Raw genomic sequence first — 57,444 nt, 5'->3', positions numbered from 1 at the left:
GGTGGCACCGGCGAGCAGCACGCCAGTGATCAGGTACATGCCGATGGCGCTGGAGCCGGTCACTGTGGTGATCCAGCCAATCAGATAAGGCGAGCAGAAGCCGGCGAGGTTGGCGAAGCTGTTGACCGCCGCGATGCCGGCGGCGGCAGAAACGCCTCCGAGCAGCGTGGTGGGTAACATCCAGAACAACGACGTCGCGGACAAAATTCCGGAAGCGGCCAGGCAAAGACTGAGGATGGAGAGGGTGGCATTTCCCCCCATCAACGCCGCCAGGCTCAGGCCGATAGCACCGGCAATCATCGGTACAATGAGATGCCAGCGGCGCTCGCGATGTTTGTCACCACTGCGTCCAACCAGCAGCATCGCGGCAATGGCGCAGAGGTAAGGCAGGCTGGTCAGAAAGCCGATATGCAACGGGTTGGAAACCCCCGCATTACGCACCAGGGTGGGTAGCCAGAAGGTGATTGCGTACTGGCCCATCACGACACAGAAGTAGATGCCCGCCAGTAGCCACAGACGACGATCGCGAATGAACTCACCGACCGAGGCGTGGGTGACTTTCTGCTGGTTGTCTTCGGCCAGCTCCCGAGTGATCAGTGCTTTTTCTTCATCGTTGAGCCAGTTGGCTTGATGCACGCCGTCCTTCAGGTAGCTCAATACCAGTAGCCCTACAACGACCGTTGGCACAGCCTCCAGAACGAACATCCACTGCCAGCCGGCCCAGCCATGCACACCTGCGAAATGATTCATGATCCAACCGGAGAGCGGGCCACCGACCATGCCCGACAGCGGAATGGCGATGAACCACAACACGGTCATGCGTGCACGACGGTAGGACGGAAACCAGTAGGTCAGATATAGCAACAGACCAGGCGCCAGGCCGGCTTCGGCAATCCCGAGCAGAAAGCGTAGCGCGTAGAATTGCCAGGCGGTTTCGACGAAGGCGAACAGGGCAGAAACGATGCCCCAGGTGATCATGATGCGCGCGATCCAGACCCGCGCCCCGACCTTGTGCAGGATGATGTTGCTGGGAACTTCGCAGAGGAAATAGCCAATGAAGAACATGCCCGCGCCCAGTCCGTAGACCGTTTCGCTGAGCGCCAGATCGCTCATCATTTGCAGCTTGGCGAAGCCGACGTTGACGCGATCAAGATAGGCGCACAGGTAGCACAACATGAGAAAAGGCATTAGACGCCATGCAGTTTTGCGATAGGCGTTAGAGCGCACGGTCGAAACCGCTTCGAGCGAAATAGTTGTCATGATGGTCTGATCTCTTGTTTTTATTGACCGCCAGGCCATGAGGCTCGGCTGCGTCGTCGATCCAGAACCGCACGGGCCTGAGGCCCGCCACGTGTAATCAGTGAATCAGCATGCCGCCGTTCACATCCAGCGTGATACCTGTCAAATAGGAAGATAGGTCGCTGGCCAGGAATAGGGCTGCATTCGCGACATCCTGCGCCTCACCCAGACGACCCAAGGGGATACCGTCGATGATCGCGTGGCGACGCTCGTCCTGCATCAACCCGCCGGTGATGTCGGTGTGAATCAAGCCAGGAGCGATGGAGTTGACGCGTACTTTGTCCGGCCCTAGTTCGCGTGCCATGGCTTTGGCCAGACCCAGTACGCCTGCTTTGGCAGCGCTGTAATGCGGGCCACCAAAAATGCCGCCTCCGCGCTGAGCAGACACGGACGACATGCACACGATGCTGCCGGCAGATTGTTGACGCATGGTGGGTATGACTGCCTGAGACATAAGCAATGTGCCACGCAGGCTGACGTCCAGCACCTTGTCGTAATCTGAAGGGCGAATGTCCAAGGTCTTGAGCGGTTGGGTGATCCCGGCGTTATTGACCAGAATGTCGATACGACCGAAATGTTCGATGATTTTCGCGACAGCCTGTTGAACCTGTGATTCGTTGGCGACGTTGGCGGCCAGTCCGAGATGGCCTTCGCCCAGGGAGGCAGCGGCATCGCGGGCAGCAGATTCGTCCAGATCGAGAATCACCACGCTTGCGCCCTGTTGCGCGAAGGTGGTCGCTGTAGCGCGGCCGATGCCACGTGCGGAAGCTGCACCGGTGATGATCGCGACTTTGCCTTGAAGAAGCATGGAAGAGTACCTCTGATTGTTTTTATTGGGTCGATCCGCAAAGAACCGATGACTCAGCTTGTTCCCCGGACCGACCCTGAGCAATAACGCGGATGTCACTCGGTGCTGAAAAAAATTCAGCACTCGCCAACCTACCCTTCCAGTGTTTGAATAGCTGTACGCCCGGCTTAAGCCACTTGCAGCGGAATAACAATAATCATGAGTTCACCTGGCGATGCACCTCCAATCCTTCCACCACTGAAAGCCATTCAGGCCTTTGAACAGACCGCACGCTTCGGTAACGTTGCCCGCGCCGCCGAATTGCTCGACCTGACACCCTCGGCGGTCAGTCACCAGTTGGCCAAACTGGAGGCCATGATCGGTCGGCAGCTGTTTCTCAGGACGGCCAGGGGCGTGACATTGACGCCGGTGGGCGAGCAATACCTCACTGAGGTGTCTGGCATCCTGCACACCCTGGCGGTGGCGACCGAGCGCGCTACCAGTGACGTCAGTCTCGACTGCCTGCGCTTGCACTCATCCCCCAGCTTCGGCCTGCTGTGGTTGATGCCGCGCCTGGAACAGTTTCAACAGAGCCATCCCGACATCCAGCTCAACCTGTCATGTTCCTACGAATCGCTGCATTTCAGTCGCGATAAAATTGACGTAGACATCCGCCATGGCATGCCCAACTGGCCCAGCTATGAGGTACGGACGATGCGCAATGAAAGTATCGCCGTGCTGGCGTCCCCGAAGCTTCTGGAAAGACGCCCCATCCGGGCCATTGCAGATTTACTGGATTGCAATCTGATTCTGTCGGAGGCGACGCTGATCAAGTGGCCGCAGTTGTTTGCCCAACATGGCCTGTCACGCCCGGAAAAACCCTACACGCTCAGCTTCGACCGCTCCTACATGACGCTGGAGGCCGCCAATCATGGGCTTGGATTTGCCCTGGAAAGCACGCTGCTGGCGCAGGACTATCTGGCGCGTGGTGCGTTGGTCGAGGTAGCCCCGGAATTGAGCGCGTCGATTACTGCACACCACCTGGTTTTCCCCAGAGCCCATGCAAACTTCCCCCGGGTCAGAAGATTCCTGGAGTGGATGCAGAAGGAGTTGGGGCATGACTTCAACTACTGATCTTGATGTCGAGGCACACCAGAATCCAGCATAGCGGCAGTGTGGTTGTTGAGTGTCTGCAATACGCCCATGCCTGCAAGTGCGGCCGCGAGCAGAGCATTGGAGTCGTTTAGCGAGACGCGGCGTCCCGTGTGCGGCGAGGTATTCGGGTGTCGCGCAGGTGCCAAACTTGAGGCTGCCCAGGCGCCTGGCGATTAGCGAGGAATCGTTCAAGATACCGCCGCGAATCACGCAATCCACACCGTCGCCCAGCAAATCGACAGACCTGTCGCTTACCCCGATATCGAGCTGTAGCTCAGGCTAACGTTTCTGAAAGTCGGGGAGAGCGGGCAGCACTGGCATCGTCTACGAGAATGCGGCGGATGACCCTCGCGCCGTTAAACAGTAAAACGTCGTGGACGCCGTTGATAAGTCTTGAGGTTGCAGACATAAAAACAGGCTTTCAAAATGAAAAAGGCGGGCACTATTGATAAGTGTCCGCCTCCTCAGCCGGATAAAACTCTCCCTCCATTCCCATTTCCTTCAGGCGTTCGCGCAGGATTACCTCGACGCGGGCCACTGCCGCTTGATCTTCTGGGTTGACCAGCTGCAAGCAAAGGCGTCGTACATTCTGATCGTGGGTGCCCTCGCTCATCATTTCGTGGGTGAAGACTTGTGCACCACGCCATACGCATAACTGGGTATGAGTCCCGCCAAGCCATATTTCGTTGATTGATCTAAGGTCAGTGTCAGCCAGTTGATCTACGGTGATTGTCTTATCCATGGCGCTGAACCTTACCAATGATTGGATACGGGTAGACTTCCCCCCGTAGCGTGTCGTTCCCAGCGCCTGGATTTAACCGTGACATCGGGATCGCCCCGCCTCGGGCCAGTACTGCCGGATCAGTAGTTAGCAGAACGGGGAAGCACTGCCTCAATCGTATTTCTGCATGACCGACAGCGCTGGCCCAGAGTCTGTAAAAACGCCTATTTGGCGTCGTCGTGCCGGATTTCTTTCTCCACGCCATCACTCACCAGCACCATGCTTTGCGGTGACGACAGGGCGACGCCCATTTCGCGCAGGCGGCCGAGGACGGTGAACAGCAGGTCGCTGCGGGCATTGCCGACTGAGCGCGGGCTGTTGACGTAGCCGCTGACGCTGATGATCAGCCCGGAAGTGGTCAGGTCTTTGAAGGTCACCGAGGGCGCGGGTGCGTCGAGGATGGCTTCGTGCTCGGTGAAGGCTTGCATCAGCAGGTCGCGGATTTTCAGTACGTCGGTTTCCAGCGGCAGGGTCAGGGTGATGCCGACCACGCCCAGCGCGTTGCCCATGGTGACGTTGCGCACGTTCTGGGTGATGAATTGCGAGTTCGGCACGATCACCGTCGAGCGGTCAGCCATCTGGATTTCCGTGGCGCGCACGTTGATCCGGCGAATGTCGCCCTCGACCCCGGCCAGGCTGACCCAGTCGCCGACTTTGACCGGGCGCTCGGTGAGCAGGATCAGGCCGGAGATAAAGTTCTGCACGATGGCTTGCAGGCCAAAACCGATCCCCACCGACAGCGCACTGACTACCCAGGTCAAGTTGGTCAGGCTGATATGCAGGGTCGACATCACGACCACCGCCACCAGCACAAAGCCGATGTAACCGACCAGGGTCACCAGCGAGGCGCGCATGCCGGCGTCCATGTTTGTTTCTGGTAGCAGGCGGTCGCCCAGCCATTCCTTGAGGACCCGCACGCCGAGCATGCCGACCACCATCAGGATCAGCGCCAGGAGGATGTCGCCAGGCACGATGTTGAGGTTGCCCAGTGGTTTGTTGGTCAGGTCGAGTTGGGTAAAGCTGCCCAGCAACTCGCCGGGGCTAGAGCCGGACGGCATGAAGGCCAGCAGGATCGCGGTGAACAGCAACAGCGTGCGGCCAACGCCGGCCAGCACGGTGCTGGCCTGGGCCTGGTGCCGGGGCGACAGACCCAGCGCTTCGCCCAGTGCCAAGCCACCGGGTTGCTTGGGCGAGAGCAGGGTTTCGCACAAATCGCCGAAGCAGGCGATCAGCAGGTACGCGGTGGCGGCCACCACGCTCATCCACAGCAACTTCACCGTCAGGAAATACGCCAGGGTCAGGTAGCCGGCAACCAATGCCAGCAGGCTCAAACCGACCCACACCGCGACCACGAACGGAATCAATCCGGCGAAGCCCGGCAGGCGTTCCAGCCCAAAGCGGCGGCGGGTGCGGCGGTAGCGCAGCAGGGCGAAGATAAACACCAGGCACACCGCCAACGCCGTCAGGCCATTGACCGCCACGGTGAGGGCCAGGCTGCTGGCGATCACACTGTTGATGCGCTCCTGGGTGCCGATGACCATCAGCGCCAGGCCCAGCACCACCGGGAAGCGGCCCATGGCCTCGGCGATTTCGTTGGGAATCTGTGGCAAGCGCCACGACGGGTGGGACAGCATCAACAGCGCCCGGCCGAGGCCGACGATGAAGGCGCAGAAAATCACTAGGGTCTGCAATTCGTTGAGCAGGTTGAGCACATCGGTAGTCGGAGACGCACGACTGACCAGACCCCAGCGCAGCAGTGCGGTGGCGGCGCTGATGGTCAGCAGGGTCGCCATCCCGACCGCCAATGCCAGGGCACTGCGGCGCAAGCGACCTTCCGGCAGCCAGCGGATCATCATCCAGATCAGCAAGCGCTCGAGCCAGCGGCGGCCCATGACCCAGATCACCACCGCCGCGATCAGCAGCCCGAGGAAAAACAGGCGTTGCCCCGGCGCCACCGTGTTGGCGAAGACCTTGCTGACATCGCGATACAACCCCTGCAACCGCCCCAGGTCATCGTCGGTGGGGCGGATGATGGTGGTCCAGAAGTCGGCGCTCAGGGGCGTGGCCGAACGGGTACTGATCTGTGAATCGAACAGGCTGCGGCGCAGGCTGAAGATTTGCGTGGCCAGGTCCCGGGCCGATTGGCTGAGGGTAGTGGTGCGCTGCTGGTCGGCAACCAGTGCTTTCTGCTGTGTGACCAAGGCTTTGCGCTGGCTGCTGAGGCTTTGCGCTTCGTCCGGCTGGACCGGGCCGAGAATGCTGATCTGATCGTTCAAGTGCTCAAGGTCGACCGCTTGCTGAGCCACCACCACATCGGCGCGTTTCTGCACTTCCAGCGCCGCCTGGCGCAGGCTCGATAGCAAGTCATCGTTAGCGCTGCCGGAAACTTTCTGGCGGATCAGGTCGAGCTGGTCGCTGAGTTCGTCCGGAGTCGCGGTCTCCGTCAACAACGGCAAACTGCGCAGGTTGCTGTTCTGCGCCGGGTCGGGCTGAGCCAGGCTAGGCAAACTGAAGCACAGCAGCAGGAGGGCGAGCACACCCGTTAACCAGCGGTTCGGCAAAACTGCCTGCATTGTCTTTCTCTCTTAGGCGTAAAACGGCCCGGGGGATAGCGGCGGATTCGCCTGCCTCGGACCTTGGTGCGGTGATGATCGTCGTTTTTGCCCGAATCAGCTATCGGGCATCGCTGGCGAGGGGGCGGCCCAAGCCTTGTTCGTAGCAGGCCAGGAAGCTTCGCCATTCCCCGTCGCTCCACGGCGAGTGGCGCCGCAGCTGCGGAATGTCGTGGCGGGCGGCGCCCAGGGAGGTGGCGCGGCCATGGGATTTTTCAAGATCCAGCAGCGCCAGCTCGACATCGAAGCCGTCGGCGGTGGTCAGCACTTTGATGAAAATATGCTTGGAACGCATGCAGCCATGTTGCCAGCGGCCCAAGTGCAAGCGCGAGAGCAGGGTGGCCAGGCGTTCGAGGACCTTCAAGTGCTCGGCGTCGGTGAGCCCGGAGCGTCCGCCGCCGGCGTACCAAGTGTCGAGGTCCTGGAAGCCGTTCAGGTCCTTGGTCACCAGAATGCCTTGCCAGACACCTTTGACCTTGCGCGCGTTATAGAAAATCGGATTGGGCGCCAGCACTCCGAGTTGCAGCAGCTTCGACAGTGCCCGGCCTTCACGCAGCACGGTGGGACGCCCGAGTGGATAGCGCAGGCTGCGAAACAGATGCCCGGTCTGGCGCTTGACGTACACCGTCTTGCCCTCATGAACCACGCGCTGCACGCCGCTGGTGCCGCTTCGGCGAACGTTCGGTTCCTCCACCCAAGGTCCTGAGGTATTCCACCAATAGGTGAAGTCATGTTGTTGGCGCACCGTGCTCTCCTGTCTACGAAAATGAATGCAGCTAAATGAACGCCGGGACTGTTCTCGCTCGCCCGGTCTGAATACGTCTACGCAGTCATTTCGGTGCTGGGGGGCCGGCTTATTCCTGTGACTCCCGAGGTGGCTGCAAGTGCCCTTGTGGTAGCCAACTGAGGATGTCGTCCCACAACGGTGCCGTAGTTTCGCGGAAATAGCCCATGTGCCCGATGGGCGGGCTGCCCGGCGGCGGCTGCAGGTCAAGAATGGTCCGTGGTGCATGGCTGAAAAACCGCGCAAAAGCGTCGCGTGAGCGCGGTGGCGCCCAGGGATCATCGACTGATGTGGCAAACACGCAGGGCGTCTTGACCTCAGCGTATTGCTGCACAAGGTGGGCCATTGCCGGGTCATCGAAAAAGTAATTCGGCCGCGTGCACCAGCGTTTCCAGTCTTTGTACACCCCCAGCGGCAGGTCATCGCCCATGCCCAGCAGGCTCCACGCCATATAGCCCTTCCATTTCACGATCACCGGCAGCACGAAAGTCCACATCAGGCGGATCTTCAGCCCCTCGCTTTTCGACATCCAGCCACTCCATCCGGCCCCGGCGCCCACGGTGTAGCAGGCGGTGAGTGCATGATGATTGGGCAGCAGGCCGATCGCATGCCCGCCGAAGGAATGCCCGACCCAATACAGTGGCAACGGGTCTTCCTTCAAATAGTCGACCGCTGCCGCCAGGTCGAGTTGGCCCCAGTCCAGGTACCGCATCTGAAAACCCTTGAGCGACGCCGGCCGGGAACCGCCGACCCCGCGATAATCCAGGGTCAGCACATTGAAGCCGCGGCGCGCGGCGTACTCCGCAAAACGTCGGTACAGGCGCTGCTGCACGCCGGTCGCACCCGCCACGATCAGGTTGCCGACCACGTCACCCTGCGCCGGGTAACGCAACGCGGACAGCCGATAGCCGTCCTTGGCCACCAGCACGATTTCCTGCGCCTGAAGGGTGTCGGCGAGGGCAGAGGTCAGGGTGTTCATGGCTTCAGCATCCTTTGAAAAGCGGTTCACGTGGGCGTCCTGTATCCCTGTAACCCCGAATGACGATCCGAGGATCAGGCCAAATCATCCGCCTGATGCCGTTCGGGCACCTGAGTCGCCTCGTCACCCCAAGTGCGGTTGACCCGTTGGCCACGGATCACCGCCGGCCGCTGGGCGATGAGGTCGGCCCAGCGCTGCACATGGGTGTATTCGTGCGCCGCCAGGAACTCAGCGGCCGAGTACACGTCATTGCGCACTAACTGGCCGTACCAGGACCACACCGCAATATCGGCGATGGTGTAGCTGTCGCCCGCCAGGTACGGACTCTCGGCGAGGCGGCGGTCGAGCACGTCCAGTTGCCGCTTGGCTTCCATGGTGAAGCGATTGATCGGGTATTCGAGTTTTTCCGGGGCGTAGGCGTAGAAATGCCCGAAACCGCCGCCGAGGTAGGGCGCGGCGCCCATCTGCCAGAACAGCCAGTTCAGGGTTTCCGTGCGCCCGCCGAGGTCGGTGGGCAGGAAGGCACCGAATTTCTCCGCCAGGTACAGCAGGATCGAGCCGGATTCAAACACCCGCACCGCCGGTTCCACACTGCGGTCCAGCAGCGCCGGGATCTTCGAGTTCGGATTGATGTCGACGAAGCCGCTGGAAAATTGCTCGCCATCACCGATGCGGATCAGCCAGGCGTCGTACTCGGCGCCGCTGTGGCCGAGCGCGAGCAATTCTTCGAGCAGAATGGTGACCTTGACGCCGTTGGGCGTGGCCAGCGAATACAGTTGCAGCGGGTGTTTGCCCACCGGCAGTGTCTTGTCGTGGGTCGGCCCGGCGATCGGGCGGTTGATGCTGGCGAAGGCACCGCCAGACGCGGCGTCGTTTTTCCAGACCTTGGGCGGAACGTAGGGCGCTTTGCTCACAATCGAAACCTCAAGTTGGCTGTCAGGGATGGGCTACTTTAACCCCGAACTCAGCTTCCTGAGTTCGTCTTCCGTGCGCACCCCGCTGAGCGGGCCACCGGGCAAGCCCTTGTTGGCCTGCGCCAAGGGCAGGATCACCGGGGTGAAGCCGGCGTCACGCACCAGTTGCGCGCCGATGTCCCGAGCCTGGCTGTCGTCGGCGAACATCGGCAGGGCCTTGCCCGCGCCGGACTGGCTTTTCATCGAGCTGTAGCCGATCGCGTTGAAGGCCCGCACCCAATGCACGCCGGGGAAATACTGCCGGTCCGCCGCCGCCACGCCGTGTTCCAGCGCCTGTCGGCCAACCTCGCCGTCACGGCCGCTGAACGGGTTGCTGGCACTCAACACCACCTTACCGTCGAGTTTGCCCTTCAGTTGTTTGGCCAGCCCCGGCATGGCGCTGTAGGGCACGCTCAGCACAATCACATCGCCCCAGGTCGCCGCGTCGCTCACCGAGCCGGCGCGGGCGTTGGCCCCGGCGCTCTTGACCAGGTCGGTCAACTCCTCGGGATGTCGCGAGGAAAACATTACTTCGTGCCCGGCCTTGGCCCATAACTCGCCCAAGGTGCCACCAACGTTGCCGGCGCCAATCACGCTGATCTTCAAGGTATCGGCCATGGCCTGGCTGGCGCAAAGAATCAGGCCGGCCATGGCGAGCAACAGTAATCTGGACATGCGTTGTACTCCCGGATTGCAAAACGTCCTGCCACTACCCTAGTCGGCTCTGCCCGTTAGCGAAAGGCGCCTGGCGAATCCACGGGCGATCGATCGACACCTTCGTAGAATGTCCCCGCCGCCCCGGCTTATGCTGTTATGGATCCAGAGAGCCGGCGCGGTACCGTGACCCACCGGCTTCAATACAGCCTGAAAAAACAGCGAGGCGACAATGCTTTTACATCGATCCACCTGGCCTGAAATCGAACAATTCCTCCAGCGCAGCCGCAGCATCGTGATTCCCATCGGTTCCAACGAGCAGCACGGCCCGATCGGCCTGCTGGGCACCGACTGGATGTGCCCGGAAATCATCGCCAATGAAGCGCAAAAAGAGGCTGACATTCTGATTGGCCCGACCTTCAACATCGGCATGGCCCAGCATCACTTGGGCTTCGCCGGGACCATCTCGTTGCGGCCTTCGACCTTTATGGCCGCCATCGGTGACTGGGTACGTTCACTGGCCGGCCATGGTTTCGAGAAGATCCTGTTTCTCAACGGGCATGGCGGCAATATTGCTTCGATTGAAGCAGCGTTTTCCGAGCTGTACGCCGAAGCGAGTTTCGCCGGTCGTCCCGCCGGTTTTGCCTTGAAGTTGTGCAACTGGTGGGATCTGGAAGGCGTGGGCGCGCTGGCCAACCAGCAATTTCCCACCGGCCATGGCATGCACGCCACGCCGTCCGAGATTGCCGTGACCCAGTGGGCCTACTCGGACTCGATCAAGTCCGCGGATTACCATCCGCAAATCGCCCCGTCGGGGCCGATCCGTGAAGCGCTGGATTTCCGTGCACGCTTCCCCGATGGCCGCATGGGTTCCGACCCGGCTCAAGCGACGCCAGAAAAGGGTGGGGCGCTGGTACGGCTGGCCGCTCAGAGCCTGGTGAAGGAACTGGGCGCGTTCAGCCGAGAAACGTCGCCGCGCTGAAGCCGGTAAGACGGGCGTCTCGGCCGGCAACGGCGCAGCGCTGAGCGATCAGAGCTTCGGCAGTTGGCCGATGCGCCCCATCATCTCGGTGACAATCTGCAAGTCCAGCAGAAACTGCTCGGTGGTCTTGAACTCGTTGTCGTTGTGGCCGGTGTATTTGACGTTGGGCATGGCCAGGCCGAATTGCACGCCGTTAGGCAGTTCATGCACCGAAGTTGCCCCGGCTGAGCTGCCGAACTTGTGCTCCATGCTCAGGTTTTCGGTGGCCACTGCCAGCAACGCCTTGACCCATTCGCCCTCCGGATTGCGGTACATCGGCTCGGCGATCGAGTATTCGAAGGTCGGCTTGATCCCGGTTTTCTGGCTCCAGGCGTTGAGCTTTTCAGCGATCTGCGCCTTGAGCGCTTCCGGCGACTTGCCCTTGGGCACCCGCAGGTTAACCGCGAGTTTGAAGGCTTTCTCATCCTGGGCGACGTAGGTCAGCGAGGCAGTCAGCGGCCCCATGAAGTCATCGGCGAAACCGACACCCAATTGACTTCCCAGGTAATCCAGGCCCCAGTTGTCGGCGGCGTAGCGCGCGGCATCGGTGATCGGCCCTTGCTTCAAAGCGATTTTGCCGTCGAGGCTGTTGATGAAGTCGAGCATCCGTGCCACCGGGTTGACCCCGGACTCAGGCTCGGAGGAATGTGCGGATACGCCGGTAACCGTCAGTTTGACGTCCTTGCCGTCGACCTTGGCGGCGACCTCGAAGTTACCGCCATTGCGCTTGGCGTACTCGCTGCCGGCCTGTTGCAGGCTGGCGGCCAGTTCGGCGGGTTGGTCGCTGACCAGGGTCACCACGGACGTGGACGGAATCTGGTTGGTGGCCTTGCCGCCGGTCATCGCAACCAACTCGGCGCCTTTGCCCTCGCCAGGCTTGCGGGCAAAACTGGCCATCACGGTGCCGTAGCCTTTCTCGGCGATCACCACCGGGTAGCCGCCGTCCAGCGCCAGGTTGTAGTTGGGCGTAGGGTTGCGTTCGAAGTAGTAGGGGATCGCGTCGCCGGTGGTTTCTTCGGTGGTGTCGATCAGCAGCTTGAAGTTGCGCGCCAGCGGCAACTTTTCTTCCTTGATGATCTTCATCGCGTACAGCGCCACGACGATGCCGTTTTTGTCGTCCTCGGTGCCACGACCGTACATGCGGTCGCCGATCAACGTGACTTTGAACGGGTCGAGGCGGGTGCCGTCCTGCAGTACCCAGTTCTCCGGGGTTACCGGCACCACGTCGGCGTGGGCGTGGATGCCCACCACTTCGCTGCCATGGCCTTCGAGGGAGATCTCGTAGACGCGGTTATCGATGTTGCGGAAGGTCAGGTTGAAATCCTTGGCGAGGGTTTTGATCTTCTCGGCAATCTTGATAAAGGCCGGGTTGTCGTGCTGATCGACGCCTTCCACGCGCACCGTCGGAATCTCCACCAGCTCACGCAAGGTTTCGGTAGCGGCGCTGGCGTATTTCACCCGTGCGTACACACCGAGTAGGCGATGGATCTGGTTTTGCTGTTCGGCGGACAAGGTTTTGTTGCCGAGGAAAGCGTTGATGGCCGCGCCGAGGTCGTCGGTTTTCGCCAACTCGCTCTTGCCCAGGCTGGTGAGGAATTGCCGGAAATCCGTGACCGGCGCTTCACTGAAAGTCTTGACGATGGTCGCGCTCTGTTGTGCGGTGAGGTTGGCCTGTGCGGCGGTGGTGAACACCGAAAGGCTGGCGAACATCAGGGTGGTCGCGGCGATGTGCTTGAGGGAAAAATCCATTGCGGGGGGCATTCCTTGGCTGGCAGTTTGTAAGAAATATCTGATTACACAATCAGAAAGATTTTCCAAACTACCAGCCAAGGCCCCGATGCGGGAACCCAGGAAGTGCGATGTGTCGCACAGAACGGCAAAAGCGGCGCAGATCTGCAACTGTCGAAGAATCATGCGCCAGGCGGTTCCAAGGGGCGCGTGTTACAGAACGCTGAGCACCTGCGCCAATGGCCGACGCGGTTTTTGTGGCCAGTTCTCCGGTGCTGGTTGGCCGACCGCCACCAGCAGCACCGGAATTTCGTCCGCTGCGAGCCCGAAGGCCTCGGCCACGGCGTCGGCATCGAAGCCGATCATTGGCGCCGACCCGAGGCCCATGGCATGGGCGGCATAGATCAGGGTGCCGGCGCCGAACGTAGCGGTGCGCACGGCTTCATCGCGCTGACGCTGCGGTTGTTCGAAGTACAGGCTTTTCGCCGCGCCTTCCCAGCCTGGCACCATCTCCGGCGGCATCAGCCCGGCATCCACGCTTGGCGCCAGTCGGTCGGCCAAGTGCAGGTGATTGGCCAATTGACCGACCACGATGAAGGTCACCGAGGCTTCGCTGACTTTAGCCTGGTCCCACGCCAGCTTGCGCAGCCGCGCTTTGGCTTCGGCGGTGTGCACGGCGATGAAGCGCCAGTTCTGCAGGTTGAACGCGGTCGGTGCCGAGGTGGCCAGGCGCACCAGTTCGCGGATTTGTTCAGGCTCGACGCCGTGCGACGTGTCGAACAGGTTAATGGTGCGGCGTTCTTCGATGGCGCTGATGATCGGGTGTTTCATGGCGAAATCCTCATGATTCGGACGCGAGCAGGCCTTGACCCGCAAGGGCCTGCAACGTAGCAAGTGGGTGGAGTGGGGCGGTCAGACGATGCTGTCAATCACCCCGCCGTCGACGCGCAGGGCGGCGCCGGTGGTGGCCGAAGCCTGTTCGGAACTGACGTAGATGATCATGTTCGCCACTTCCTCGACGCTGGCGGCGCGGCGGATGATTGAGGAGCCGCGATGGGTGGTGACAAACTCGGCCGCCACGTCTTCCAGGCTCTTGCCGGAGCTTTCAACTTCGGGGCGCAGCATCTCGGCGACGCCTTCCGACAATGTCGGCCCTGGTAACACCGAATTGACCGTGACCCCAGTGCCCGCCAGGCGTTTGGCCAAGCCGCGGGAAATCGCCAGTTGCGCGGTTTTGCTGAAGCCGTAATGGATCATGTCGGACGGAATATTCAGCGCCGATTCCGACGAGATAAACACGATCCGCCCCCATTTGTTTGCCACCATCCCCGGGCCGTAGATCCGCGACAGACGCACGCCGGACATCACGTTGACCTCGAAGAATTTCTGCCATTCGCTGTCCGGCGTGTCGAAGAAATCCTGCGGCTGGAAAATCCCCAGGTTGTTCACCAGGATGTCGAAGTGCGGGTACTGGGCGAACAGCTCAGCGCTGCCGGCCTCGGTGCCGAGGTCTCCGGCAAAGCCGTCGGCGTTGGCGGCCAATGAGCCGAGGCGGCGCAGGGCGTTGTCGATGCTGGCCTGGGTGCGGCCGTTGATGACCACGTGGGCGCCAGCCTCGAGAAAGCTCTTGGCGGTGGCGAAGCCGATGCCGCTGGTAGAGCCGCTGACCAGGACGTTACGGCCGGTAAAGTCGATGTGCATGGGAAACCTCCAGATTCAGTTGATGGCCGAAGCTTGCGCCTTTTTTTATCGTTCGATAATCCGGTCAATATAGAGATGACTTTTCGAGAAGCTCGAACTATTTTGGGTTGAACCCTAGAGAGTTGTAGCCCATGGACACCTTCGACGCGCTACGCCTGTACGTCAGCATTGCCGAAACCGGCAGCCTCAGCGCCGCCGCGCGCCTGCACGCGGTGGCGACGTCCACCGTGACCCTGGCGCTGCAACAGCTGGAAGAACGGGTGGCGTCGCGTTTGATCACCCGCTCCACCCGCAAGCTGACCTTCACCCACGAAGGCGAAGTGTTCCTCGCCTACGCCCGAGGGTTGCTCGCTGACTGGGATGGTTCGATTGACGGGATCCGCCAGAGCGGACCGCTGAAAGGCCCGATCCGCATGACCGCCACCAGCGATTTCGGCCGTCGGCAACTGGTGCCGCTGGTTGACCAGTTCATGGCGCTGCACCCGCAGATTCAGGTGACGTTGCACCTGGGCGATGGCGTGGTGGATCTGATCGAACACAACTTGGATCTGGCGGTACGCAATGGCCCGCTGATGGATTCGAATCTGCGCTCGCGAGCGCTCATCCGCAGCCAGCGCATCATCTGCGCCACGCCCGGCTACTGGAAAACCCACGGCAAACCCAGCCATCCCGAGCAACTGGCCGGGCATAACTGCCTGATCCTGCAGCGGCCCGGCGTGCCCTTTGCGACCTGGCCGTTCATGATCGCCGGCAAGCCGATGGCTGTGCGTGTCACCGGCAATCGCACCGCGAATGACGGCGGCGTGCTGCGACATTGGGCGATGCAGGGCCACGGCGTGATGATCAAAAATCGTTGGGAGGTGCGTCACGAGATAGAGGAGGGGCTGCTGGAAACAGCACTCGACGAGTACGTGCCGCCCCATGTCGATCTGTATGCGGTGACCGCCGGTGGCGCGCCGAGCCGGCGGGTTTCGGCGCTGGTAGATTTCCTCGCCGAAGAATTGGCCAAGGACTGAGGGTGCGCTGCTCTATATCAGCGCGGGTTGCCGGTTTTCCGCCCGCACCACCATCCAGATGCCGACGCCGGAGACTGCCATGCCGAGGACCATCGGCACGGTCAACGGCTCGCTGAACATCACCCAGGCCCAGATCATGGTCACCGGCGGGCACAGGTACAACACGCTGGCGACCCGGGTCGGGCTGGAGCGTTGCAGGCAGATCCAGTACAGGCCGTAGCCGCCGAGGGTCGACAGAGCCACGGTCCACAACACGCTCATGGCGAACCCGGCGCTGTAGATCGGCGCCAGGCTGCCTTGCCAGCCTTCGATCAAGCCGAAAGCCACGGCCGACACGCAGCATTGCAGCCATAGGTTCGGCAGCAGGTCCATCGAGCGCTCGGCCGGTAATTGCTTTTGCCACAGGGTGGCGACCGCCAGCGACAAAGTGCCGAGCACCGGCAAACCGTAGGCCCACAGCGGCGCATTGCCCCAGGCCAGCGCGCCGAGTGTTACCAGCACCACGCCGACCAGGCCGATCACCAGGCCCAGCCAGATTTGCCAGGGCAATCGATGCTTGAGGAACACCGCTGCCAACACCGCCACCGCCATCGGCAGCAGGTTGGCGAACACCGCCGCCAGCCCCGCCGGTACGCCGAGGGCGATGCCCTGGATGACCCCCGCCAGGTAACCGGCCATCGCCAACAAGCCGATGCCGGCATTGACCAGCAATACGGCGAGCGAGGTGCGGCGCAGGGACTTGGCGACGAACGGGAGGAGGATCAGTGCGATCACCACGCAGCGCCAAAACACCACCAGTAGTGCCGGCGCGTAATCGATCGAGAAGCGCGCGCCGACGAAGCCGGAGCTCCAAGTCAGGATCAGCCCGGCCTCCAGCAACGGCAGGCGAGTGGTCTGGCGCCAATCGGGTTTGGCGTGCGCATCAACGGACAACGAATTGGTCGAGTTCATAGCCACACCCTACAGAGGGAGAGTAATCTACTAAATCAAAATATATGGCATCAGTCATTCACGAAGACGAAACCATGACGGCAATCCTTGATATTGAACTGCTGCGGACCTTTCACGCGGTGGCACGGATCGGCAAATTCAGCGCAGCGGCCGAGCGCTTGCACAAAAGCCCGGCGGCGGTGAGCGTGCATGTGCAGCGCCTGGAAGCGGTGGCGGGCGGGCGCTTGCTCAACCGCGATAACCAGGCAGTGTCTCTGACCGCGCTGGGTAAGCGTTTGCTCATCTCGACCAGCGAATTGCTCAGCACCCATGACCGGGTGCTGGCGGAGTTGCACGGCACTCATCTGGCAGGGCGGATTACCTTGGGCGTGCCGGACGAATACGCCACCCACGTGATCCGCGACATCCTGCCGACCTTTGCTGCCGCCTGGCCCAACGTGGTGCTGGAACTCAAGACCGCGCCCAGTTACGCGCTGCGCGACCAAGTGCAGCGCGGCAAGCTGCAATCGGCCATCGTCGCACTGCCTCAGGAGCAGCGACAGGCGCCGATGCAATGGCTGCTGTCGACCACGCCGGTGTGGGTGGGCCCAAGCCATACGGCGCTGGCCTCGACGGACCCGCTGCCGCTGGCCGTGCATGCCGCGCAATGCCCTTATCGGCAAGCCATGCAGGAGTCGCTGAAAGACAGCGGCCGGCGTACGCGGGTGGTGCTGGAAAGTCCGTCCAATCAAGCGGTGAAGGCCTGCGTCGAGGCGGGGTTGGCGATCAGCCTGATCGACCGCGCGCGGGTGACCGAGCAGATGCAGATTCTTGAAGGCTTCCCCGTCATCCCCGACCACGACGTAGTGTTTATGCACGGGGCTTCGTCCGAGGGCGATGAGGCCGTAAAGTTGCTTGGAGACACCTTGCGCCAACTTTTTCGCCTGTAAACAGCTGTGCGGCGCTAGGCTGTCCTGGCCCTTCGACCTACTTGGATTTCGAATTCAGAAGTGTATATTGAATTCAAAATACAATAAGCACAGGAGATTGAGATGAGTCATGCCAATGATCGCGCGGTTCAAGTCCCTTTCGCAGGCCCGACCTTGTTGGGTACGCCACTGCTGAACAAAGGCACTGCCTTCACCGCGCACGAACGCGACGCCCTGCACCTGCGTGGGCTGCTGCCGCAAGAAATCGAAACCATCGAGCAACAAGCCGCGCGCGCCTACCAGCAATACCAGGGGTGCAACAGCGACCTGGATAAGCACATCCTGTTGCGCTCGATCCAGGACTCCAACGAAACCCTGTTCTACCGGGTGGTCGACGACCACCTCGACGAGATGCTGCCGATCATCTACACGCCCACGGTCGGCAAGGTCTGCCAGGAGTTCTCGCGCATCTACCGCAGCCATCGCGGTCTGTTTATCAGCATCGCCGACCAGGACCGGATCGACGACATCCTCAACAACGTCACCAAGGATAATGTGAAAGTCATCGTGGTCAGTGACTGTGAGCGCATTCTCGGCCTCGGCGACCAAGGCGTCGGCGGAATGGGCATTCCCATCGGCAAACTGTCGCTGTACACCGCCTGTGGCGGCATCAGCCCGGCCTACACCTTGCCGGTGGTGCTCGACGTCGGCACCAACAACCCGACGCTGCTGGCGGATCCGCTGTATTTCGGCCGCCGCGAAGAACGCGTGCGTGGCGCCGAATACGACCAGTTCCTGCAAGCGTTTGTCGAAGGCATCCAGCGCCGCTGGCCGGAAGCGATTCTGCAATTCGAAGACTTCGCCCTGACCAATGCCATGCCGCTGCTCGCCCGTTATCGCGACCAGTTGTGCTGCTTCAACGACGACATCCAAGGCACGGCCGCGGTCACCGTGGGTACCTTGCTCGCCGCGTGCAAGGTCAAGGGCCAGCGCCTGTCCGAGCAAACCGTGGCATTTGTCGGCGCCGGTTCCGCCGGGTGCGGGATCGCCGAGCAGATCATCGCGGCGATGCAGCTTGAAGGCTTGAGCGAGGCCCAGGCGCGCAGCCAGGTTTACCTGCTTAATAGCAAAGGCTTGCTGACCGATCGCCAACCGGATCTGTACGACTTCCAGCAACGCCTGGCGCATTCCAGCGAAGCCTTGAAGCAATGGCAGTTCAGCGGCGACTGGCCGTCGCTGCAGGAAGTGGTGAGCAACGCCAAACCGACTGTGCTGATTGGCGTATCGGGCAAGGCCGGGCTGTTCACTCAGGACATCGTCAAGACTATGCACGCGCATTGTGCGCAGCCGATCATCATGCCGCTGTCCAACCCGACTTCGCAGATCGAAGCGCATCCGAAAGACATCCTCGAGTGGACTGAAGGCCAGGCCTTGGTAGCGACCGGTAGCCCGTTCCTGCCAATCGAAGTGCTCGGCAAAACCTTCCCGATTGCCCAGTGCAACAACTCCTACATCTTCCCCGGTATCGGCCTCGGCGCGATTGCCAGCAAGGCCACGCGCATCACCGACGGCATGCTGATGGCCTCGGCCCAGGCCTTGGCGGAAAGCGCTGGCGCTGGGCAAATGTTGCCACCGTTGCGTGAGGTGCAAGCCGTGAGCAAACGCATTGCTTTCGCAGTGGGCATGGCGGCCCAGCGCGACAGCGTGGCGCCACCGATGCCGGAGGAGGCGCTGCAAGCGGCCATCGACGAGCATTTCTGGCAGCCGGTGTATCGCCAGTACGTGCGCCGTCCGGAGTAACCGACCGGGCCACAAAAAATCCCGCCAGATCGGCGGGATTTTTTATGCTCGGACAATCTTATTTCTGCTGATCGCGGATGGAGAAATCCGCCATGTGCTCCAGGCCTTTGATCAGCGCCGAGTGATCCCACTGGCTGCCGCCCAGTGCCGCGCAGGTGCTGAACACTTGCTGCGTGTTGGCGGTGTTGGGCAGGTTGAGGTGCAGCTCGCGGGCGCCTTCCAGCGCCAGGTTCAAGTCCTTCTGATGCAGGGCGATGCGGAAGCCTGGATCGAAAGTACCCTTGATCATGCGTTCGCCGTGCACTTCCAGGATCTTCGACGAGGCGAAACCGCCCATCAAGGCTTCACGGACCTTGGCGGGATCGGCACCGTTCTTCGATGCGAACAGCAGGGCTTCGGCCACCGCTTGGATGTTCAGCGCCACGATGATCTGGTTCGCCACTTTGGCGGTTTGCCCGTCGCCATTGCCGCCGACCAGGGTGATGTTTTTGCCCATGCTTTGCAGCAACGGCAGGGCGCGGTCAAACACCGGTTGATCGCCGCCGACCATGATGCTCAGGGTGCCAGCCTTGGCCCCGACTTCACCGCCCGATACCGGCGCATCAAGGTAACGCGCGCCCGTGGCGACGATTTTCTGCGCGAAGGCTTTGGTGGCCGACGGAGAGATCGAGCTCATGTCGATCACCACTTTGTCGGGACCGGAGCCCTCGGCGACACCGTTCTCGCCGAACAGCACCGTTTCCACGAAGGGCGTGTCCGGCACCATGATAATGATGAACTCCGCTTGCCGCGCCACGTCAGCGGGGTTGGCCAACACTTCGGCGCCGGCGTCGGTCAACACCTTGGGCGGGGTGCTGTGGTGGTTTGAAAGGAACAACTGATGACCGGCCTTGACCAGGTTTTGCGCCATGGGCAGGCCCATGATACCAGTGCCAATGAATCCGATTTTAGCCATGAAGAAATCCTCTTGTTTGGGGCGGGCAAGGGCTGAGGTGTTGGGGTGTTAAGGGTGTTGAGCTTTTGAGCTTTTGAGCTTTTGAGCTTTTGTGGCGAGGGAGCAAGCTCCCTCGCCACAAAAAGCAGAAGCAAAAGCCACACAAGCAGAGGCACAAACGCCAAGTCACCGCAGCAAATCGTGCTCTCACATCACGTTATGCGTCTTCAGCCAATCAAGCCCGGCTTCGGTGGTGGTCAGGGGTTTGTATTCGCAGCCGATCCAGCCGTCGTAGCCAATGCGCTTGAGGTGTTCGAACAGGAAGCGGTAGTTGATTTCACCTGTGCCCGGTTCATGCCGGCCGGGGTTGTCGGCCAGTTGTACATGGTGGATCAGCGGCAGCTGCGCTTCTAGGGTGCGGGCCAGGTCACCTTCCATGATTTGCATGTGGTAGATGTCGTATTGCAGGAACAGGTTGCTGCTACCGACCTGCTCGCGGATCTCCAGCGCCTGGGCGGTGGTGGTCAGGTAGAAACCGGGGATGTCGCGGGTGTTGATCATCTCCATCACCAGACGAATGCCGGCGGTTTCCAGCCGGGCGCTGGCGTATGTCAGGTTGTCGATAAAGGTCTGCCGCACCAGGGCAGGGTCGCCGTCCGAAGGGGTGATGCCGGCCAGGCAATTGACCTGAGTGTTGCCCAGAACCTTGGCGTATTCGATGGCCAGGTCGACCCCGGCGCGGAACTCTTCGACCCGGTCCGGATGGCAAGCGATGCCGCGTTCGCCCTTGGCCCAGTCGCCGGCCGGCAGGTTGAACAGCACTTGGGTCAGGCCGTGCTCGTCCAGTTGCGCCTTGATCTCGGCAGAACCGAACTCATAAGGAAACAGGTATTCGACACCGGTGAACCCTGCATTGGCCGCGGCGGCGAAACGCTGCAGGAACGGCTGCTCGGTGAACAGCATCGACAGGTTGGCGCATAAACGGGTCATGAATTTCTCCGATTGTTCAAAGGGTCAGGCCATCAGATTGATGGAGGTCGGGGCGTCGGCGGCGCATTCGGCCAACGCTTCGAATTCGTTGATTGCATTGATCTCGGTGCCCATCGCGATGTTGGTCACCCGTTCCAAAATGACTTCGACCACCACCGGCACCCGGTGCTGGGCCATCAGCGCCCGGGCCTCGGCAAACGCCGCTTGCAGGTGCGCCGGATCGGTCACCCGCAGCGCCTTGCAGCCCAGGCCTTCGGCGACCGCCACATGGTCGACGCCGTAGCCCTCCAGTTCCGGCGCGTTGATGTTATCGAACGCCAGTTGCACACAATAATCCATGTCGAAACCCCGTTGGGCCTGGCGGATCAAACCCAGGTACGAGTTGTTCACCACCACGTGAATGTAGGGCAGCTTGAACTGCGCACCCACGGCCAGTTCCTCGATCATGAACTGGAAATCGTAATCGCCGGACAGCGCCACCACCTGGCGCTGCGGATCGGCCTTGACCACGCCGAGGGCGGCGGGAATCGTCCATCCCAGGGGCCCGGCCTGCCCGCAGTTGATCCAGTGCCGCGGCTTGTAGACGTGCAGGAATTGCGCGCCGGCAATCTGCGACAGGCCAATGGTGCTGATGTAGCAAGTGTCCTGGCCGAAAAAACGGTTCATCTCTTCGTACACGCGCTGCGGCTTGACCGGCACGTTGTCGAAATGGGTTTTGCGTTGCAGGCTGCTTTTGCGTTGCTGGCAACTGGTGAGCCAGGCGCCGAAGTTCTTCAGGCGCCCGGCGGTGTGCCATTCGCGGGCGACTTCCAGCAGCATCGTCAAGGCGCTGCCAGCGTCCGAGACGATCCCCAGTTCCGGCATCAGCACCCGGCCGATTTGCGTCGGTTCGATGTCGATATGAATGAACCGCCGGCCCTCGGTATACACCGGGATCGAGCCGGTGTGACGGTTGGCCCAGCGGTTGCCGATGCCGATCACCACGTCCGATTCCAGCATCGTCGCGTTGCCATAGCGGTGCGAGGTCTGCAAGCCGACCATGCCGGCCATGTGCGGGTGATCATCGGGAATGCAGCCCCAGCCCATCAGCGTTGGGATCACCGGGATGCCGGTCAGCTCGGAGAACTCCACCAGCAGCGCCGAGGCATCGGCGTTGATGATGCCGCCGCCGGCGACGATCAGCGGGCGCTCGGCCTGATTGAGCAGGGCCATGGCTTTTTCCGCTTGCTGGCGGCTGGCCTTGGGCTTGACCACCGGCAGCGGCTCATAGGCCTCGATATCGAACTCGATCTCGGCCATTTGCACGTCGAACGGCAGGTCGATCAACACCGGGCCGGGTCGGTCACTGCGCATGATCTGGAACGCTTTCTGGAACACGTAGGGCACCTGGCCGGGTTCGAGCACGGTGGTGGCCCACTTGCACACCGGCGCGGCGATGCTGGAAATGTCCACGGCCTGGAAGTCTTCCTTGTGCAACCGGGCGCGGGGTGCCTGGCCGGTGATGCAGAGGATCGGGATCGAGTCGGCGGACGCCGAATACAGGCCGGTGATCATGTCCGTGCCGGCCGGGCCCGAGGTGCCGATGCACACCCCGATATTGCCAGCGACGGCGCGGGTGTACCCCTCCGCCATGTGCGACGCGCCTTCCACGTGGCGGGCCAGCACATGGTCGATGCCACCGAGTTTTTTCAGCGCGGCGTACAGCGGGTTGATCGCCGCACCGGGGATGCCGAAGGCGGTGTCGATACCTTCACGGCGCATGACCAGGACGGCGGCTTCGATGGCTTTCATGAGGGGCATGGTGCTCTCCTTGATTCGATATTTTTCGTACATTCACAGCATCCGTTTGCTAGCCTGCTTTGTGAATCGTCGCTTTTATCGTTTCTGTCGGTATCAGGAGTATCGAATGGATCGTTACACGGAACTGCGCAGCTACGTCCTGATCGCCTCCCGTGGCAGCTTTGCCGCGGCGGCGCTGGCCGATGGCGTGACACCGGTGATCATGGGCCGGCGCCTGACCGCTTTGGAGCAACGGCTGGGGGTCAAGTTGATCCACCGTTCCACCCGCGGCCTGACCCTCACCGAACTGGGCGAGGCGTACTTGGAGCAGGCCAAGGTGTTGCTGCAGTCATTCGATGAGATCGACGCCAGCATCAGCGACAACCGCAGCGCGGTACGCGGGCACTTGATGATCACCGCGCCGGCCGGTTTCGGTCGCCGCCACGTCGCGCCCCATGCGCCGGAATTCCAGGCGCGTTTCCCCGATCTGAAGCTATCGCTGGACCTCACCGACAACGTCATTGACCTGGTGCGCGAAGGCTACGACATGAGCATCCGCATCGGCGAAGTGCTCGACCCCAACTACGTGGCGATCACCCTGGCCGCCAACCGCCGGGTGGTGTGTGGCGCGCCGAGTTACTTCGCCCGGCACGGCACGCCGCAGACCCTCGAAGACCTGGCTCGGCACAATTGCCTGGCGTTCAACTTGCAGGGCGGGCAGCACCGTGGCTGGACCTTTCAGAAGGATGGTAAGCAGGTGGCAGTCAAAGTCGCCGGCAACCTGTACTGCAACGATGGCGAGTTGCTGTTTGATTGGGCCAAACGTGGGCTGGGCATTTGCTGGCGGTCGGTCTGGGAAATCCAGAGCGAGCTGCTCAGCGGCGAACTCACCACGGTGCTCGATGAGTTCGCCTTGCCCAGCTACGACATCCAGGGCGTGTACCCGCAGCAGCATTACCTGCCGGCCAAGGTGCGGTTTTTTATCGCCTTCCTCAAGGAAGTCTATAGCCGCCCCGGTTACTGGGTGCGTGCTTAGACCAGGGTCAAGGATACCGGCGGCAAGCCCTGGATCTGGCCTTTCACCTCTGCCGGGCCTTCGGCGAAAAACATGCCGGTGAACGAGCCGGTGGTGATCACAAAGTCCTGCGGCAACGTCTGGCCCTGGCCGGTGTGATGATTGACCAGCCACGGCAGCAGGCGTCGCGGATCGCCCGCCGGGTTGGCCACCGCCGACGGCACGATGCTGTCGCCGTTGAGGGTAAAGCTGAGCTGCGGTTGAGTGAACGGGAAGCCCGGGTCGTAGGGCACGAACTCGCTGACGATCAGCGCGCCGTGGTTGAGCAGATCAGATAACTGGCTCAAGGGCTCGACCTTCGGAAACGCGGCAAAACGGCTGGACACGATTTCGATGCTCGCGGCCATTTCTCCAATTCCGGCCAGCACTTCTTCCTCACTGTATGCCTCGTCACGCGGGGTGAAGGCGCGGTTGAAGCGGAAGGCGATTTCCAGCTCCAGGCCAACCGGCGCATAAACGCCGCGTTCGAACTGGCTGCCGGCGGGGAACAGGCAATCGCGCGGCAGCGGCGAGCCCTGGATCGGGCCGGTGTGGGATTTCGAACCGATCTTCCAGCCGCCCGCCTGTACGCCGCGCAGGCGCAGGATTTCCTGCTGGGTGAGGTAGGCGGTGGCCAGGTCTTCGGGGTACAGCGCGTTGTCGAGTTCGCCCAATGGGCTGCGTTCACGTTGTGCGTCGACCAGCAGTTGCGCCAGGCGCGAAGGATTGGATGCAGTAGTCAAAATGTCGCTCCATTGATGGCCCCGCCCGCAGGCGGGGTGGGTCAGTTATTTGATGCTGACGGGCGCCGGGTCCACGACGGGTGTCGAGGGCTGCGCCGGTTTGCTGTACTCGAACTTGTTTTGCGGCTTCATGCGGAACGACAGCACCACGCCGATCGCCAGCAACACGATGCTGACCAGGAACGGGAGCTGCCAGTTGCCGAACTTGTCGATCAGCAAACCGGCGGCCACCGGGCTGACAATCGCCGCCATTGCCGAGCCGGTGTTCATCATGCCACTGGCGGTGCCGCAATGGTCCGGGGCAATGTCCATGGGGATCGCCCACATTGGCCCGATGGTCATTTCCGAGAAGAAGAAACCGATCGCCAGGCAGGCCAGGGAGATGTGCATGTCCTTGGTGAACATCAGCGGCACCAGCGACAGCAGCGTCAGCCCCAGGCACACCGCGACCATCAGGCTGCGCGCCTTGTTCAGGTCTTTGGTGCGCGCGTAGATGCGGTCACTGACGATGCCACCCAGGGTGTCGCCGACCACGCCGCCGAAGAACACGGTGGAGGCGAAGATCGCGGTGTTCTTCAAGTCCAGGCCCATGTTCATGAAGTACATCGGCACCCAACTGAGCAGTAACCACAACGTCCAGCCGTAGCAGAAGTACACGATGGTCACCGGCGCCATGCGCCGGAACAAACGACCCCAGGCCAGCGGCGCGGTGCTTTTGACTTTCGGTGGCGGCAGGGTGGCCAGTTCTTCCTGGGAGATGCGCGGGTGGTCTTTCGGCAGTTCGGTGAACGTCAGGGCCCAGATCGCGACCCAGACAAAGCTGATGGCGGCGCACACGTAGAACGACTCACGCCATCCGTAAGTGGCCATTACTGCAATCATCGCCGCCGGTGCCAGGGCATTGCCGAGACGGGCGAAAGCGTGGGTGATGCCTTGGGCGAAGCCGCGTTTTTCCTTGGGAATCCAGCGTGACATGGCAGCGGTGGCCGCGGGGAAGGTTGCACCTTCACCGAGACCGAGCAGTACCCGGGCGATGATCAGCGAAACGAAGCCGCCGGCCAGGCCGGTGAGCACCGTGGCGCCGGCCCAGATCAGGCCGCAGACGATCAGCGTGCGTTTGGCACCGAACCGGTCGCTCACCCAGCCGCCGATGATTTGAAAGATCAGGTAGGGATAGGCAAAAGCAGAGAAGACGATGCCGATCTCTGTTTTGGTCAGGTTGAATTCCTTACCGAACCCGACCGCCGCCGTACTGACGTTGACCCGGTCGAGGTAGGTAATGAAGTACATGGCGCACAGCATGAAAAGCACCACCGTGGTGGGGCGCAGACGTAAAAATCTCATGTTCTATCTCCAGTTTCTTATTGTTCACGCTGACAAACGCGTTGATTCGGGATAGTTAGTCGAAGCACGGAGCGGCGAACAGGTCGCCGCTCCGGTTACATCAATCGCGCCGCAACGGCACGGATTGCCCTCCCAGGTAATCCATGGCGGCAAGTACGCCGCTCGATTGCAGTTTCACGCCGGCCATCTGCAGGCCCATTTCGCAGCCCGTCAGAGTGGCCATCAACATCAGGTCATTGCAATCACCCAAATGGCCGATGCGGAACATCCGGCCCTTCATCTTGCCCAGGCCCGTTCCCAGCGACATGTCGAAGCGCTCGTAAATAGTCTTGCGCACAACATCGGCGTCGATGCCTTCGGGGGTCATCACGCCGGTCAATACCGGGCTGTAGACGCTCGGGTCGGCGCACTGGATTTCCAGGCCCCACGCGCTGACGGCGGTGCGGCAGGCATGGGCCAGACGGTTGTGGCGGATGAAGACGTTGTCCAGCCCTTCGCCAAGGATCATGTCCAGCGCTTCAGACAAGCCATACAGCAGGTTGGTGTTCGGGGTGTACGGCCAATAGCCGGTTTTGTTCATCTCGACGATTTCGTCCCAGGCCCAGAAGCTGCGCGGCAGGCCGGCGGTTTTGCTGGCTTCGATGGCTTTGGGCGAGAGGGCGTTGAAACTGATGCCCGGCGGCAGCATCAGGCCTTTTTGCGAGCCGGAAACGGTGACGTCGACACCCCATTCGTCATGCCGGTAGTCAGCCGAAGCGAGGCCGGAAATGGTGTCGACCAGCAACAGGGCGGGGTGGCCGGCGGCGTCGATCGCTTTGCGCACGGAGGCGATGTCCGAGGTCACACCGGTGCTGGTTTCGTTGTGTACCACGCACACGGCTTTAATACGGTGGGCGCTGTCGCCGCGCAGGTGTTGTTCAATCATTTGCGCATCGACGCCACCGCGCCAGCCTTCAATGCCGGGATGACCGATGAACTGCGGCTTGAGCCCCAGGCTGAGGGCCATTTTTTGCCACAACGTGGCGAAGTGGCCGGTTTCGAACATCAGCACTTCATCGCCAGCACTCAGGGTATTGCACAGTGCGGCTTCCCAGGCACCGGTGCCCGACGCCGGGTAAATGACCACGGGGTGTTGAGTTTTGAAGATTTTTTTGATGCCGTCGAGGACCTTGAGTCCCAGCTCACCGAACTCTGGACCACGGTGGTCGATGGTCGGGTAACTCATGGCGCGGAGGATGCGATCCGGCACTGGGCTGGGGCCAGGAATTTGCAGGAAGTGACGGCCGGCGGGATGGAAATCAAGTTTCAGCATGGGTGACTCCTATTGTTTTTGTATTTTGAATGCAAAATACGTTAGCACGGCTTCTTGCTGTGTCAAACCCTGTATTTGCGCTAATATTCGGCACTAACCGGGATATTTTCGAATAAGGAAATGGCTCAAAAGCCATGTTGATGAGGATTTTGCATGCAAAATATTGAAGATTCGGGCGAGTTGAGCAGCCCGCTGTTGATGCCCAAAGTCGAACGTCAACGCCTGCACGACATGGTCGTAGAGCACTTGCGCAGCTTTATCACTGAAGGGGTGTTAGCCCCAGGCAAGAAACTCAACGAGCGGGAACTGTGCGAAACCCTGGGCATTTCCCGCACACCATTGCGCGAAGCGTTGAAGGTTTTGGCGGTCGAGGGCCTGATCGAAATCAACCCCAACCGTGGCGCAAGCGTGGCGCGCATGTCGGAGTTGGAGATTCGCGAAACCTTCGAGCTGATGAGCGGCATTGAGGCCTTTGCCGGCGAACTGGCCTGTGAGCGCATCACCGCGCAAGAGCTGGAAGAAATCAAAGCGCTGCATTACGCCATGGTGGTCAGCAAGAATCAGAACGACTTGCCGGGCTACTACCAGCGCAACCGCGCGATCCATGACCTGATCAACCTCGCCGCGCGCAACTCGGCGCTGCGTCAAGTGTACCTGTCGCTGAACCGCCGCATCCACGCCTTGCGCTTCCTCTCCAACCAACAGGCACCGAAGTGGGACCGCGCGCTGCACGATCACGAAGAAATGATCGAGGCCCTGCAAGCCCGGGACGGCAAACGTTTGAGCGAGATCCTGCGGCATCACTTGCTGGAAAAACGCGACGCGCTGATGTTGATGGTGCGTGACGACGCCGAGCATCCGGATTCCATTCGCCGCTGAACCCTTCCACCCAGGAGCCTGACCATGGCGCGTGACCTCGACACTTTGCTCGCCGCGTGTGCCGAGCGTTTACCGCAACTGCAACAGCAACGGCTGATGCTCTATGCCGGCGCCAACCTGCCGAGCACCCGTGCGATGGCGGCCTACAGCCCGGCGCTCAGCGCGTACCCGGCGATGGGCCCGATTGGTTGCAAGGAGCAACCGGAAACGGAACTGGTCAGCGAGCTCGAACGGCAAACCAGCCAGGCCGCCATGACCCTGTTTGGCGCTGCGTGGGCTGAAGTTCGCTTGGCCAGTTGCACCTTGGCCAACCTGGCGATTTTCCACGCTTACTGCCAGCCGGGGGACCACCTGTTGGCACCGGCGGCTGAGCATGGCGGGCATTTGAGCCAGCGGCGCGGCGGTACACCGCAGATGGCCGGTCTGGTGGTTGACGATTTGCCCTACGATCGCCGCGCCTGCCGCCTCGACACCGCGGGCGCGGTGCAGAAGATCGAACAGATCAAGCCGCGCCTGGTGATCCTTGGGCGCAGCATCATGCTCAAGGCCGACGACATCGCGCCAGTGGTGCAAGCGGCGCGCGAGGTGGGGGCCAAGACCCTGTTCGATGCCTCCCACGTCCTGGGCCTGATTGCCGGCGGTACTTACCCGAATCCGTTTGATGCGGGAGTCGACCTGATCAGCAGTTCGACTTACAAAACCCTGCCCGGACGCCCGCAAGGTCTGGTGCTGGGACGCGATCCGCAAGACGCAGCCGCACTGCGCGAATTACTCGACACGCGGATGCTGGCCAACTATGACGCCGGGCGCTTGCCGTCGCTGCTGGTTACGTTGACCGAGGCCCAGCGTGACGGCACCGATTACGCCGCGAGTATTGTCGCCAATAGCGCCGCGTTGCACCGCGCCTTGCTCAGCGCCGGCCTGCCGGTCATCGCGGCCCATGGCGACGAGGTGCACACTCATCAACTGCTGCTGCCACTGGCGCCTGGCGCGGAGCCACGGGCGGTGATGGTCGCATTGCAGAGCCACGGCATCCTCATCGGCACCTGTGTCGACCCTTCCATGGCCGGCCACCAAGCGCTGCGTCTGGGCACGCAATTCATCACTCGGCAGGGCTTGCGCACCACGCACATGCTCGCAGTCGCACGATTATTGGCGCAGGTCCTGCAAGTCGATGCCAGCGGGCGGTTGCAGTTTGCGGCAAGGGGCAATCCGGCGGCTTCGCTGGCGGCGATCACTCAATTACTCGCGGCAGAAACCCACTGAGTTGTTGCGTTCAATAATGCATATTGAATTCAAAATGCAAAATCGGTAACACTGGCCGTCCTTTCAAACAATAAGAATTCCGTCGCCGCTGGCGGAAGCGAGGACTGCCATGACTGATTTTCTGCGTAGAGGCAACCTGACGGTCGCGCCTGCATTGCTGCATTTCATTGAAGACGAAGCACTGCCCGGCACCGGCGTGGACCCTGCAGCGTTCTGGCGCGGCGTCGATCAATTGGTCCATGACCTCGCACCGCGTAACCGTTCGCTGCTGCACAAACGTGATGTGTTGCAAGCGCAACTCGATGCCTGGCACCGCAACCACCCGGGGCCGGTGCAGGACAAAGTGGTGTACCGCAACTTTCTGCAGTCGATTGGTTACTTGCAACCGGTGCGCTCCGCCGTCGCCGTCACCACCGCCAACGTCGACAGCGAGATCGCCACCCAGTCCGGCCCGCAACTGGTGGTGCCGGTGATGAATGCACGTTACGCCCTGAACGCGGCGAATGCGCGTTGGGGTTCCTTGTACGACGCGCTGTACGGCACCGACGCGATTGCCGATGAGGAAGGCGCGCGCAACTCGCCTGGTTTCAACGCCGCCCGAGGCCAGAAAGTCGTGGCCTTTGCCCGCGGTTTTCTTGATCGCAGCGTGCCGCTGACCTCGGGCTCCCACACCGATGCCACGGGCTATCGCATCGAGAACGGTCAATTGCAGGTCAGCCTCGCCAACGGTTCGCGCAGCGGTCTGGAACGGCCGCAACAGTGGTTGGGTTTTCAGGGCGAGGCGGGCGCGCCCACCGCGTTGCTGCTGGTCAACAACGGCCTGCACATCGAAATCCAGATCGACGCCGCCAGCGCCATCGGTGCCACCGATCCCGCGCACATCAAGGACGTGGTGCTGGAAGCGGCGCTGACCACCATCATGGATTGCGAGGATTCCGTGGCCGCCGTCGACGCTGCAGACAAGGTGCTGGTGTACCGCAATTGGCTGGGGCTGATGAAAGGCGACCTGAGTGAAACCCTGGAGAAAAACGGTCGCACACTGATTCGCCGGCTCAACCCGGACCGCCAGTGGACTCGCGCCGATGGCTCGTCGCTGAGCGTGCCCGGCCGTTCACTGATGCTGGTGCGCAACGTCGGGCACTTGATGACCACGCCAGCGCTGATCGATAACGAAGGCAACGAGGTCCCGGAAGGCATCCTCGACGCGGTGGTCACCAGCCTTGCGGCGATGCACGATCTGCAGCGACGCGGCAATTCGCGCACCGGCAGCGTGTACATCGTCAAACCGAAAATGCACGGCCCGGAAGAAGTGGCGTTCACCGACCAGTTGTTCAGCGCCGTCGAAGCCTTACTCGGGCTCGCGGCCAACACCCTGAAAATGGGCATCATGGACGAAGAGCGGCGCACCACCCTCAACCTCAAGGCCTGCATTGCTCAGGCCACCGAGCGCCTGGTGTTCATCAACACCGGGTTCCTCGACCGCACCGGCGACGAGATGCACAGCGCCATGGAAGCCGGGCCAATGTTGCGCAAGGGTGGAATGAAATCCAGCGCGTGGCTCAAGGCTTATGAGCGCAATAACGTGTTGATTGGCCTCGATTGCCAGTTGCAGGGCAGGGCGCAGATCGGCAAAGGCATGTGGGCCATGCCGGACCTGATGAGCGCAATGCTTGACCAGAAAATCGCCCATCCGCAGGCCGGCGCGAGCACCGCATGGGTGCCGTCACCGACCGCCGCGACCCTGCACGCGATGCACTATCACCAGGTGGATGTCACGGCGGTGCAGACTCAACTTCTGCAAGGGCTGTCAGCCAGTGAAATCAGTGAGCTGCAGGACCCTTTGCTGGAAGTGCCGGTCGGTCGCGTGGGCGATTGGGACGCCCAGGCCATCAGCGAGGAACTGGACAACAATGCGCAAGGCTTGCTCGGTTATGTGGTGCGCTGGGTCGACCAGGGCGTCGGCTGCTCCAAGGTTCCGGATATCCACGACGTCGGGCTGATGGAGGATCGCGCCACACTGCGGATCTCCAGCCAACACATGGCCAACTGGCTGCGGCATGGCGTGGTCAAGCACGATCAAGTCATGGCCACCCTCAAGCGCATGGCGCGCGTGGTCGACGCGCAGAATGCCGGCGACAGCGCCTATCAACCGATGGCTCCGGACTTCGACAAGTCGCTGGCGTTCTCCGCCGCGTGTGCGCTGGTATTCGAGGGCACCGAGCAACCTAACGGTTACACCGAGCCACTGTTGCATCGGTTCCGCCAGCTCCATAAGGGCTGAATCACAGCCTGCGGCACTGATCGCGCTTCAACTGTCGTCGATGTTGTCGATGTGCTTGAAGCGTTCGATCAGAAAGTCGATCAGGCTCCGTACCCGCGCCGACAGGTGCAGTTGCTGCGGGTAGATGGCGTACACATCGGCGCGGGTCGGCGTCTGGTCTTCCAGGACCAGACGCAACCGGCCGCTGCGCACGTAACGCGCGATGTCCCATTCGGCGCGTAACAGAATGCCGAACCCTTCCAGCGCCCAGTTCAGGGCCACTTCACCGTCGTTGCAGCCCAGTGCGCCGTGCACTTTGACGTTCTGCGTGTGGCCGCCGTTGCTGAAGCTCCAGACCCCATAAGGCGTCTCGTTCTGGCGGATGAAAATGCAATTGTGCTGCTGCAATTCGGCGAGTTTTTGCGGCGTACCGTGCTTGTCCAAGTACAGCGGCGAGGCACATAGCAAGCGTCGATTGGAAGCGATCTTGCGCGCGTGGAAAGCCGCGTCCGGCATGCTGCCGAATCGGATGCCCAGATCGAAACCGTGGGTGGTCAGGTCCAGCGGGTGATCGCTGATTTCCAGCTGGATTTCCACCTCCGGGTACTGCGCATAAAACGCCGCGAGCGCCGGGCCGATGTAGCGCCGGCCGAATCCCAACGACGCGTTGACGCGGATCAGGCCCTTGGGTGTAGCGCGGCTGCTGCTGACCATTTGTTCCAGCTCGTTGATCTGCGTGAGGATCCGCGCGGCCTGGGCGAAATACAACTCGCCTTCCGAGGTCAGGCTCATCGAGCGAGTAGTGCGGTTAACCAGCCGAATGCCGAGCCGGGCTTCCAGCGCAGTCAGGCGCTTGCTCACTGCCGGCGGCGTCACGCCCAGCTCCCGCGCGGTCGCCGCGAGGCTGCCTTTGTTGGCCAGCAGGTGGAAAAACGACAAATCCAAGGTCTGGCTCATTGGTAACTCAAAGTTATGGATGTAGTGATTGGGAATAACTCACCCCTATTTGTTCACTACATATACTCCGATCACACCTCGCTTGGACAGTCCGGTCCGGCGGGAAACAACAAGAACGTGAGACGAGTGGAGTTGATCATGAGTGCCTACAAAATTGCTGCGGTTCCAGGTGACGGTATTGGTGTGGAAGTGATTGCCGCGGGCGTCGAGGTGCTGCAAGCCTTGTCAAAAAAATCCGGTTTCGCCCTCGACTTCAAACACTTCGATTGGAACTCCGACAACTACCTGAAGAACGGCTACTACATTCCCGAAGGTGGCCTGGACGAACTGAAAACCTTCGACGCGATTTTCTTCGGCGCGGTCGGTGCGCTCAATGTGCCGGACCACATTTCCCTCTGGGGCCTGCGCCTGCCGATCTGCCAGGGCTTCGATCAATACGCCAACGTGCGTCCGGCCCGCGTGCTGCCGGGGGTGAAAAGCCCGTTGCTCAACGGTGACCAGATTGACTGGGTGGTGGTACGGGAAAATTCCGAAGGCGAGTATTCGGGCAATGGCGGTCGGGTGCATCGCGGCTTGCCGGAAGAAGTCGCCACCGAAGTCTCGGTGTTCACTCGGGCCGGTGTGGAGCGCATCCATCGTTTTGCCTTCGAGCTGGCGCGCAGCCGTCCGCGCAAGCACCTGACCATGGTTACCAAGTCCAACGCCCAGCGCCACGGCATGGTGTTGTGGGACGAGATTTTCTACGAAGTCGCCAAGGACTTCCCTGACGTGAAGATCGACAAGGAACTGGTCGACGCCGTGACCACGCGCATGGTGCTCAAGCCGTCGACTCTCGACGTGATAGTCGCCACCAACCTGCACGCCGACATCCTGTCGGACCTCGCCGCCGCGCTGTCCGGCAGCCTGGGCATTGCGCCGACCGCCAACCTCAACCCGTCGCGCAAATTCCCGTCGATGTTCGAACCGATCCACGGCTCCGCTTTCGACATCACCGGCAAAGGCGTGGCCAACCCGATCGCCACCTTCTGGACCGCCGCCATGATGCTCGAACACCTCGGCGAAGCGGCTGCTGCCAAGCAACTGATGTCGGCGATCGAGGCGGTGACTGAAAGCGGCTTGCACACCCCGGACCTGGGCGGCACCGCCACAACACGGCAGATCACCGATGCGGTCATTGCCTTGATCAACCGCTGATGTTTTCGATCGATTCACAGTAGTACTGCGGCACAACGCCCTGGGGCGGATCGCTGGATCCGACCCTCGGGCATTTCCTGACAACAATAAAAAATCAGGGCCCTGTCATGAAAAGAATAGTTGGCAAACTCTACGTACAAGTATTGATCGCCGTGATCCTCGGCGCCCTCGTCGGGGTGCTCGTTCCGGAAACCGGCACCGCGCTCAAACCCCTGGGCGACGCCTTTATCAAGCTGATCAAAATGCTCCTGGCACCGGTGATTTTCCTCACGGTGGTCACCGGCATCGCGCGCATGGAAAACATGAAGGAGCTGGGCCGCGTCGGCTTTCGCGCATTGCTGTATTTCGAAGTGGTGTCGACCCTTGCATTGGTGCTGGGTCTGATCGTGGTGGACGTGTTCAAACCGGGCGCCGGCATGAACATCGACGTCGCGACCCTCGACACCTCGAGCCTGGCGACGTACACCACGGCGGTGAAACACGCTTCGTTCATGGATTTCGTCATGAACATCATCCCCGACACCATCGTCGACGCCTTCGCCAAAGGCAACGTCCTGCAAATCCTGCTGTTTTCAATCCTGCTCGGGATCGCCCTGGCGCATGTCGGGCCGCGCGGCAAAGTGTTCGTCGATACGCTGGATAGCCTGATGCAGGGCATGTTCCGTATCGTCAACATGGTCATGCGCCTGGCGCCGATCGGCGCGTTCGGCGCCATCGCGTTCACCATCGGCAAGTACGGTTTCGGCTCGTTGTTTTCCCTCGGCAAGCTGATGGCTTGCGTGTACCTGACCTGTGCGGTGTTCGTGATTTTCGTGCTCGGGCCGATCTGTCGCTACAGCGGTTTCAGCCTGTGGAAGTTCCTCAAGTTCATCAAGGAAGAACTGTTCACGGTGCTGGGCACCAGCTCTTCGGAGTCGGTGCTGCCACAGATGATTTCGAAGATGGAAAAGGCCGGCGTCTCGAAACCGGTGGCGGGGATGATCATTCCCTCAGGGCTGACGTTCAACCCGGACGGGCAGGCGATCTACTACACCATCGCAGCGATTTTCATCGCCCAGGCCACCAACACACCACTGACTCTGACCGATCAACTGATCGTGCTGGCGGTGCTGATGTTTACCTCCAAGGGCTCGGCCGGGGTGACCGGTTCCGGCTTCATCATTCTCGCGGCGACCCTGTCGTCCCTCGGCACAATTCCAGTGGCCGGCATGGTGTTGTTGCTCGGTGTCGACCGCTTTATGTCGGAGGCCCGGGCGATCACCAACACCATCGGCAACGGCGTCGGCACCATGGCCATTGCCAGGTGGGTAGGGGCGCTGGACACGGTGAAGATGCACAAGGCGTTGAACGGAGAGGTGGAGGACGAAAAATCCGTCGGTGTGCAGGTTGCGAACGCGGAGGTTGCCGGCAGTCTGCCCACATTGACGCGGTCATCTGCTTCGGCCCAAGGCGCAATGCCGACCACCGGAAAGGCACTTTCATCCTGAAAACATTGACTTAGAGCGGACGATCAGTGACGGCGAGAGCGAAGACTCGCCGTCACAACTAGATACAACTCCATTGCAATTGTTAATAATTGCTATTAACAAATGTAAATAATTCGTTATCATCGCGCTCAGCGTAGCCCTTTGCCATAGTCGATCATCCCCGCGAGCTGGCAGTAAGGCCTTACGTTTCCCTTCTCTTCGTAGGATTCTTCGCGATGCTCCGTCCCTTTATTCCCACCTTCTCCGGTGCTTTGGCCCTGGGTCTTTCGGCCTCTGTTCTGGCGGCGCCGGTCAATTTCAATTTGCCCGCTCAACCGTTGTCGACATCGTTGACCCAACTGGGTCAAACCAGCGGTCTGCGGGTGAACTTCGACGCGCAATCGGTGGCCGGTAAACAGGCGCCTGCCTTGCGTGGCACGCTGGAGCCAGCGCAAGCGTTGAACCAATTGCTGGTGGGTAGCGGCCTCGGCGCCACGGTAGAAGGGAATTCGGCACGGGTGTATGCCCCTCAAGCGCAAACCAGCGCGGGCACCATGACCCTGGGCAACGTGAACATCAATGCGGATGCGGGCATCGCTGGCACCAGCACCACCGAGGGCACCGGTTCCTACACCACCGGCGCCATGAGCACCGCGGTCGGCCTGCCGCTGTCGGTCCGCCAGACCCCGCAGTCGGTCAGCGTAATCACCCGTCAGCGCATCGAAGACCAAGGCATGAACGACCTCAACGATGTGGTCAAGTACGCCCCCGGCCTGACCCTGCGCAAGTTCGGCGGCGACCGCCAGCAGTTCCTGGCACGCGGCTTCACCATCGACAACTTGATGTACGACGGCCTGCCGACCAGCATCAGCACCTTCACCCTCGACACCATCACGGGCGCCGACCTGGCGATGTACGACCGCGTGGAAGTGGTGCGCGGCGCTACCGGTTTGATGACCGGCGCCGGCAGCCCGTCGGCGACCCTGAACCTGGTGCGCAAGCGTCCGACCGCCACGCCGCAGGTGAGCATCACCACCAGCGCCGGCAGTTGGGACCGCTACCGTACCGAGGTCGACGCCTCGAACAAACTTAACGAGAACGGCACCTTGCGCGGTCGCGTGGTCGCGGCTTACGAAGATGACAAGAGCTACATCGACGTTCGCGAAAAAGATCGCCAGACCTTCTACGGCGTTCTCGAAGCCGACCTGAGCGATTCCACCACCTGGACCATCGGCGCCTCCAAGCAGCGCGACGATGCCACGTCCGACTGGGGCAGCCTGCCGTCTGGTCCGAACGGCGAAGACCTGCACCTGTCGCGCTCCAGCTTCTTGAGCAACGACTGGGCGTACTGGGATCGCGACAACGTCAGCCTGTTCACCGACCTGACCACGCGCTTCAACAATGGCTGGACCTCGAAACTGGCGTTCGCCAAGATCTGGGCCGAATCCAACACCTTCTCCAGCTACCTGAATCCGGCACCGGGCGGCAACTTTACCCAGGCGTCGGGCCAGTACGACACCACGGATACTCAGACCAACGTCGACGGCCAATTGTCCGGCCCGTTCCAGTTGTTCGGTCGCGAACATGAGTTGACGATCGGCGCCAGCCGTCGCCAAGAGAAGTTCGACCAGAAAGGTGGTTTCTGGAACGCCGCCACCCCGATCAACATTTATAACTTCGACCACGGCAGCATTCCGAAGCCGACGCAGGAAAGCCGTCAGCCGTACCAGAGCCGCAACACCGCCACCGAAGAGGGCGTCTACGTTGCCGCGCGTTTCAACCCGATCGATCCGCTGCACGTGATCCTCGGCAGCCGCGTCAGCTGGTATGACTACGACAACCGCTCGGGCGCGGGCGACTATAAGGTCACCCAGGAAGTCACGCCGTACGCCGGCATCATCTACGACCTGAACGACACCTACTCGGTCTACGCCAGCTACACCGAAATCTTCAAGCCGCAAACCCAGCAAGACGTCGCCGGTTCGGTGCTTGATCCAATGACCGGTGAAAGCTACGAAATCGGCCTCAAGGGCGAGTACTTCGACGGCGGCCTGAACGCTTCGGTGGCGCTGTTCGACATGACCCAGGAAAACCGCGCCTATGCGATACCTGATCAGCCGGCCAGCTGCCGCGCCAGTAACCGCACCTGCTACGAAGCTGCGGGCGAAGTGCGCAGCCGTGGTGTCGACGCTGAAATCAGCGGTTCCTTGACGCCAAACTGGCAGGCTTCCGCTGCGTACACCCTGGTGTTGAGCCAATACACCAAGGACCGCACCTACGACAAAGGCGACCTGTTCGCACCGAACGTACCCAAGCACCTGTTCAAGGCTGCCACCACTTACCACTTGCCAGGCTTGCTGGAAAAAGTCCGCATTGGCGCCGACGTGCTGGGCCAGAGCAATACCTACAACCGCGTCGGCAATGGCCACGCCGAGCAGGAGGCCTACGCTGTGGTCGGCCTGATGGCCGGCTACCGCCTCGACGAGCATTGGGACGCCCGCGTCAACTTCAACAACGTGTTCGATCAGCGCTACTGGCAGGGCATCCCAACCGGCAGCGGCAGCGGCACCTACGGTGACCCGCGCAACCTGATGTTCTCGCTGAAGTGGACCCTCTGATCGTCGACGACGTCAGCCCCGCAACGCAAAACCCCGATCAGTGATCGGGGTTTTTTTTCGCCTGACATTCGTCGGTTATTGCGGCTCGCGTTTCAAGCGATCACTGGCCCGCTCCATCAACGCCCGGTCGCGCCACGCGACGCGGTTTTCCCATTCTTCCAGCGGCACCAGGGCCCGGCGTTGCGCCTCGACCGTGGCGACCAGGTCGGGCGTCCACGGGTCATGCTGGCCGCGTTCGGCGCCCATCCGTTCGTAGGCCGGGCCCATCTTCAGCGCATGCGAGCCGATGCCGCCGCGAGTGTTAAGGTCCACGGTTTCAAACGGGCCCATGAAAGCCCAGCGCAGACCAAGTCCCTGGCTGACCACTTTGTCGATGTCGGCCACCGTGCTGACGCCATCGCGCACCAGGCAATAGGCCTCGCGCAACAGCGCACCTTGCAAGCGGTTGAACACAAAGCCTTCGATTTCTTTATTCAAGCGCACCGGCGTCAGGCCTGCTTCGCTGTACAGCGCCAGGGCCGACTCGACCTGCTGCGGATCGGTGAACGGCGCCGGGACGATCTCAATCACCGGCAACAGATACGGCGGATTGCCCGGATGCGCCACCAGGCAGCGCGCGCGGCCTGGCAAGTGAGCGGCGAAGCTGGAGGCGGGCAGGGCGGAAGAAGAACTGGCGAGAATCGCCGTGGCCGGGGCAAGGCGGTCGAGTGCGTGGAACAGCTCGATTTTCAGGTCCAGCCGTTCCGGTGCGCACTCCTGCACCAGGCTGGCGTCGGCCACGGCGCTCTCCAGATCGCCCCATAACTCAACGCGGCCCAGCAGCGCTTGCGGGGTTTCGGCGAGCAAGCCATAGCGCCGCAGTTCGGCACAACGGCTGGCGATTTCTTCGCGGGCCAACTGCAAGCGCTGGGCATCTGGGTCTTGCAGGCGCACCTGCCAGCCGGCGCGGGCGAAGACGATGGCGAACGCCACGCCGATGCTGCCGGCGCCAATCACGGCGGCCACCTTGGGGGATGAGTTCATGCAGGCTCCTGTTGTTTTTTTGGGGTGAGAATCAATGAACGACGCGCACCATGGCGCGGCGTCCGGGGGCGGTGTGTACGCGGATGAAGCCGCTGAGTTGGCGATCGAGTGCCGGGTCGCCGGTGTCGACGAACACCTGGCCAAAGGGCAGGGCGGCAAGTTTCGCGCTGCTCGCCAACACATGCAGATGCGCCGGCTCGATCAGCCGCAGCAGCCTGGCGCTGAGTTGCTGGTTGCCACGTCCGAACAGGCAACCCTGGCCGCCGGTGAGACTGACCACCACATGCGCCGGATAGCGCGCGGCAAGCTCGAGCAGATCGCGCTCGTTGGCGTCGCGGCAGATGAGTTTTTTATCCAGATAAGCATCGATCCCGAGTAAGCTGCCGTCGCCTTCGAGGTGTCGCGCCAATGCCTGCAACGTCCGGCCGGGACCGAGAAAATAGACGTGCCCGGCCTGCATCCCGGTGGCGAACATCGCGGCTTCGGCCGCCACTGCGCGGTCGGGGTCGCTGCTGGACGCTTTGGCACTTTGCAGGTGTCGCGGATCGGCCGGCACTCGCGCGTAGCCGAACAACCGGGTGCTCACTCGATCATCGCGGCTGGCGACTTCGTCGATGTCGAGCAATTCGGCTTCGCGGTAGATGACCTTGCCTTCGGCACAGCCCCGGATCAGCTCCCCGGCATGTTCCGGCGAACGGGCGAACACCCCGGAATACATCTTTACGCCGCAAGGAATCCCGAGCATCGGTAGGGCGCTCGCCGCTAACGCCTGCGCGACATCCCGCGCCGTGCCATCGCCGCCGCCGAACACCAGCAAATCAACGGACTCCGCAAGTAGCGCCTCGCACGCAGCCAGGGTGTCGCGGGCCGAATGCTCAAACGAAGGCATGGCGACGATCCGCGCCGGAACACCCGCCGCCGCGCACACATCCGCACCCATCTCGCCCGCCACAGTTAGCACTTGAACATCGTCCCCGTCGCGCAGCCGCAACAGCGCACGCGCACAACGCTCATGAGCCTGCGGTTGCGCGCCCAATTGCAGCGCCCGCGCCACGGTATCGGCGCCGTCACTGCCCTTGAGGCCGGTGGTGCCGCCGAGTCCGGCGAACGGATTGATGACTAGGCCAACCTTGAACGCCATGGGTACCTGCCCTCGGATCATTGAGCGGTTGCGAGCGTCAGCATTGCCACGTAGATTGTGCGCAATACAAACTTTAGTTCGCATTCGTTCAATATTGCGTCCCGGAGGCAAGATGAGTCAACCCAGTTCAGCCCATCCTTTTATGGCCAACGCCGTGCCCGACATCAAGCAGGCGATGCTTGATGCCTTGGGTATCGATTCCGTCGAGGCTTTGTTCGAACAAATTCCCCAAGCACATCGTCTTCAAGAACTTCCCGAACTTATGGGCGGTATGCGCGCGGAAATGGCCTTGAGTCGGCACCTGCGCGACGTCCTCGGGCGCAACCGCAACTGCGCCGACAACCTGAGTTTCCTTGGCGGCGGATGCTGGCAGCACCATGTGCCGGCGATCTGCAACGAGATTGCCGGGCGCAGCGAGTTCCTCACCTCGGTGTGGGGTACGCCGTCTTCGGATCAGGGGCGCGCCCAGGCCTGGTTCGAGTTCAGCAGCCAGTTGGGTGAACTGGTCGGCTGCGAGTACGTCGGTCTGCCGGTGTACAGCTGGGGGTGCGCAGCGGGGCACGCCTTGCGCATGGCGTCACGGCTGAACGGGCGCAGCACCTTGCTGCTGCCGACGATCATTGACCCGGAACGGCTGGCGGTGATTCGCAACTATTGCGAGCCGAACATGGCCAACGAGTTGCACCTCGAATTCGTCGGCGCCGACCCGGTGACCGGCGCCATGGACCTGCACGACCTGAAAAGCAAACTCGGCAGCCACGTCGCCGCGGTGTACCTGGAAACCCCGAATTACTTCGGCCTGATCGACGGCGGCGCCGCCACCGTGGCTGAGTTGACCCACGCCCAAGGCGCGGAGTTTGTGGTCGGCGTCGACCCGATCTCCCTCGGCGTGCTGGCGCCCCCGCCGGAATACGGCGCCGACATTGTTGTCGGCACCATCCAGACCCTCGGCATCCCGATGTACGGCGGCGGTGGGCTCGGTGGATTTATCGCCACCCGCGATGAAGAACGCTACGCCCGGGAGTACCCGACCCTGCTGATCAGCATCACCACCACCCGGCGTCCCGGCGAAGTGGGGTTCGGTTTGTCGCTGGCCGAACAGTCGTCTTACGGCCTGCGTGAAAACGGCAAGGACTGGACGGGCAACTCGGTGTACCTCTGGGCCATTGCCAACGCCGTCTATATGTCGCTGATGGGGCCGCAAGGCTTCGCTGATGTTGGTGAGCTGATCGTCGCGCAAGCGCATCAGGCTGCTCGCCGCCTGCATGAACTGCCGGGGGTCTCGATCCGCTACGGCGAAGGCTTCTTCAAGGAATTCGTGGTCGACTTCAACGCCGGCGGCCAGTCCGTCGCGGCGATTAACCAGGCCTTGCTGGCCAAGGGGATTTTCGGCGGACATGACCTCAGCCAGGAGTTTCCCGATCTCGGCCAAAGTGCCTTGTACTGCGTGACCGAACTGCATCAGGACGCTGACATCGACCGCTTGGTCGCCGCCCTTCGTGAGGTATTGAGCCATGATTGAACCGGTCAAATTGCGCCGTTACCAGGGTGCCGTGTGGGATGAACCCGTGGTCATGACCTTGTCCCATCCGGGTCGTCGTGGCGTGGTGTTCCCCCAATCCAGCCAGCCTGGCGCGTTGAGTGCGATCCCGACGGCGATGCGCCGCAAAACCGCGCCGCAACTGCCGGAAATGTCCGAGCCCGACGTGCTGCGGCACTACCTGCACCTGTCGCAGCAAACCCTGGGCATGATGGGCATTTCGCTGTTCGGCACTTGCACCATGAAATACAACGCGCGGGTTAACGAGGCGATCACCGCTCGGGATGACGTTGCTCAGTTGCACCCGCGCCAGCCTGATTCAACGTTGCAAGGTTCGCTGCAAGTGATGCACAACCTTGACCTCAACCTGCGAGCGTTGTCCGGCATGGATCGCTTCGTGTTCCAGGCTGCCGGCGGTGCCGACGCGGCGTTCCTGCATGTGTGCGTGACCCGCGCTTATCACGCGGCGCGCGGTGAGCTGGACACTCGCGACGAAATCATCACCTCGATCCAGTCGCACCCGTGCAACCCGGCCACTGCCGCCACGGCTGGCTTCAAGATCATCACCTTGCCCCTCGAAGAAAACGGCTACCCGTCGCTCGAAGCGCTGAAAGCCGCGGTGTCGCCGCGCACCGCCGCTTTGATGATCAACAACCCGGACGACATGGGCATCTACAACCCGAACATCGCCGAATGGGTGCGCGTGGTGAAGGAGGCCGGTGGTTTGTGCTTCTACGATCACGCCAACTTCAACGGCGTGATGAGCAAGGTACGGGCCCGGGACCTGGGCTTCGATGCCTGCATGTTCATGCTACACAAAACCTTCGGCGCGCCGAAGGGCGGTGGCGGTCCGGCGGTCGGTGCCTACGGTTGCAGCGAGGAGCTGATTCCGTACCTGCCCGGGCCGTTGCTGGTGGAAGAGCAGGGTGCATTTCGCCTTGAGGCCGGCAGCGACCTGGGTATCGGTCGGGTGCGCGAGTTCCTCGGTAACCTGCCGCAGATCATCAAGGCTTACGCCTGGGTGCGGGCCATGGGGATCGAAGGAATTTCCGAAGCTTCGGACCTCTCAGTGCTGGCCAACAACTATATGGGCAAGCAACTCAGCCAGATCCGCGGCGTGACCTGCTCACATCCCCACGTCAAAGCCTGGCGCCTGGAGATGACCCGCTACAGCCTCGAAGTGCTGGAGCGCGAAACCGGCGTCACAGCCTACGACGTGCAGAACCGCATGGTCGATTACGGCGTCGATGCCTTTTGGCTGGCCCATGAGCCGTGGGTCATCGCCCAGCCGTTCACGCCCGAAGCCGGGGAGATGTGGTCCAAGGAAGATATCGATTACTGGATCGCGGTGTTGGCCAAGGTCTGCCAGGAGGCCTATGACGATCCGGAGTTAGTGCGCACCGCGCCGCACAACCACGTCATCGGTCGTCTCGACAATGGTCCGCTGGAAGATCCGGCACGTTGGGCGACCACCTGGCGCGCCTATCAACGCAAGCACCCCGGCGCCTGACAGCAAAAAGCCGCCGACGCACTGCGTCGGCGGCTTTTGGGTACTGCAGGGTGTCAGCCTTTCCAGTGGCCTTCGGCGTGCAGCTGAGCGAACACCTTGTCCACGGCGCGGCGGGCACGGATGACCATCTCGGCGACTTCCTCTTCGCTGATCACGAAGGGCGGCGAGAAAGAGATCGAATCGCCCTGGGGCAAGGCGCGGGTGATCAGGCCTTCTTCGAGCGCGGCGCGGGCGATCCGTGGCGCGACTTTCAGGGCCGGATCGAACGGCGTCGCAGGGTCGCGACGAGCGACGAACTCCACTGCACCCATCAGGCCCACGCCACGGATGTCGCCGACGGCCGGGTGATCGGCGAAGTTCTCGCGCAACAGCCGATGCATCAACTCACCGCGCGCGGCGGCCTGGGCGACCAGGCCTTCGTCCTCAATGATCTGCAGGTTAGTAAGTGCCACGGCGGCGGCCAACGGGTGCGCGCTGTAGGTGTAGCCGTGGGCGAAGGCGCCGTATTTTTCGCCGCCGAGCAGCAGGCCTTGCCAGATTTTTTCGGAAATGATGCACGCCGACAGCGGCACGTAAGCCGAAGTGATGCCTTTGGCGACGGTCATCAGATCTGGGCGCATGCCCATTTTTTCACTGCCGAACTGGGTGCCGAGGCGGCCGAAACCGGTGATCACTTCATCGGCGATCAGCAGCACGTCGTACTTATCGAGCACCGCCTGCATCGCCGCGTAGTAACCCGGCGGCGGCACGATCACGCCACCGGCGCCCATCACCGGTTCCATGATCATCGCGGCCACGGTGTCCGGGCCTTCGGCGAGGATCAGGTTTTCCAGGTCAGCGGCCAGGCGCGCGACGAAGGCTGCATCGCTTTGCCCCGGCTCGGCTTGCCACAGGCGATGCGGCGCGGTGGTGTGACGCACGAACGGCAGCGGCAGGTCGAACCCGGCATGCATGCCCGGCAACCCGGTGAGGCCGGCCGCGACCACGGTAACGCCGTGATAGCCGCGATTGCGCGCGATGATTTTCTTCTTCTGCGGCAAGCCGCGGGCGTTGTTGTAGTACCACACCAGTTTGACCTGAGTGTCGTTAGCGTCGGACCCGGAGTTGCCGAAAAATACCTTGGACATCGGCACCGGCGCCGACTCGATCAGCTTCTCGGCCAGCAGGATCGGTGTGTCGGTGGCCATCGACGAAAACGAATGGTAGTAGGGCAGGCGCAGTGCCTGAGCGTGCAAGGTGTCGGCGATTTCCCGGCGACCGTAACCCACGTTGACGCACCACAGGCCCGCCATCGAATCGATGTAACGCCGACCGCTGGTGTCTTCCAGCCACACGCCTTCGCCCTTGGTCATCACCAATGGACCGTTGCGCTCGTGCTCGGCCAGTGCGGTGAACGGGTGCAGAAAATAGCGCCGATCCAGGTTATGCAGATCGGTCGATGGGGTACGTGAATCCATGATCTCTCCAGTTACTCGCCAAGTATTCGGTTGATGATTTGTGCGCATTGCGGTGTTATGGGCGTTGTGCGAACATAAATGTATCACCTTAATTCCGCAACGAGGAAACAAATCATGCTGAACTTGAAAGACCCTTCACTGCTCAAGCAAGCGATCTTCGTCAATGGCGCCTGGTCGGTTCCGGCAGGTTGCGGCTGGATCGAGGTGACGAATCCGAGTACCGGTGAATTGGTCGGGCGGGTGCCCAAGGCCGGGCGTACCGAGACGGTCGAAGCCATTGAAGGGGCGGAGAAGGCGTTCCGTTTGTGGGCCGCGCGTCCGGCCGGCGAACGGGCCAAAGTGGTGAAGCGCTGGTACGACCTGATCGTCGAGAACGCCGATGACCTGGCCTTGATCCTCACCGCTGAACAAGGCAAGCCACTGGCCGAGGCCAAAGGTGAAATCCTCTACGGTGCGGCGTTCTTCGAGTGGTTTGCGGAGGAGGCCAAGCGTGTTTACGGCGAAGTCCTGCCCGCCGCGCAACCGGGTCAGCGCTTGCTGGTGCTGCGCCAGCCGATCGGCGTGTGTGCCGCGATCACTCCGTGGAATTTCCCCATGGCGATGATCCCGCGCAAGGCCGGTCCGGCCATTGCCGCCGGTTGCAGCATGGTCCTCAAGCCGGCCAGTGCCACGCCTTTTTCCGCGCTGGCCCTGGCTGAGTTGGGGCAGCGTGCCGGGTTGCCGGCTGGAGTTTTCAGCGTGGTGACCGGCGCCGCCGGGGAAGTCGGCGACGAGTTGTCGACCCATCCACTGGTGCGCAAAGTCACCTTCACCGGCTCCACCGAAGTCGGGCGTTCGTTGATGGCCAAAGCCGCTGGCACCATTAAGAAAGTCGCGCTGGAACTGGGCGGCAACGCGCCGCTGATCATCTTCGACGACGCCGATATCGACGTCGCCGTGACCGGGGCCATGGCCTCGAAATTCCGTAACATGGGCCAGACCTGCGTGTGCGCCAACCGCATCTATGTGCAGAGCGGCATTCATGACCGCTTCGTCGAGCGTTTCGCCGCCGCCGTCGCTGCGCTGAAAGTCGGCGACGGCCAGCAGGAAGGTGTGCAGCAAGGTCCGTTGATTGATGAGGCAGCGGTGCAGAAAGTCCAGCAGCACATCGATGATGCCTTGGCGCTTGGCGCGCGCATCGTCACCGGCGGCCATCGCCACGCTTTAGGCCAAACCTTCTTCGAGCCGACCGTGCTGGCCGATGTGACCGCCCAGATGCGCATCGCCGTGGAAGAAACCTTCGGCCCGGTGGCCCCGGTGTTCAAGTTCGAGACTGAAGAAGAAGTGATCGCTGCGGCTAACGACACTGAATTCGGCCTCGCTGCATACTTCTTTACCCGTGACAACGGCCGCGTCTGGCGGGTCAGTGAAGCGTTGGAAGTGGGCATTGTCGGGGTCAATACTGGCGCCACTTCTTATGAAGGCGCGCCGTTCGGTGGGGTGAAATCTTCAGGCATCGGTCGCGAAGGCTCGCACCACGCTATCGAGGAGTTCACCGAGCTGAAATACGTATGCGTTGCCCAGGTGAACTGATATATTCCGGCCTAAACTTCTGTGCGCACGTCGCACAGACTTCTTAAGGAATGGTGTCAAAAATGCTCGATTCAGAATCGCCTATCGACGACCTTGAGAACCGTGATCGCGATTATGTGGGTTCTTTCGCACGCGGCCTCGAAGTCATCAAGACCTTCACCCGCCACACGCCGCGCCGCACCCTCAGCGAGGTCGCCGAAGCGAGTGGCATGAGTCGGGCCACCGCGCGACGTTTCCTGCTGACGTTGGTGCGTGAAGGCTACGCCGACAGCGACGGCAAGTACTTCAGCCTGAAGCCGAAGATTCTCGAAATCGGCTTCTCGGCCTTGTCCTCGATGAACATCTGGGACGTCGCCCAACCGATCATGAGTGCGTTGTCCGATCGCTTGCAGGAATCCTGCTTCGCCGCCGTACTGGATGGCGATGCGGTAATTTACGTGGCCCGGGCCAACTCGACGCGGGTGGTCAATATCAGCATCTCCATCGGCAGCCGCTCGCCGGCGCACAGTGTGTCGACCGGGCGGGTGCTGCTCGCGGCGCTGCCGGAAGCCGAACTGCAGGAGTACCTGGACAAGGCCACGCTGACCAAATTCACCCAGCACACCGTGACCTCGAAGGTGAAGTTGCGTGAGCTGATCAACGAAACCCGCCTGCGCGGCTGGTCGATCGTCGACCAGGAACTGGAGATCAGCCTGCGGTCGATCTCGGTGCCGATTCGTGACCGTGACGGCAAGGTGGTCGCGGCCCTGAACGTGCCGTGTCCGACCGAGCGGGTGACCCTGCAGGACATGAGCACGCGGATCCTCACCGAGCTGCTCGAAGCGTCGAAAAATATCACTCAGGCCCTGCAAGGCTGATTTTCGCACGGCATCTGCTGCTGAAAAACACGCGCGCCGATCCTCGATCGGGCGCGTTTTTTTTGCCTGAAATTCCGTCCTCGCCCGTATTACAAATTGCTCGATAATTCCGCGAACACTAGTTTGCAATGCGCACAATTGTGCGATAAGTTAACGGCCACATCGAAAATAAAAACCACTAAACGATGGAGCCTTACTTATGCACCCAATTGCGTATTCAACACCCGCGCCGGCCAGTCAGTCGGCGCCGCCTCTCGCCCAATGGGCACTGTCTCGACGCTTGCACGCTAGTTGCGCGTCATTTCACTTGTTTTTCGCCAGTCGCTGATTCGGCGCATAGCTCGAATTAAAGCTCGGTTCGATAACTTTGCCCGCGCATTGGCACTGTCAATGCAAGGGACATTCCACGGGAGGTCCAATGTTCGACCTGAAGGGTAAAACGTTGTTGGTGACAGGCGCATCCAAAGGCATCGGCGCGGCGATCGCGACGGCGCTGGGCGAGGCGGGCGCGCGGGTCATCGCGCATTACGGCGGTGATCGCGCAGGCGCCGAGCAGGCCCTGGCGGCGCTGCCGGAGAGCGACAAGCTGTTTCTGCAAGCCGATCTGCATGATCTGAACGCAGTTGAAGCGCTGTGGGATCAGGCGCAGGCCTGGCAGGAGCGCATTGATGGGTTCGTCAACAACGCCGCGATCATGCGCTGGCACGGCGGTTTCGCTGCGGACGACGAAACCTGGGACAGCGTCTGGGAAGAAACCCTCAGCGTGAACGTGCTAGCCCCGGCGCGCTTGATCCGGCGCGCGGTCAAGCATTTCCAGGACAACGGCGGCGGGATCCTCATCACCATTTCCAGTTGGGCCGCCCAGCGCGGGGTGACCAACCCGGACACCATCGCCTACGCCGCCTCGAAAGCCGCCGTTCGCTCGATGACTCAGACCGTCGCGCGGGCGTATGCCAAGCAGGGAATCCTGGCCTACATCGTCGCCCCCGGCGTGGTGCGCACGCAGATGTCCGAGTCGTTCGCCCAGACTCAGGGCGGCGAGGAGGGCGTGACCGCGCAACTGGCCATGGGCGAATGGGTGCCGCCGAGCGACATCGCGGCACTGGTAGCGTTTCTGGCCAGCGGTCGATCGAGGCACCTCAGCGGTGCAACCCTTGATGTAAACGGCGCCAGTTACGTGCGTTGACCACATTTATTGCCAGCTAAAAGTGCGCGGTGACGAAATATGTTCGTATTGCGCATAATTTCATTGACAGGGATGCGGCGAAGTCAGACATTGAGATTCCAGCCTGTGCTGGCGTCGCCGTCATCCCAACCAGGAGTTTCACATGCTTAAACTGAAAGCTGTCATTCTCTCGCTGGCCGTTCTTGCAACGGCCGTGTCCGGCGTCGTGCAAGCGCGCAGCCTCGATGCAATCATCCAGAGCGGCACCTTGCGGGTCGGGGTCAACCCGAACTTCCCACCGATGAGTTCTTACAACGACAAGAACGAACTGGCGGGCTTCGACATCGACGCCGCCAACGAAATCGCCCGCAACCTCAATGTCAAAGCCGAGTTCGTGCCGACCGAGAGCGCGCAGCGTGTGCCGTTCCTGCAATCGGACCGCATCGACATTTCCCTCGGCGCCCTGACCCGCAACTCCGAGCGCGCCAAGCTGATCGACTTCACCGTGCCGCTGCACACCGAATCGATGGCGGTGCTGACCACCGACAAACTCAAGGCCGACAACTGGAAGCAGCTCGACAGCCCTGACGTCAAACTGGTCAACATGCGCGGCAACTGGTCGGTCGACTACCTGAAAAAAGAACTGCCGAAAGCCAACGTACTGTTGGTGGAAACCATCGCCGACACCGTGCGCGCGGTGGCCCAGGGGCGTGGCGACGCGATCGTCGAAAACATCGATTTCTTCATGAGCTTCACCAAGAACTATCCTGACGTGAAGTGGCGCGTGCTCAAGGACCCGATTTCCGTGGGTTACGACTGCATCGGCGTGGCGAAGAACAGCACCGGGCTGCGCGACTACCTCAATATTGTGCTGTACGAAATGCACAGCACTGGCTTCATCAATTCCACCTGGCAGAAAGCATACGGTGCGCCGATGCTCAAACCAGTGGACGCAACCCCGTACTTCTAACTCCCGCAGTGACCCGCAGTCGGCGAATGGCCGGCTGCGGGTCAGCGAAAAAAGACGGATAGCCTCGTGGACTACACCTTTCAATTCTCCAACGTGATCCAGAACCTGCCCTATCTGTTGAAAGGCGCAGTGTTCACCCTGGAAATCGCTTTCGTGTCGTTCTGGCTCGGCGCCGCCATCGGCCTCGCGGGCGCCATGGCCAAGCTGCATGGCGGGCGACTGTTGCGCGGTCTGGTCAGCGTCTACATCACGCTGTTCACCAACACCCCGGCGCTGGTGCAGATTTTCTTTCTGTTCTACGCCTTGCCGGATGTCGGCATCGTGCTGGAGCCGATGACTGCGGTGTTGATCGGCCTGACGCTGAACTCTGGCGCCTACCTCACCGACATCCTGCGCTCCGGCGTCGAGTCGGTGCGCAAGGCCGAGATCGAAACCGCCATCACCCTCGGCATGTCCGGGTTGCAAACCGTGCGCTACGTGATCTTGCCGCACATCGCCAAGACCATTTACGCGCCGCTGTGCAACTTCTTCGTGTGGCTGGTGCTGGGCAGTTCCATTGGCGCTATTTTCGGTGTCGAGGAACTCACGGGCCGAGCCATCAACATTTCGACCGCAAACCTGCGAACCATTGAAACCTTCTCGGTGGTGGCGGCGATTTACGTGGCATTGACCTTCGTTGCGTCGATTGCTTTGGGGCTGGTTGGCCGTCACCTGTTCCGCGCAAAAATCAAGGTGTTCTGATGTTTGATCTGATCATTTCCCAGGCCCCGCGATTCTTCACCTGGTACACCTTTGTCTTCGTCATGGAAGCCATGGGCCGGACCTTGATGATGACCGTGGTCGGCTGCACCGTCGGCGCCATTTGCGGGTTCGCCATCACCGTGATCCGCAGCACCACCAGCAACTGGCTGATGCTGTTGCGGCTGGCAGTGACGGTGTACGTCGAGGTGTTCCGGCGCATTCCGTTCCTGGTCATCCTGTTCATCGTGATGTACGCCTCGCAAGGCCTTGGCTCGAACATCTCGCTGTCGGCGATTGCCACCGTCTCGATCTGCCTGGTCGCTACCGCGTTTCTCTCGGAGATCATCCGCGCCGGGCTCGAATCGGTGCCGCGCCAGCAACTGGAAGCGGCGCAGGTGATGAACTTCGGCTTCAGCCGCACGCTGTTCATGGTGCTGCTGCCGCAATCGTGGAAAGTCATCCTGCCACCGGCCTTCGCCTTCATGGTGATGTTCATCAAGGACACCTCGCTGGCCTCGCAAATGGGCGTCGTCGAGTTGACGTTCACCGGCAAGGTCCTGATGAACCGGGGCTACTCGCCGTTCCTGGTGTACGGCGTGATCCTCGCGGCTTACTTCGCCCTGTCTTACCCCCTCAGTAAATTTGGCGCTTACCTGGAGAAACGTCTTGGCTCACCTCAACGTCGTAAATCTGTCGAGCGCGTACGCGCAAATTCCGGTCCTGCAAAACGTGAGCTTGTCGGTTGATCGCGGTGAAGTGATCAGCCTGATCGGGCCGTCTGGTTCGGGCAAGAGCACGCTGCTGCGGGTACTGATGGGCCTGTTGCCGCCCACCGCCGGGCAGGTGCAGATCGACGAAGAGCCGCTGGATTACTTGTCGAAAAGCAGCCTGCGCGCCGCCCGCGACAAAATGGCCATCGTCTTCCAGCAGTACAACCTGTTCCAGAACATGGACGTGCTGCGCAACGTCACGATCGCCCCGACCAAGATCAAGAAGCGTCCCCGCGCCGAGGTCGAAGTCGAGGCCAAGGCTTTGCTGACCAAGGTCGGGCTGGGCGAGAAATACCACGCTTACCCGGACGAATTATCCGGTGGCCAGCAACAGCGCGTGGCGATTGCCCGGGCCCTGGCCTTGCGTCCGCAGATCCTGTTGCTCGACGAAGTCACTGCCGCCCTCGACCCGGAACTGGTCAACGAAGTGCTGGACACAGTGCGCGCGCTGGCCAAGGAAGGCATCACCATGTTGCTGGTGTCGCACGAGATGTCGTTCGTGCGTGAGGTGTCGACCCGCATTGTGATGATGGACAAGGGCCAGGTGGTCGAGATCGGTACGCCGCAGCAGATTTTCGAAGCCCCGGTGGAAGTCCGCACCCGCGAGTTCGTCGGCAAGATCCTGCGCCACTGAGGCACGACATTGATTCACGGAGACGCTGGATGAAAGGCATTGCGATCACCTTCGAAGGCACCGAGTTCACGGCGCGCCCAGGCGAGTCGTTGGCTGCTGCGCTGATCGCGGGCGGGGTGCGGCATTTTCGCGAAACCCGCAGCGGTGCCTGCCGGGGGATTTTCTGCGGCATGGGCGTGTGCCAGGAATGCCTGGTGGAGATCGACGGCCGGCCCAATCAGCGCGCCTGCATGACCAAAGTTGTGGCGCCGATCAGCGTCAAGCGCAGCCTCGGCAACCCGGTGCTGCCGCTGGACGTGGCGCAGGCGGTGGTGATCGAGCCGCTGCACGTGCGCACCCCCGATGTACTGGTGATCGGCGCGGGCCCGGGTGGCCTGTCGGCCGCATTGGCGGCGCGCCAGGCCGGCGCCAGTGTGGTGGTGCTGGATGAGCGCAGCCTCGCCGGCGGCCAGTATTACAAGCAGCTCAGCGTCACCGGGCCGGACATCGCGCCGCCCGATCGACAGCATCGGCAGGGCGCCCAACTGATCGCCGAGGTCCAGGCCTCGGGGGTAGAGATGATCGGTGACGCGTTGGTCTGGGGCGCGTTCGAGCCCGGCGAATATGGCGTTGCCATCAACGGCCACACCCAGCGCTGGAAACCCCGCGCCACCATCATCGCCACCGGTGCGTTCGAGCGCGGTTGGCAAGTGCCGGGCTGGACCTTACCGGGGGTGATGACCACCGGCGCCGCGCAGACGTTGTGGCGCACCGCGCGACGCTTGCCTGGCAAACGCGTGCTGATCGCTGGCAACGGCCCGTTGAACCTGCAACTGGCCGCCGAGTTGCTGGCCGGTGGCGCCACGGTGGTGGCGGTGGTCGAAGCGGCAGCGGCGCCGGGTCTGTCGACCTTGCCCAGCCTGTTGCGCATGGCCAGCGCGGTGCCGGGGCTGATGCTCGATGGTGTTCGCTATCGCCTGGCGCTGGCGCGGGGCAGGGGCAAGATGATTCATCAGGCCCTGGTGTCCGGCATCGAAGCCCAGGGCGAATCGTTGCGGGTCAGCCTGAGCGATGCCAAAGGTCAAGCCTTGCCGGAGGTCTTCGAGGTCGATTGCGTATGCCTCGGCTACGGTTTTGAACCGGCCAACGAACTGCTGCGCGCCCTCGGTTGCAGTCACGATTACGACAGCGAACGCCGGCAATTGGTGACTCGCCGCGATGCGCGCGGCCAGACCGATATCAACGGCGTGTTTGCGTTGGGTGACTGCACCGGGCTGGGCGGCGCGAAAGCCGCGTTGGCGGAAGGGCGCCTGGTGGGGCTGGAAGCGGCGATCGCTTGCGGCTTCAACCCGTCCGGCGAACTTCACGAAAGCGGCCGCGAGGCAGAATCCGAGCTGAAGCGGCAACGGGCGTTCCAGAAAGCCTTGTGGACCTTGTACAAGGCCGATGCCAAACCGCCGGCCGTGAAGGCCGCCGCCAAGGATGGCTGCCTGGTGTGTCGTTGCGAGGAAGTCAGTTTCGCCACGCTGCAACAGGCGTTGGACGATGGCATCAGCACGGTCGGGGCAATCAAGCGTCACACGCGGATCGGCATGGGGCGGTGTCAGGGCCGTTACTGCGCGCCGTTGCTGGATGACAAGGTCTGCGCGATGACCGGTGTCCAACGGCATGAATTGTCCGGGTTCGCCCCGCGTTTGCCGGTGAAGCCGGTGACCATCGCTGAACTGGCCGGATCACTGGAAAAAATCAAACAGGAATAGCGCGAACGAATGTTCGCCATGGTAACATCTGTTCACAGATGTTCAGGGTTTCTTCGCTCCGAATTAGGCTTTTATCAGCGATTCAGGCGAAACAGTTCGTAAGATCACATAACAGCGCGAACATAATTATTGCCCGCGCACAACCGCACGAGAATCGGAGTCAAGCATGAGCAAAGAATTTCGCGGCAGTTACGGCGTGACCGTCACTCCTTTTACCGCCGACGGCAGCCAGATTGACTACAAGGCCTTGGCCGCATTTATTGAATGGCAAATCGAATCTGGTTCGCCGGGCATCATCATCCTCGGCACCACTGGCGAGTTCCTGACCATCTCCGATGACGAGCGCACCCAGTACATCGAAACCACAGTGAAACTGGTCAATGGCCGCATCGACGTGCTGGTCGGCACCATGGACGCCTACACCCCCAATGCCGTGCGTTATACCCGAGAGGCTGAAGCGCTGGGCGCCGACGGTTTCATGATTGCGCCGCCGTATTACTACACCCCGACCGAAGACGAAATTTTCACTTACTACCGCGCGGTGTCCGAGTCGACCTCGCTGCCGATCATGCTCTACAACAACCCGGTGACCACCAATGTCGACATGTCCGCCGCGCTCGTTGCGCGCATGACCAAAGCCTTCGACAACGTGCGTTATATCAAGGAAGCGAGCATGGACGTCGGGCGCATTTACGACATCGTCGAGGGCACCCAGGGCGTGATGAACGTGTTTGCCGGCGAGCGCCCGGTGGAGAGTTTCCTGCTCGGCGCGGTCGGTTACGTGAACCCTTACGCCAACTACATTCCACGGGCCTCGACGCGTCTGTGGGAAGCGCTGGTTGAAGGCAAGCTGCAGGAGGCCGGCAAGATCCAGGCAATGATCAGCAGCTTCGACCACATCATCGCCGAGGGCCACCCGACCTACGGCCATCAGTGCTATTCCAAGGCCTTGGCAGCGTCCCAGGGTTACCCGGTGGGTGACGTGCGCGCACCGCTGACCCAGTTCGCCGACCTCGGCCAGGAAGGCATTGAGCGGCGCGGGCGGATCGTCAGCATCATCGACGACATCAACAGCTACGTCGCCGCTCAAGCCGCGAAATGAGTCGGGAGCCGGGAATGAGCCGTCCACCGCTGTTCACACCGTTCGCGTCGCGCGGCGTGCATTTTCGCAATCGCCTGGTGGTGTCGCCGATGTGTCAGTACCAGGCGGATGAAGGCTTGGTCAATGACTGGCATTACGCGCACCACGCGCGTTTCGCCCTTGGCGGCATCGGTGGCGCGCTGCTGGAAGCCACGGCGGTCCTTCGCGACGGGCGCATCAGCCCCGGTTGCCTGGGCATCTGGAATGACGGGCACATCCCCGGTTTACGGCGTCTCGCTGAGCTGTATCACCAGCACGGCGTGCCGCTGGGCGTGCAACTGGCGCATGCCGGGCGCAAGGCCAGTTCGGCGGTGCCGTGGCAGGGCAGCGGGCCGTTGACCGCCGGCAGTGCCTACCCGGCGTGGCCGACCCTGGCGCCTTCGGCGTTGGCGCACAATGTCGATTGGCCCACCCCGAATGCCGCCAGTCTCGAAGACATCCAACAAATAATCGACGGGTTTGCTGCGGCGGCTCGCCGTGCGGTCGAGGCCGGGCTGGATTTCGTCGAGATCCACGGCGCACACGGCTACTTGATTCACGAATTCTTCTCGCCGCTGGCCAACCATCGAACCGATGCGTACGGCGGTGAATTCGCCCACCGCGCGCGGTTGGCGCTGGAGGTGGTACGCGCGGTGCGGGCGGCGGTCCCGGCGCAGATGCCGGTGTGGTATCGCGCCTCATGCGTGGATGACGGCGAGGGCGGCATCTGCCTCGGCGACACGGTGCAACTCGCGGCATTGCTGGCCGCCGAAGGGGTCGACCTGATCGATTGTTCGGCGGGCGGGATTCTCGGTCCGGTGGCACGTTCGGCGACGGTCGCCACGCCGGGGCATCAGGTGCCATACGCTGCACGGATTCGCGCCGAGGCGCATATCCCGACCATGGCGGTCGGGTTGATCACCGAAGCACTGCAAGCCAACCAGGTGATCGCCGACGGCGCGGCGGACCTGGTGGCGCTGGGTCGCGCCTTGCTCGACGACCCCAGTTTTGCCTATCACGCAGCACTGGCGCTGCAGGTGCCCGATGCCCATGATCTACTGCCGCAATCCCACGGATTTTTTCTCGCCCGACGGCAGGCGCGCACGGAGGTGAAAGCCACATGAGTGATGCCCATGAATGATGAGCCGGAGCTGTTTCCATGGCCGATGTAATTGTCATCGGCGGCGGCCTGGCCGGCTGTGCCACGGCGTACTACCTGGCCAAGGATGGCGTCGACGTATTGGTGCTCGAACGCAGTGAACTCAACACCCAGGCGTCGGGCTCAAATGCCGGCAGCCTGCACGCGCAGATTCCCCACGACCCGTTCGTCAACAAAGGCCCGGAGTGGGCGCGTCGCTTTGCCCCGAGCATTGCCCTGATGGCCCGTTCCATCGACATGTGGCACCAGTTGCCGAGTGAATTGGGCGTCGACCTGGAAGTCTCGACCAAGGGCGGATTGTTGGTGGCGACCACCGCTCAGCAATTGCGGGAAATCGAGGCCAAGGCCAGCCTTGAGCGCGAGCATGGGCTGGAGGTCAATTTGCTCGATCAACAAGCGGTGCGCGAGCTGGCGCCATACCTCTCGGATCGAGTGCTGGGCGGTGCGTTCTGCCCGATCGAGGGCAAGGCCAGTCCGCTGATCGCCACCCTGGCGTATGCCGACGCAGCCAAGCGTTTGGGGGTGAAATTCCGTCGCCACAGCGAGGTGATCGGGGTTGAGCGCGGGCAGCAGAATTACTGCGTGCAACTGGCGGATGAATCATTGGTAGCGCGCCGGGTGGTCAACGCCGCCGGGGCCGACGCCGGGCGCATTGCCGCCATGCTCGGCATTCACACCGACGTGCAGGGCTTCGCCATTCAGGTGGCGGTGACCGAGCAGACCGGGCCGTTGATCCCGCATCTGGTGTACTCCGCCGGAGAGAAACTCACCCTCAAGCAGAACGCCATCGGCTCGATCCTGATCGGCGGCGGCTGGCCGGCGCGCTGGCATGGGCGCGGGCATCCGGTGACCGACCCGGATTCGTTGGCGCAAAACATGGCGCTGGCCCTGCAAACGGTGCCGGCGCTCGGTCCGCTACGGGTGATTCGCACCTGGGCGGCGGTGGTCAACGGCACCGATGACTGGCGGCCGATCCTCGGCGAAGTGCCGGGCTCGCCAGGGTTCTTCATGAATTTCTTTCCGTGGATGGGGTTCACCGCCGGGCCGATTATTGCGCGCATTATCGCCAGCCTGGTGCAGGGCAAAGAGGTGCCGCTGGACGTCGATTACCGACCTTTTCTGTGCCAGTGATGGCTAACTCTGCGGAGCTGCGACATGACCGAACATGTAGTGCTGATCACCGGTGGAACCGGCGGCCTCGGCCTGGCCTTTGCCGAGCGTTTTCGCCAGGCGGGAGCGCGGGTGTATTGTGCCGACCTGCCGGGCGCGGCCAGCGCGGATACCGAGGATTTCATTGCCTGTGACGTCACCCGCGCCGGGGATTTACAGCGAGCGGTGGCGCAGATTCTGGTGCAGAGCAGCCGCCTCGATGTGTGCATCGCCAATGCCGGTTGGGTGCCACCGTGGCGCAATACCGCTGAGCTGGACGAGGCTGAGTGGGACAAGGCGCAAGCAATCAATGTGCGCGGTGTGGCGTTCACCCTGGCGGCGAGTGCCGAGGCTCTGAAAGCCAGTCGCGGAGTGGCGTTGTTGATGTCCTCGGTCAATGGCCGTTTTGCCCATGGACAACAGATGGCCTACAGCGCCTCGAAACACGCGGTGCTCGGGATTATGCGCGCGGCGGCCCGCGACCTCGGGCCGTATGGCGTGCGGGTCAATGCCATTGCTCCAGGGCCGGTCGCTACTTCGGCCTTGCTCAGCCGCGTGGCGGCGCGCAACCCCGGGGTCGATGACGCACCGCGCCAGGCCCTGCAATCGATGGCCGAACGCACCGCGCTGAAACGTTTGGTCAGTGCTGAAGAAGTCGCCGAGGCCGGTTTCTTCCTGTGCTCGGCGGCGGCCAGCGGCGTGACCGGCGTGGTGCTGCCGGTGGACGCTGGCATCGAAAGTTTCTGAACCGTGGCTGTACCCTTCGCGAGCAGGCCCGCTCCCACCGGTATTTGTGGTGGATGAGGTTGATGTGAACGACGCACACATCAATGGCGACTGGAACACCGCCATCGCGGGCAAGCCCGCTCCCACAGGGTCAACGACCAGCCGCACGAATTGTGATCACCACAAACCACTGTGGGAGCGAGCTTGCTCGCGAAGGCATTCAGTCAGCCGCATCGATGGCGACTG

48 protein-coding genes and 1 pseudogene (1 of these 49 only partly in view) are annotated in these 57,444 nt (G+C 61.9%); 26 read left to right on the top strand and 23 right to left on the bottom strand.

Annotation, left to right across the window (positions count from 1 at the left end):
* Both RG836_RS08630 and RG836_RS08625 read right to left on the bottom strand, forming a co-directional pair.
* Positions 1 to 1,260 carry the 5' portion of an MFS transporter gene (locus RG836_RS08630; RefSeq protein ID WP_310844837.1) on the bottom strand. Its footprint begins 39 nt before the window's first position, so 1,260 of the gene's 1,299 nt are visible here — the first part of the coding sequence; the start codon lies at positions 1,258 to 1,260; its stop codon lies beyond the left edge, outside the window.
* Positions 1,261 to 1,357: 97 nt separating this feature from the next.
* Positions 1,358 to 2,107, bottom strand: coding sequence for an SDR family NAD(P)-dependent oxidoreductase (locus tag RG836_RS08625; protein WP_310844766.1), 750 nt, complete (start codon positions 2,105 to 2,107; stop codon positions 1,358 to 1,360).
* A 198-nt stretch (positions 2,108 to 2,305) separates the two neighbouring features.
* Here RG836_RS08625 and RG836_RS08620 point away from each other — a divergent pair, with 198 nt between their 5' ends.
* Complete coding sequence (locus RG836_RS08620; RefSeq protein ID WP_310844765.1) at positions 2,306 to 3,220, top strand: LysR substrate-binding domain-containing protein; 915 nt, start codon at positions 2,306 to 2,308, stop codon at positions 3,218 to 3,220.
* A 171-nt stretch (positions 3,221 to 3,391) separates the two neighbouring features.
* On the opposite strand, the pseudogene RG836_RS08615 reads toward RG836_RS08620, so the two are convergent.
* The 7 genes and pseudogenes from RG836_RS08615 to RG836_RS08585 all read right to left on the bottom strand — a co-directional run.
* A pseudogene (locus tag RG836_RS08615) lies at positions 3,392 to 3,460 on the bottom strand (hypothetical protein); the annotation flags it as partial.
* Between the two features lie 223 nt (positions 3,461 to 3,683).
* The gene (locus RG836_RS08610) at positions 3,684 to 3,983 is read right to left on the bottom strand and encodes a hypothetical protein (protein WP_310844764.1); all 300 of its coding nucleotides are present in this window, start codon (positions 3,981 to 3,983) and stop codon (positions 3,684 to 3,686) included.
* A 203-nt stretch (positions 3,984 to 4,186) separates the two neighbouring features.
* Positions 4,187 to 6,595, bottom strand: a complete 2,409-nt coding sequence (locus RG836_RS08605; protein WP_310844763.1) for a DUF3772 domain-containing protein — start codon at positions 6,593 to 6,595, stop codon at positions 4,187 to 4,189.
* A 100-nt stretch (positions 6,596 to 6,695) separates the two neighbouring features.
* Complete coding sequence (locus tag RG836_RS08600) at positions 6,696 to 7,379, bottom strand: lipopolysaccharide kinase InaA family protein (protein ID WP_310844762.1); 684 nt, start codon at positions 7,377 to 7,379, stop codon at positions 6,696 to 6,698.
* Positions 7,380 to 7,488: 109 nt separating this feature from the next.
* A complete protein-coding gene (locus RG836_RS08595) occupies positions 7,489 to 8,397 on the bottom strand; it encodes an alpha/beta hydrolase family protein (RefSeq protein WP_310844761.1) in 909 nt (302 codons plus the stop codon).
* 74 nt (positions 8,398 to 8,471) lie between these two features.
* A complete protein-coding gene (gene yghU, locus RG836_RS08590) occupies positions 8,472 to 9,311 on the bottom strand; it encodes a glutathione-dependent disulfide-bond oxidoreductase (RefSeq protein ID WP_310844760.1) in 840 nt (279 codons plus the stop codon).
* Positions 9,312 to 9,344: 33 nt separating this feature from the next.
* Positions 9,345 to 10,025: an NADPH-dependent F420 reductase gene (locus tag RG836_RS08585; protein ID WP_310844759.1), complete on the bottom strand. Its 681-nt coding sequence runs from the start codon at positions 10,023 to 10,025 to the stop codon at positions 9,345 to 9,347.
* 211 nt (positions 10,026 to 10,236) lie between these two features.
* On the opposite strand from RG836_RS08585, the gene RG836_RS08580 reads away from it, so the two are divergent.
* Positions 10,237 to 10,986, top strand: coding sequence for a creatininase family protein (locus tag RG836_RS08580; protein WP_310844758.1), 750 nt, complete (start codon positions 10,237 to 10,239; stop codon positions 10,984 to 10,986).
* A 48-nt stretch (positions 10,987 to 11,034) separates the two neighbouring features.
* Here the strand turns inward: RG836_RS08580 and RG836_RS08575 are convergent, their stop codons facing one another.
* The 3 genes from RG836_RS08575 to RG836_RS08565 all read right to left on the bottom strand — a co-directional run bounded on the left by RG836_RS08575 (position 11,035) and on the right by RG836_RS08565 (position 14,454).
* Entirely contained in the window at positions 11,035 to 12,774 is a 1,740-nt protein-coding gene (locus RG836_RS08575; protein ID WP_310844757.1) for a dipeptidase, read from the bottom strand.
* Positions 12,775 to 12,966: 192 nt separating this feature from the next.
* The gene (locus RG836_RS08570) at positions 12,967 to 13,584 is read right to left on the bottom strand and encodes a nitroreductase family protein (RefSeq protein ID WP_310844756.1); all 618 of its coding nucleotides are present in this window, start codon (positions 13,582 to 13,584) and stop codon (positions 12,967 to 12,969) included.
* An 81-nt stretch (positions 13,585 to 13,665) separates the two neighbouring features.
* Positions 13,666 to 14,454, bottom strand: coding sequence for an SDR family NAD(P)-dependent oxidoreductase (locus RG836_RS08565; RefSeq protein WP_310844754.1), 789 nt, complete (start codon positions 14,452 to 14,454; stop codon positions 13,666 to 13,668).
* A gap of 131 nt (positions 14,455 to 14,585) precedes the next feature.
* Here RG836_RS08565 and RG836_RS08560 point away from each other — a divergent pair, with 131 nt between their 5' ends.
* Complete coding sequence (locus RG836_RS08560; protein WP_310844752.1) at positions 14,586 to 15,470, top strand: LysR family transcriptional regulator; 885 nt, start codon at positions 14,586 to 14,588, stop codon at positions 15,468 to 15,470.
* A 12-nt stretch (positions 15,471 to 15,482) separates the two neighbouring features.
* Here the strand turns inward: RG836_RS08560 and RG836_RS08555 are convergent, their stop codons facing one another.
* Positions 15,483 to 16,421, bottom strand: coding sequence for a DMT family transporter (locus RG836_RS08555; protein ID WP_310844751.1), 939 nt, complete (start codon positions 16,419 to 16,421; stop codon positions 15,483 to 15,485).
* Between the two features lie 74 nt (positions 16,422 to 16,495).
* On the opposite strand from RG836_RS08555, the gene RG836_RS08550 reads away from it, so the two are divergent.
* The gene (locus tag RG836_RS08550) at positions 16,496 to 17,350 is read left to right on the top strand and encodes a LysR family transcriptional regulator (protein ID WP_310844750.1); all 855 of its coding nucleotides are present in this window, start codon (positions 16,496 to 16,498) and stop codon (positions 17,348 to 17,350) included.
* Between the two features lie 102 nt (positions 17,351 to 17,452).
* Positions 17,453 to 19,129: an NAD-dependent malic enzyme gene (locus RG836_RS08545; protein WP_310844749.1), complete on the top strand. Its 1,677-nt coding sequence runs from the start codon at positions 17,453 to 17,455 to the stop codon at positions 19,127 to 19,129.
* A gap of 58 nt (positions 19,130 to 19,187) precedes the next feature.
* On the opposite strand, the gene RG836_RS08540 is transcribed toward RG836_RS08545, so the two are convergent.
* From RG836_RS08540 to gcl, 3 genes are all read right to left on the bottom strand, one after another.
* Entirely contained in the window at positions 19,188 to 20,084 is an 897-nt protein-coding gene (locus RG836_RS08540) for a 2-hydroxy-3-oxopropionate reductase (RefSeq protein ID WP_310844748.1), read from the bottom strand.
* 186 nt (positions 20,085 to 20,270) lie between these two features.
* Positions 20,271 to 21,053, bottom strand: coding sequence for a hydroxypyruvate isomerase (gene hyi / locus RG836_RS08535; RefSeq protein WP_310844746.1), 783 nt, complete (start codon positions 21,051 to 21,053; stop codon positions 20,271 to 20,273).
* 24 nt (positions 21,054 to 21,077) lie between these two features.
* The gene (gene gcl / locus RG836_RS08530) at positions 21,078 to 22,853 is read right to left on the bottom strand and encodes a glyoxylate carboligase (protein WP_310844745.1); all 1,776 of its coding nucleotides are present in this window, start codon (positions 22,851 to 22,853) and stop codon (positions 21,078 to 21,080) included.
* A 106-nt stretch (positions 22,854 to 22,959) separates the two neighbouring features.
* Here gcl and RG836_RS08525 point away from each other — a divergent pair, with 106 nt between their 5' ends.
* Positions 22,960 to 23,868 (top strand): LysR family transcriptional regulator, encoded by a 909-nt coding sequence (locus RG836_RS08525; protein ID WP_310844744.1) that lies wholly within the window; start codon positions 22,960 to 22,962, stop codon positions 23,866 to 23,868.
* Here the strand turns inward: RG836_RS08525 and RG836_RS08520 are convergent.
* The 3 genes from RG836_RS08520 to RG836_RS08510 all read right to left on the bottom strand — a co-directional run bounded on the left by RG836_RS08520 (position 23,865) and on the right by RG836_RS08510 (position 27,285).
* Complete coding sequence (locus RG836_RS08520) at positions 23,865 to 24,629, bottom strand: 2-keto-4-pentenoate hydratase (RefSeq protein ID WP_310844743.1); 765 nt, start codon at positions 24,627 to 24,629, stop codon at positions 23,865 to 23,867. The two genes, RG836_RS08525 and RG836_RS08520, sit on opposite strands and share 4 nt — an antisense overlap.
* A gap of 45 nt (positions 24,630 to 24,674) precedes the next feature.
* The gene (locus RG836_RS08515; protein ID WP_310844742.1) at positions 24,675 to 25,973 is read right to left on the bottom strand and encodes an MFS transporter; all 1,299 of its coding nucleotides are present in this window, start codon (positions 25,971 to 25,973) and stop codon (positions 24,675 to 24,677) included.
* Between the two features lie 100 nt (positions 25,974 to 26,073).
* Positions 26,074 to 27,285 carry a pyridoxal-phosphate-dependent aminotransferase family protein gene (locus RG836_RS08510; protein WP_310844741.1) on the bottom strand — a complete coding sequence of 404 codons (1,212 nt, stop codon included), beginning with the start codon at positions 27,283 to 27,285 and terminating at the stop codon, positions 26,074 to 26,076.
* A gap of 153 nt (positions 27,286 to 27,438) precedes the next feature.
* Between RG836_RS08510 and RG836_RS08505 the strand changes: the two genes are divergently transcribed.
* The 3 genes from RG836_RS08505 to RG836_RS08495 all read left to right on the top strand — a co-directional run bounded on the left by RG836_RS08505 (position 27,439) and on the right by RG836_RS08495 (position 31,711).
* Positions 27,439 to 28,164: a GntR family transcriptional regulator gene (locus RG836_RS08505; protein WP_310844740.1), complete on the top strand. Its 726-nt coding sequence runs from the start codon at positions 27,439 to 27,441 to the stop codon at positions 28,162 to 28,164.
* 24 nt (positions 28,165 to 28,188) lie between these two features.
* Positions 28,189 to 29,430 (top strand): glycine hydroxymethyltransferase, encoded by a 1,242-nt coding sequence (locus RG836_RS08500; RefSeq protein WP_310844738.1) that lies wholly within the window; start codon positions 28,189 to 28,191, stop codon positions 29,428 to 29,430.
* 109 nt (positions 29,431 to 29,539) lie between these two features.
* A complete protein-coding gene (locus RG836_RS08495) occupies positions 29,540 to 31,711 on the top strand; it encodes a malate synthase G (protein ID WP_310844737.1) in 2,172 nt (723 codons plus the stop codon).
* Between the two features lie 27 nt (positions 31,712 to 31,738).
* Here the strand turns inward: RG836_RS08495 and RG836_RS08490 are convergent, their stop codons facing one another.
* Positions 31,739 to 32,647 (bottom strand): LysR family transcriptional regulator, encoded by a 909-nt coding sequence (locus RG836_RS08490; RefSeq protein WP_310844736.1) that lies wholly within the window; start codon positions 32,645 to 32,647, stop codon positions 31,739 to 31,741.
* 138 nt (positions 32,648 to 32,785) lie between these two features.
* Here RG836_RS08490 and RG836_RS08485 point away from each other — a divergent pair, with 138 nt between their 5' ends.
* The 3 genes from RG836_RS08485 (at position 32,786) to RG836_RS08475 (ending at position 37,925) form a co-directional block, all read left to right on the top strand.
* Positions 32,786 to 33,841 carry a tartrate dehydrogenase gene (locus RG836_RS08485; protein ID WP_310844735.1) on the top strand — a complete coding sequence of 352 codons (1,056 nt, stop codon included), beginning with the start codon at positions 32,786 to 32,788 and terminating at the stop codon, positions 33,839 to 33,841.
* A gap of 107 nt (positions 33,842 to 33,948) precedes the next feature.
* On the top strand, positions 33,949 to 35,328 hold the full coding sequence (locus RG836_RS08480) for a dicarboxylate/amino acid:cation symporter (RefSeq protein WP_310844733.1): 1,380 nt from the start codon (positions 33,949 to 33,951) through the stop codon (positions 35,326 to 35,328).
* Positions 35,329 to 35,543: 215 nt separating this feature from the next.
* Complete coding sequence (locus tag RG836_RS08475; RefSeq protein ID WP_310844732.1) at positions 35,544 to 37,925, top strand: TonB-dependent siderophore receptor; 2,382 nt, start codon at positions 35,544 to 35,546, stop codon at positions 37,923 to 37,925.
* Positions 37,926 to 38,000: 75 nt separating this feature from the next.
* On the opposite strand, the gene RG836_RS08470 is transcribed toward RG836_RS08475, so the two are convergent.
* Entirely contained in the window at positions 38,001 to 38,948 is a 948-nt protein-coding gene (locus RG836_RS08470) for a 3-hydroxyacyl-CoA dehydrogenase (RefSeq protein WP_310844731.1), read from the bottom strand.
* Between the two features lie 31 nt (positions 38,949 to 38,979).
* Positions 38,980 to 40,089: an ATP-NAD kinase family protein gene (locus RG836_RS08465; RefSeq protein WP_310844730.1), complete on the bottom strand. Its 1,110-nt coding sequence runs from the start codon at positions 40,087 to 40,089 to the stop codon at positions 38,980 to 38,982.
* A gap of 112 nt (positions 40,090 to 40,201) precedes the next feature.
* Here RG836_RS08465 and gcvPA point away from each other — a divergent pair, with 112 nt between their 5' ends.
* Positions 40,202 to 41,611: an aminomethyl-transferring glycine dehydrogenase subunit GcvPA gene (gene gcvPA / locus RG836_RS08460; RefSeq protein WP_310844729.1), complete on the top strand. Its 1,410-nt coding sequence runs from the start codon at positions 40,202 to 40,204 to the stop codon at positions 41,609 to 41,611.
* The gene (gene gcvPB, locus RG836_RS08455; protein WP_310844727.1) at positions 41,604 to 43,139 is read left to right on the top strand and encodes an aminomethyl-transferring glycine dehydrogenase subunit GcvPB; all 1,536 of its coding nucleotides are present in this window, start codon (positions 41,604 to 41,606) and stop codon (positions 43,137 to 43,139) included. The genes gcvPA and gcvPB overlap by 8 nt, the downstream gene beginning before the upstream one ends.
* A gap of 53 nt (positions 43,140 to 43,192) precedes the next feature.
* On the opposite strand, the gene RG836_RS08450 is transcribed toward gcvPB, so the two are convergent.
* Entirely contained in the window at positions 43,193 to 44,596 is a 1,404-nt protein-coding gene (locus tag RG836_RS08450) for an aminotransferase (protein WP_310844726.1), read from the bottom strand.
* A gap of 117 nt (positions 44,597 to 44,713) precedes the next feature.
* On the opposite strand from RG836_RS08450, the gene RG836_RS08445 reads away from it, so the two are divergent.
* From RG836_RS08445 to RG836_RS08390, 12 genes are all read left to right on the top strand, one after another.
* Positions 44,714 to 46,168: an NAD-dependent succinate-semialdehyde dehydrogenase gene (locus RG836_RS08445; protein ID WP_310844835.1), complete on the top strand. Its 1,455-nt coding sequence runs from the start codon at positions 44,714 to 44,716 to the stop codon at positions 46,166 to 46,168.
* A gap of 62 nt (positions 46,169 to 46,230) precedes the next feature.
* Complete coding sequence (locus RG836_RS08440) at positions 46,231 to 47,025, top strand: IclR family transcriptional regulator domain-containing protein (protein ID WP_310844725.1); 795 nt, start codon at positions 46,231 to 46,233, stop codon at positions 47,023 to 47,025.
* 418 nt (positions 47,026 to 47,443) lie between these two features.
* Complete coding sequence (locus RG836_RS08435; protein ID WP_310844723.1) at positions 47,444 to 48,211, top strand: SDR family NAD(P)-dependent oxidoreductase; 768 nt, start codon at positions 47,444 to 47,446, stop codon at positions 48,209 to 48,211.
* A gap of 142 nt (positions 48,212 to 48,353) precedes the next feature.
* Positions 48,354 to 49,160 carry a transporter substrate-binding domain-containing protein gene (locus RG836_RS08430; protein WP_310844722.1) on the top strand — a complete coding sequence of 269 codons (807 nt, stop codon included), beginning with the start codon at positions 48,354 to 48,356 and terminating at the stop codon, positions 49,158 to 49,160.
* Between the two features lie 66 nt (positions 49,161 to 49,226).
* Positions 49,227 to 49,901 carry an amino acid ABC transporter permease gene (locus RG836_RS08425; protein WP_310844720.1) on the top strand — a complete coding sequence of 225 codons (675 nt, stop codon included), beginning with the start codon at positions 49,227 to 49,229 and terminating at the stop codon, positions 49,899 to 49,901.
* A complete protein-coding gene (locus RG836_RS08420; protein WP_310844718.1) occupies positions 49,901 to 50,647 on the top strand; it encodes an amino acid ABC transporter permease in 747 nt (248 codons plus the stop codon). Before RG836_RS08425 ends, RG836_RS08420 begins: the two co-directional genes overlap by 1 nt.
* Positions 50,631 to 51,305 (top strand): amino acid ABC transporter ATP-binding protein, encoded by a 675-nt coding sequence (locus RG836_RS08415; RefSeq protein ID WP_310844716.1) that lies wholly within the window; start codon positions 50,631 to 50,633, stop codon positions 51,303 to 51,305. Before RG836_RS08420 ends, RG836_RS08415 begins: the two co-directional genes overlap by 17 nt.
* 29 nt (positions 51,306 to 51,334) lie before the next feature.
* A complete protein-coding gene (locus RG836_RS08410) occupies positions 51,335 to 53,044 on the top strand; it encodes an FAD-dependent oxidoreductase (RefSeq protein WP_310844713.1) in 1,710 nt (569 codons plus the stop codon).
* A 166-nt stretch (positions 53,045 to 53,210) separates the two neighbouring features.
* Positions 53,211 to 54,146 (top strand): dihydrodipicolinate synthase family protein, encoded by a 936-nt coding sequence (locus tag RG836_RS08405; protein WP_310844711.1) that lies wholly within the window; start codon positions 53,211 to 53,213, stop codon positions 54,144 to 54,146.
* Between the two features lie 14 nt (positions 54,147 to 54,160).
* Positions 54,161 to 55,288 carry an NADH:flavin oxidoreductase/NADH oxidase gene (locus tag RG836_RS08400; RefSeq protein WP_310844710.1) on the top strand — a complete coding sequence of 376 codons (1,128 nt, stop codon included), beginning with the start codon at positions 54,161 to 54,163 and terminating at the stop codon, positions 55,286 to 55,288.
* A gap of 35 nt (positions 55,289 to 55,323) precedes the next feature.
* Entirely contained in the window at positions 55,324 to 56,454 is a 1,131-nt protein-coding gene (locus tag RG836_RS08395; RefSeq protein WP_310844709.1) for an NAD(P)/FAD-dependent oxidoreductase, read from the top strand.
* Between the two features lie 24 nt (positions 56,455 to 56,478).
* Positions 56,479 to 57,219, top strand: coding sequence for an SDR family oxidoreductase (locus RG836_RS08390; RefSeq protein WP_310844708.1), 741 nt, complete (start codon positions 56,479 to 56,481; stop codon positions 57,217 to 57,219).
* Positions 57,220 to 57,444: the final 225 nt, after the last annotated feature.

The sequence above is a fragment of the Pseudomonas rhizozeae genome (assembly GCF_031583775.1).
Classification (GTDB): domain Bacteria; phylum Pseudomonadota; class Gammaproteobacteria; order Pseudomonadales; family Pseudomonadaceae; genus Aquipseudomonas.
This window is presented reverse-complemented; position numbering and strand designations above follow the sequence as displayed.

Bases quoted from the DNA above. Each gene is read 5' to 3' on its own strand.
- RG836_RS08625 (WP_310844766.1), bottom strand. From the start codon at position 2,107: ATGCTTCTTCAAGGCAAAGTCGCGATCATCACCGGTGCAGCTTCCGCA.
- RG836_RS08620 (WP_310844765.1), top strand. From the start codon at position 2,306: ATGAGTTCACCTGGCGATGCACCTCCAATCCTTCCACCACTGAAAGCC.
- RG836_RS08610 (WP_310844764.1), bottom strand. From the start codon at position 3,983: ATGGATAAGACAATCACCGTAGATCAACTGGCTGACACTGACCTTAGA.
- RG836_RS08605 (WP_310844763.1), bottom strand. From the start codon at position 6,595: ATGCAGGCAGTTTTGCCGAACCGCTGGTTAACGGGTGTGCTCGCCCTC.
- RG836_RS08595 (WP_310844761.1), bottom strand. From the start codon at position 8,397: ATGAACACCCTGACCTCTGCCCTCGCCGACACCCTTCAGGCGCAGGAA.
- RG836_RS08585 (WP_310844759.1), bottom strand. From the start codon at position 10,025: ATGTCCAGATTACTGTTGCTCGCCATGGCCGGCCTGATTCTTTGCGCC.
- RG836_RS08580 (WP_310844758.1), top strand. From the start codon at position 10,237: ATGCTTTTACATCGATCCACCTGGCCTGAAATCGAACAATTCCTCCAG.
- RG836_RS08575 (WP_310844757.1), bottom strand. From the start codon at position 12,774: ATGGATTTTTCCCTCAAGCACATCGCCGCGACCACCCTGATGTTCGCC.
- RG836_RS08570 (WP_310844756.1), bottom strand. From the start codon at position 13,584: ATGAAACACCCGATCATCAGCGCCATCGAAGAACGCCGCACCATTAAC.
- RG836_RS08565 (WP_310844754.1), bottom strand. From the start codon at position 14,454: ATGCACATCGACTTTACCGGCCGTAACGTCCTGGTCAGCGGCTCTACC.
- RG836_RS08560 (WP_310844752.1), top strand. From the start codon at position 14,586: ATGGACACCTTCGACGCGCTACGCCTGTACGTCAGCATTGCCGAAACC.
- RG836_RS08555 (WP_310844751.1), bottom strand. From the start codon at position 16,421: ATGAACTCGACCAATTCGTTGTCCGTTGATGCGCACGCCAAACCCGAT.
- RG836_RS08550 (WP_310844750.1), top strand. From the start codon at position 16,496: ATGACGGCAATCCTTGATATTGAACTGCTGCGGACCTTTCACGCGGTG.
- RG836_RS08545 (WP_310844749.1), top strand. From the start codon at position 17,453: ATGAGTCATGCCAATGATCGCGCGGTTCAAGTCCCTTTCGCAGGCCCG.
- RG836_RS08540 (WP_310844748.1), bottom strand. From the start codon at position 20,084: ATGGCTAAAATCGGATTCATTGGCACTGGTATCATGGGCCTGCCCATG.
- hyi (WP_310844746.1), bottom strand. From the start codon at position 21,053: ATGACCCGTTTATGCGCCAACCTGTCGATGCTGTTCACCGAGCAGCCG.
- gcl (WP_310844745.1), bottom strand. From the start codon at position 22,853: ATGCCCCTCATGAAAGCCATCGAAGCCGCCGTCCTGGTCATGCGCCGT.
- RG836_RS08525 (WP_310844744.1), top strand. From the start codon at position 22,960: ATGGATCGTTACACGGAACTGCGCAGCTACGTCCTGATCGCCTCCCGT.
- RG836_RS08515 (WP_310844742.1), bottom strand. From the start codon at position 25,973: ATGAGATTTTTACGTCTGCGCCCCACCACGGTGGTGCTTTTCATGCTG.
- RG836_RS08510 (WP_310844741.1), bottom strand. From the start codon at position 27,285: ATGCTGAAACTTGATTTCCATCCCGCCGGCCGTCACTTCCTGCAAATT.
- RG836_RS08505 (WP_310844740.1), top strand. From the start codon at position 27,439: ATGCAAAATATTGAAGATTCGGGCGAGTTGAGCAGCCCGCTGTTGATG.
- RG836_RS08500 (WP_310844738.1), top strand. From the start codon at position 28,189: ATGGCGCGTGACCTCGACACTTTGCTCGCCGCGTGTGCCGAGCGTTTA.
- RG836_RS08495 (WP_310844737.1), top strand. From the start codon at position 29,540: ATGACTGATTTTCTGCGTAGAGGCAACCTGACGGTCGCGCCTGCATTG.
- RG836_RS08490 (WP_310844736.1), bottom strand. From the start codon at position 32,647: ATGAGCCAGACCTTGGATTTGTCGTTTTTCCACCTGCTGGCCAACAAA.
- RG836_RS08485 (WP_310844735.1), top strand. From the start codon at position 32,786: ATGAGTGCCTACAAAATTGCTGCGGTTCCAGGTGACGGTATTGGTGTG.
- RG836_RS08480 (WP_310844733.1), top strand. From the start codon at position 33,949: ATGAAAAGAATAGTTGGCAAACTCTACGTACAAGTATTGATCGCCGTG.
- RG836_RS08475 (WP_310844732.1), top strand. From the start codon at position 35,544: ATGCTCCGTCCCTTTATTCCCACCTTCTCCGGTGCTTTGGCCCTGGGT.
- RG836_RS08470 (WP_310844731.1), bottom strand. From the start codon at position 38,948: ATGAACTCATCCCCCAAGGTGGCCGCCGTGATTGGCGCCGGCAGCATC.
- RG836_RS08465 (WP_310844730.1), bottom strand. From the start codon at position 40,089: ATGGCGTTCAAGGTTGGCCTAGTCATCAATCCGTTCGCCGGACTCGGC.
- gcvPA (WP_310844729.1), top strand. From the start codon at position 40,202: ATGAGTCAACCCAGTTCAGCCCATCCTTTTATGGCCAACGCCGTGCCC.
- gcvPB (WP_310844727.1), top strand. From the start codon at position 41,604: ATGATTGAACCGGTCAAATTGCGCCGTTACCAGGGTGCCGTGTGGGAT.
- RG836_RS08450 (WP_310844726.1), bottom strand. From the start codon at position 44,596: ATGGATTCACGTACCCCATCGACCGATCTGCATAACCTGGATCGGCGC.
- RG836_RS08440 (WP_310844725.1), top strand. From the start codon at position 46,231: ATGCTCGATTCAGAATCGCCTATCGACGACCTTGAGAACCGTGATCGC.
- RG836_RS08435 (WP_310844723.1), top strand. From the start codon at position 47,444: ATGTTCGACCTGAAGGGTAAAACGTTGTTGGTGACAGGCGCATCCAAA.
- RG836_RS08430 (WP_310844722.1), top strand. From the start codon at position 48,354: ATGCTTAAACTGAAAGCTGTCATTCTCTCGCTGGCCGTTCTTGCAACG.
- RG836_RS08420 (WP_310844718.1), top strand. From the start codon at position 49,901: ATGTTTGATCTGATCATTTCCCAGGCCCCGCGATTCTTCACCTGGTAC.
- RG836_RS08410 (WP_310844713.1), top strand. From the start codon at position 51,335: ATGAAAGGCATTGCGATCACCTTCGAAGGCACCGAGTTCACGGCGCGC.
- RG836_RS08405 (WP_310844711.1), top strand. From the start codon at position 53,211: ATGAGCAAAGAATTTCGCGGCAGTTACGGCGTGACCGTCACTCCTTTT.
- RG836_RS08400 (WP_310844710.1), top strand. From the start codon at position 54,161: ATGAGCCGTCCACCGCTGTTCACACCGTTCGCGTCGCGCGGCGTGCAT.
- RG836_RS08395 (WP_310844709.1), top strand. From the start codon at position 55,324: ATGGCCGATGTAATTGTCATCGGCGGCGGCCTGGCCGGCTGTGCCACG.
- RG836_RS08390 (WP_310844708.1), top strand. From the start codon at position 56,479: ATGACCGAACATGTAGTGCTGATCACCGGTGGAACCGGCGGCCTCGGC.